At 67.5% G+C, this 41,278-nt stretch carries 38 protein-coding genes and 1 pseudogene; 22 read left to right on the forward strand and 17 right to left on the reverse strand.

The features are described 5' to 3' along the window. The first annotated feature begins 273 nt into the window (after positions 1-273). Positions 274-1,017, forward strand: a complete 744-nt coding sequence (locus BSZ39_RS03465; protein WP_158025081.1) for a restriction endonuclease — start codon at positions 274-276, stop codon at positions 1,015-1,017. A 276-nt stretch (positions 1,018-1,293) separates the two neighbouring features. On the opposite strand, the gene BSZ39_RS03470 is transcribed toward BSZ39_RS03465, so the two are convergent. Genes BSZ39_RS03470 through BSZ39_RS03480 form a run of 3 tightly spaced genes read right to left on the reverse strand, consistent with a single transcriptional unit; the run spans position 1,294 to position 3,273 of the window. Beyond that, positions 1,294-1,884 (reverse strand): isochorismatase family protein, encoded by a 591-nt coding sequence (locus BSZ39_RS03470; protein ID WP_073715999.1) that lies wholly within the window; start codon positions 1,882-1,884, stop codon positions 1,294-1,296. Positions 1,885-1,913: 29 nt separating this feature from the next. Further along, positions 1,914-2,618 (reverse strand): DUF4232 domain-containing protein, encoded by a 705-nt coding sequence (locus BSZ39_RS03475; RefSeq protein ID WP_083602910.1) that lies wholly within the window; start codon positions 2,616-2,618, stop codon positions 1,914-1,916. Between the two features lie 10 nt (positions 2,619-2,628). Continuing rightward, entirely contained in the window at positions 2,629-3,273 is a 645-nt protein-coding gene (locus BSZ39_RS03480; protein WP_073716001.1) for a DNA-3-methyladenine glycosylase I, read from the reverse strand. A gap of 126 nt (positions 3,274-3,399) precedes the next feature. Between BSZ39_RS03480 and BSZ39_RS03485 the strand changes: the two genes are divergently transcribed. The 6 genes from BSZ39_RS03485 (at position 3,400) to BSZ39_RS03510 (ending at position 7,215) form a co-directional block, all read left to right on the forward strand. After that, a complete protein-coding gene (locus BSZ39_RS03485; protein WP_073716002.1) occupies positions 3,400-3,723 on the forward strand; it encodes a PadR family transcriptional regulator in 324 nt (107 codons plus the stop codon). 1 nt (position 3,724) lies between these two features. Then, the gene (locus BSZ39_RS03490; protein WP_073716003.1) at positions 3,725-4,327 is read left to right on the forward strand and encodes a hypothetical protein; all 603 of its coding nucleotides are present in this window, start codon (positions 3,725-3,727) and stop codon (positions 4,325-4,327) included. Continuing rightward, on the forward strand, positions 4,324-4,614 hold the full coding sequence (locus BSZ39_RS03495; protein WP_073716004.1) for a hypothetical protein: 291 nt from the start codon (positions 4,324-4,326) through the stop codon (positions 4,612-4,614). Before BSZ39_RS03490 ends, BSZ39_RS03495 begins: the two co-directional genes overlap by 4 nt. Beyond that, positions 4,611-5,453 carry an ABC transporter ATP-binding protein gene (locus BSZ39_RS03500; RefSeq protein ID WP_073716005.1) on the forward strand — a complete coding sequence of 281 codons (843 nt, stop codon included), beginning with the start codon at positions 4,611-4,613 and terminating at the stop codon, positions 5,451-5,453. Before BSZ39_RS03495 ends, BSZ39_RS03500 begins: the two co-directional genes overlap by 4 nt. Further along, complete coding sequence (locus BSZ39_RS03505; RefSeq protein ID WP_143180351.1) at positions 5,450-6,235, forward strand: ABC transporter permease; 786 nt, start codon at positions 5,450-5,452, stop codon at positions 6,233-6,235. Before BSZ39_RS03500 ends, BSZ39_RS03505 begins: the two co-directional genes overlap by 4 nt. Positions 6,236-6,336: 101 nt before the next feature. After that, a complete protein-coding gene (locus tag BSZ39_RS03510; protein ID WP_073716007.1) occupies positions 6,337-7,215 on the forward strand; it encodes a patatin-like phospholipase family protein in 879 nt (292 codons plus the stop codon). A gap of 3 nt (positions 7,216-7,218) precedes the next feature. Here the strand turns inward: BSZ39_RS03510 and BSZ39_RS03515 are convergent, their stop codons facing one another. Both BSZ39_RS03515 and BSZ39_RS03520 read right to left on the reverse strand, forming a co-directional pair. Beyond that, positions 7,219-7,968, reverse strand: a complete 750-nt coding sequence (locus tag BSZ39_RS03515; RefSeq protein WP_073716008.1) for a hypothetical protein — start codon at positions 7,966-7,968, stop codon at positions 7,219-7,221. A 391-nt stretch (positions 7,969-8,359) separates the two neighbouring features. After that, a pseudogene (locus BSZ39_RS03520) lies at positions 8,360-8,764 on the reverse strand (sodium-dependent transporter); the annotation flags it as partial. 221 nt (positions 8,765-8,985) lie between these two features. Here BSZ39_RS03520 and BSZ39_RS03525 point away from each other — a divergent pair. From BSZ39_RS03525 to BSZ39_RS03540, 4 genes are read left to right on the forward strand one after another with little or no spacing between them, the layout of a single operon-like run. Further along, entirely contained in the window at positions 8,986-13,656 is a 4,671-nt protein-coding gene (locus tag BSZ39_RS03525) for an endo-alpha-N-acetylgalactosaminidase family protein (RefSeq protein ID WP_073716010.1), read from the forward strand. 55 nt (positions 13,657-13,711) lie between these two features. Beyond that, positions 13,712-14,347, forward strand: coding sequence for a hypothetical protein (locus BSZ39_RS03530; protein ID WP_073716011.1), 636 nt, complete (start codon positions 13,712-13,714; stop codon positions 14,345-14,347). A gap of 2 nt (positions 14,348-14,349) precedes the next feature. Next, positions 14,350-14,940 (forward strand): hypothetical protein, encoded by a 591-nt coding sequence (locus tag BSZ39_RS03535; protein WP_073716012.1) that lies wholly within the window; start codon positions 14,350-14,352, stop codon positions 14,938-14,940. After that, on the forward strand, positions 14,937-15,605 hold the full coding sequence (locus BSZ39_RS03540; RefSeq protein ID WP_073716013.1) for a hypothetical protein: 669 nt from the start codon (positions 14,937-14,939) through the stop codon (positions 15,603-15,605). Before BSZ39_RS03535 ends, BSZ39_RS03540 begins: the two co-directional genes overlap by 4 nt. Here the strand turns inward: BSZ39_RS03540 and BSZ39_RS03545 are convergent. Genes BSZ39_RS03545 through hemL form a run of 5 tightly spaced genes read right to left on the reverse strand, consistent with a single transcriptional unit; the run spans position 15,602 to position 20,682 of the window. Then, positions 15,602-16,879 (reverse strand): hypothetical protein, encoded by a 1,278-nt coding sequence (locus BSZ39_RS03545; RefSeq protein ID WP_073716014.1) that lies wholly within the window; start codon positions 16,877-16,879, stop codon positions 15,602-15,604. The genes BSZ39_RS03540 and BSZ39_RS03545 overlap by 4 nt on opposite strands. Then, a complete protein-coding gene (locus BSZ39_RS03550; RefSeq protein ID WP_073716015.1) occupies positions 16,879-17,424 on the reverse strand; it encodes a GNAT family N-acetyltransferase in 546 nt (181 codons plus the stop codon). Before BSZ39_RS03550 ends, BSZ39_RS03545 begins: the two co-directional genes overlap by 1 nt. A gap of 41 nt (positions 17,425-17,465) precedes the next feature. Continuing rightward, entirely contained in the window at positions 17,466-18,194 is a 729-nt protein-coding gene (locus tag BSZ39_RS03555) for a PIG-L deacetylase family protein (protein WP_222842851.1), read from the reverse strand. Next, the gene (locus tag BSZ39_RS03560; RefSeq protein WP_073716017.1) at positions 18,191-19,360 is read right to left on the reverse strand and encodes a glycosyltransferase; all 1,170 of its coding nucleotides are present in this window, start codon (positions 19,358-19,360) and stop codon (positions 18,191-18,193) included. The genes BSZ39_RS03555 and BSZ39_RS03560 overlap by 4 nt, the downstream gene beginning before the upstream one ends. Then, the gene (hemL, locus tag BSZ39_RS03565; protein WP_073716018.1) at positions 19,360-20,682 is read right to left on the reverse strand and encodes a glutamate-1-semialdehyde 2,1-aminomutase; all 1,323 of its coding nucleotides are present in this window, start codon (positions 20,680-20,682) and stop codon (positions 19,360-19,362) included. Before hemL ends, BSZ39_RS03560 begins: the two co-directional genes overlap by 1 nt. A 433-nt stretch (positions 20,683-21,115) precedes the next feature. On the opposite strand from hemL, the gene BSZ39_RS13385 reads away from it, so the two are divergent. Next, positions 21,116-21,325: a hypothetical protein gene (locus tag BSZ39_RS13385; protein WP_143180352.1), complete on the forward strand. Its 210-nt coding sequence runs from the start codon at positions 21,116-21,118 to the stop codon at positions 21,323-21,325. Positions 21,326-21,374: 49 nt separating this feature from the next. Here BSZ39_RS13385 and hemB read toward each other — a convergent pair whose 3' ends face one another. Genes hemB through hemE form a run of 4 tightly spaced genes read right to left on the reverse strand, consistent with a single transcriptional unit; the run spans position 21,375 to position 26,609 of the window. Then, the gene (gene hemB / locus BSZ39_RS03570; protein ID WP_073716019.1) at positions 21,375-22,358 is read right to left on the reverse strand and encodes a porphobilinogen synthase; all 984 of its coding nucleotides are present in this window, start codon (positions 22,356-22,358) and stop codon (positions 21,375-21,377) included. 2 nt (positions 22,359-22,360) lie between these two features. Further along, a complete protein-coding gene (gene hemC / locus BSZ39_RS14895) occupies positions 22,361-24,136 on the reverse strand; it encodes a hydroxymethylbilane synthase (protein ID WP_073716020.1) in 1,776 nt (591 codons plus the stop codon). Next, complete coding sequence (locus BSZ39_RS03580; protein ID WP_073716021.1) at positions 24,133-25,530, reverse strand: protoporphyrinogen/coproporphyrinogen oxidase; 1,398 nt, start codon at positions 25,528-25,530, stop codon at positions 24,133-24,135. The genes hemC and BSZ39_RS03580 overlap by 4 nt, the downstream gene beginning before the upstream one ends. Continuing rightward, positions 25,527-26,609 (reverse strand): uroporphyrinogen decarboxylase, encoded by a 1,083-nt coding sequence (gene hemE / locus BSZ39_RS03585; RefSeq protein WP_073716022.1) that lies wholly within the window; start codon positions 26,607-26,609, stop codon positions 25,527-25,529. The genes BSZ39_RS03580 and hemE overlap by 4 nt, the downstream gene beginning before the upstream one ends. A gap of 222 nt (positions 26,610-26,831) precedes the next feature. On the opposite strand from hemE, the gene BSZ39_RS03590 reads away from it, so the two are divergent. The 4 genes from BSZ39_RS03590 to BSZ39_RS03605 are packed head-to-tail and all read left to right on the forward strand — an operon-like array spanning position 26,832 to position 30,361. Then, entirely contained in the window at positions 26,832-28,217 is a 1,386-nt protein-coding gene (locus tag BSZ39_RS03590; RefSeq protein ID WP_073716023.1) for a glutamyl-tRNA reductase, read from the forward strand. Then, positions 28,214-29,302 (forward strand): ferrochelatase, encoded by a 1,089-nt coding sequence (locus tag BSZ39_RS14525; RefSeq protein WP_073716024.1) that lies wholly within the window; start codon positions 28,214-28,216, stop codon positions 29,300-29,302. Before BSZ39_RS03590 ends, BSZ39_RS14525 begins: the two co-directional genes overlap by 4 nt. Before the next feature lie 13 nt (positions 29,303-29,315). Next, positions 29,316-30,050, forward strand: coding sequence for a hydrogen peroxide-dependent heme synthase (gene hemQ / locus BSZ39_RS14530; protein ID WP_073716025.1), 735 nt, complete (start codon positions 29,316-29,318; stop codon positions 30,048-30,050). Positions 30,051-30,073: 23 nt separating this feature from the next. Further along, complete coding sequence (locus BSZ39_RS03605; RefSeq protein WP_073716026.1) at positions 30,074-30,361, forward strand: aldo/keto reductase; 288 nt, start codon at positions 30,074-30,076, stop codon at positions 30,359-30,361. Between the two features lie 156 nt (positions 30,362-30,517). On the opposite strand, the gene BSZ39_RS14975 is transcribed toward BSZ39_RS03605, so the two are convergent. The 3 genes from BSZ39_RS14975 to BSZ39_RS03620 all read right to left on the reverse strand — a co-directional run bounded on the left by BSZ39_RS14975 (position 30,518) and on the right by BSZ39_RS03620 (position 31,792). Next, on the reverse strand, positions 30,518-31,054 hold the full coding sequence (locus BSZ39_RS14975; protein ID WP_073716027.1) for a glycosyltransferase family 25 protein: 537 nt from the start codon (positions 31,052-31,054) through the stop codon (positions 30,518-30,520). A gap of 115 nt (positions 31,055-31,169) precedes the next feature. Then, a complete protein-coding gene (locus tag BSZ39_RS03615; protein WP_073716028.1) occupies positions 31,170-31,361 on the reverse strand; it encodes a helix-turn-helix transcriptional regulator in 192 nt (63 codons plus the stop codon). Next, positions 31,361-31,792, reverse strand: a complete 432-nt coding sequence (locus BSZ39_RS03620; protein WP_073716029.1) for a hypothetical protein — start codon at positions 31,790-31,792, stop codon at positions 31,361-31,363. The genes BSZ39_RS03615 and BSZ39_RS03620 overlap by 1 nt, the downstream gene beginning before the upstream one ends. A 252-nt stretch (positions 31,793-32,044) precedes the next feature. On the opposite strand from BSZ39_RS03620, the gene betT reads away from it, so the two are divergent. The 6 genes from betT to brnQ all read left to right on the forward strand — a co-directional run bounded on the left by betT (position 32,045) and on the right by brnQ (position 40,684). Further along, complete coding sequence (gene betT / locus BSZ39_RS03625; protein ID WP_245792413.1) at positions 32,045-34,126, forward strand: choline BCCT transporter BetT; 2,082 nt, start codon at positions 32,045-32,047, stop codon at positions 34,124-34,126. A gap of 65 nt (positions 34,127-34,191) precedes the next feature. Next, entirely contained in the window at positions 34,192-35,961 is a 1,770-nt protein-coding gene (locus BSZ39_RS03630; RefSeq protein WP_073716031.1) for a bifunctional metallophosphatase/5'-nucleotidase, read from the forward strand. A gap of 151 nt (positions 35,962-36,112) precedes the next feature. After that, positions 36,113-36,676 (forward strand): alkyl hydroperoxide reductase subunit C, encoded by a 564-nt coding sequence (ahpC, locus tag BSZ39_RS03635; RefSeq protein ID WP_073716032.1) that lies wholly within the window; start codon positions 36,113-36,115, stop codon positions 36,674-36,676. Between the two features lie 124 nt (positions 36,677-36,800). Continuing rightward, positions 36,801-38,357, forward strand: coding sequence for an alkyl hydroperoxide reductase subunit F (gene ahpF, locus BSZ39_RS03640; RefSeq protein WP_073716033.1), 1,557 nt, complete (start codon positions 36,801-36,803; stop codon positions 38,355-38,357). A gap of 26 nt (positions 38,358-38,383) precedes the next feature. Beyond that, positions 38,384-39,289: a LysR substrate-binding domain-containing protein gene (locus BSZ39_RS03645; RefSeq protein ID WP_073716034.1), complete on the forward strand. Its 906-nt coding sequence runs from the start codon at positions 38,384-38,386 to the stop codon at positions 39,287-39,289. A 45-nt stretch (positions 39,290-39,334) separates the two neighbouring features. After that, positions 39,335-40,684 carry a branched-chain amino acid transport system II carrier protein gene (brnQ, locus tag BSZ39_RS03650; RefSeq protein ID WP_073716035.1) on the forward strand — a complete coding sequence of 450 codons (1,350 nt, stop codon included), beginning with the start codon at positions 39,335-39,337 and terminating at the stop codon, positions 40,682-40,684. The last annotated feature ends 594 nt before the right edge of the window (positions 40,685-41,278 follow it).

Here is a 41,278-nt window from a genome sequence, read left to right on the forward strand (position 1 = left end):
CCTGGGCTTCCGGAACCTGAGCCACTACATCGCCCGCAGCCTCCTCGAGGCCGGCGGATTCAAACCCCGACTACACCCTCGATTGTGAAGAGCCACCAAACGTCAAAGCCACGGCCGGCTCCCCTCTGCTAGCTGTGAGTCCACACTATCGACGACAACCGAAACCGATCTAGCATCAATTTCGATGTAACGCGTTTTCGATACTGGACTTCGACACGCTTCGCTTTTGTGGGGAGCGGCGATAATAGCGACATGGCTTCACACACTTCCGACATGCCCACCTCCGATGATTTCCGACCGATGGTGCTCCAAGTTCTCCTCGATGGTGAGACGCGGGTGCGCCAGGAACTCAATTCCTTGGTCAGCAATTACGCAGGTCTAACACCCGAAAAACGGGCCGAGCGACTTCCCAGCGGGCAGTCGAGAAGCTTGAACCGGATCGGTTGGGCCATCACATCGCTCGCAACTGCGGGGGCAGTGGAACGTCCGGCTCGAGGGCTCTATCGAATCACCGAGGTGGGTCGTCAGCTCGCTGCCAAGTGGGGTGACGGGCCCTTCCGTGAAGCGGATCTTGCTGGCTTACCCATGTGGGACGCGTACCAGGCGAAACTCGAAGAACGTCGTGCATCGCGAGACGAAGTCCGTGATAGTTCCGCGAGTGTTTCTGACGACCAGGATCCAATGGAGACTATTCAGGACAATGTTGAAAAGATCAACGATGTCGTAGCGACGGAATTACTTGCCCGGCTGCAGGACTCGACACCCGAGTTCTTTGAGAAGGCGGTTCTCGATCTCCTGACAGCCATGGGTTATGGCGGAAAAGAACGCCGCATGGTTCATACCGGGCGCTCCGGTGATGGAGGTATTGACGGGATCATTCCCCAGGACCCATTGGGTGTTCAGAACGTCTACATCCAAGCAAAGCGCTACGCCGACACCAATTCGGTCGGTCGCCCAGACGTTCAGGGATTCCTTGGTGCCATCACCGGACGCGGCGTGGATCGCGGCGTCTTCTAGTCGAGTGAAATTCTCGCCGAGGAATTCGCGTAGTTGGTCTTCTCGCGGCAACCACAGGACGTCATCGGTCGAGATCGAGTCGAGCGCCCACTCGGTCGTGCCGTTGAACTTCACGATCTGGCCCGTCGGAAGATTCTCAGCTTCGATCGTCATCTCCGAGATAACGAAAACCTCGTTATCGAGATCGCGGTCCGGAATCATGAATTGATCCCCGCTACGCGGCGTCCACGGGATGCCCGCAGCGCAAAGGTCGCGTGCCCGATCAAGCGAGATCATTTAGGAGTATCCCGCCATGCCCAGGTCTGAGGAGTCCGCAAGCTCGACGCCAGCATCGGTCATGGTCTGCCGCGCGGCCGCGCCCAGCTCCTCGGAGACTGGGACGGTAAGGTCGCTAAAGCAGCGCACCGTCCAGCCCTCCTTGCGGGCGTCGAGCGCTGAGGCGCACACGCAGTGAGACTCGGCGATGCCGACGACATCGACGGCCTCAATTCCCGCGTCCTTCAAGACCTCCGCGAGGCTCGTGCCGTCCTCGGTGACACCTTCAAATGCCGAGTACGCCGCGGAGTATTGACCCTTTTTGACAGCGATGCCTGCGTTTAAGTCCGCGAGCGCGGGGTGCAGTTCGGCCTCGGCGGTTCCGGCCACGCCGTGCGGTGGCCAGGTGTCAACGAAGTCCGGATTGTCAGAGAAATGCTCGCCCGGGTCGATGTGCCAGTCCTGCGAGGTAGCGATCAGGGCGTAGTCGTCGCGATGAGATGCGACGAAGTCGGCGATTCGTTGGGCGACGGCATTGCCGCCGGTAACGCCCAGGGCGCCGTCCTCGCAAAAGGTCGGCTGAACATCAACAACGAGCAGTGCGCGAGCCATCACGGGTCCTTCCGTAGCGTGCTTCCACCCTACTGTTGCCAAGCAGTGAACCGCAAAGTTGTGCCGTTGCCGAGATCGATGATCGGCTCGGGTGGCTCGTACATTGCGACGTCGTCTCCCGGGGCGAGTTGGATCGCGAACGCGCCTAGGTGCGGCTGCCAATTTTCTGCTAGTTCGCCGGTCCACTCGATCTCGGTAAATGCCTTACCACCGGGAGATAGGACGATCGCACGTGGCGTGACGGGCTCATTACTCATGGCGCGATCGCTCACCTCGAGCCGCGGCGACATGGGCTCGCCGTCGGTGGAGGCCACGCCCATTCCGGGAAAGAAACCCAGACCGCAATCCTGGGCGCTGATGTTCTCGACCTCGATGAGGGCGTAGCGGTGGCCCGCGGCCGCATCGTTGAACTGGTAGCGGAAGATGACGTCCTTTGGCGTGCAGCTTGGCTCCTGCGGTTCGCCCTTGGCCTCGAGCAGTAAGAATGCTCGACGCTCCTCGCTCGTGAGGTCGGTGATCGGCTTTGGCGCGTTCGTCGCGGGGGCAGATTCGGCGGCATCGGGGGAGGACTGGCCAAGATTGTCGCTGCGGACGCGGTCGAGTGCCTCGCGATCGGCATCGGCGCCCGGCAGTGGACCACGAACGATAGGCTCCGGTGGCTCCGAGGAGCTGCACGCGCCGAGCAGGACCGCCACCGCGAGGATCAGTGGGCCACATCGTCGCGCGCAGTTCATGAGTGCGAGTTTACGCTCCCGCCGCAGCGGGCTTGAGGCGCTGGGTGCCGTCGGGATTCCACAGCTCGGAGGCACCTCGTCGGTGCGAGCCAACTAGATGGGTATCGACGATACCGATAGCTTCCATCAGCGCGAAGATCGTCGTTGGGCCCACGAACCGAAATCCGTGCCGCTTCAACTCCTTTGCTAGCGCTACGGACTCGGGTGACGAACTCGGCACCTCGGCTGCGCTGCGCGGAGCAGGAGTGCGTGCCGGCCGGTAGCTCCATACGAGATCCGACAGACTGCCGGTTGCTCGAAGCTCCAGCGTGGCGCGCGCATTGGCGACAGTCGCTTCGATCTTGCTGCGGTTTCGGATGATGCGGGCATCGGCCACGAGCCGTTCGACATCGTCCTCGTTGAACATCGCAACGGCCTGCGGATCGAAGCCCGCAAAAAGTTCGCGGAAGGCCTCCCGGCGCGCAAAAATGAGCCGCCACGACAGCCCCGACTGAAACGCTTCGAGGCTGAGCCGTTCGAAGACACCGGACTCGTCGGTCACGGGCATGCCCCACTCGGTGTCGTAGTACTCACGCAGGAGAGGATCGCCTGCCGCCCACGCCGGGCGCGCGAGCCCGTCCTCGCCGATGATGAGGTTCGCAGTGCTATCAGCCATAACCCGAGGGTAAGCGCTCGCGCGGCGATGGGCTCTCGGCCTGTGGATAGTGAGGTTTGCGAACTCTAGCTAGTCCTGCGCCTGCTACTATGTAAAACATAGATACTCGGTAAGCGAGGTAGCGAGATGAAGGCCAAGGACTCCCAGCTGCGCAAAGGCGTACTCGAGCTTGCCGTTCTTGCCGAACTGGAGCGCGCCCCGAGCTACGGCGGCGAACTCCTGGAGCGCCTCGCGACCAACGGCGGCCTGCGAGTCTCCTCGGGGACGCTGTACCCACTGCTCACGCGGCTGCGAGGAGCGGGATTCGTTGCCACCCGTTGGCAGGAATCCCCGGTAGGGCCGCCGCGCAAATACTACGAACTCACCGCCGGCGGTCGGCGCCAGCTGGCGAACCTGACCGATGCCTGGCGGGAACTTTCTACCGCAATGACCGCGATCCTAGGACAGTGACATGACGACGACGACCACCGCGCTGAAACAATTCGATCCAGAAAACCCCCAGCTGTTCGTCCGCCGAACGATCGGTCTCGGGTGGGACCTCAACCTCGGTGCGCTCGCGGTCAGGCTCGGCCTCATCCGCCCCGATGACTCGCTGCCCGACCTCGACCCTTATGTCCCTGCCCGAGTGCGCCGAGCGCTGGCACTCGCGCCCCTCGTGGGAGCCGCGACCACCATCGTCGCCGCGGGCGTCGTGGGCGTTCGCGCAAGGAAGCTGCCGAAGGGCTGGAATAGCGCATTCCGGCCGCGGTCCTTCGCCTCACCCGCGGCGGCGCTCGCGGCCCCGATCGCCCTGTCCGTCGGCGCGGCTGGCCTCGCGCAGCTCAGCGGCAAGGACGACCCGGGCGCCAACGTGGCGGCATCGGCACTCGCGACGGGGGCCCAAACCATGGCAACGGGCCTCGTGCTGGCTGCCGCGCGTTCCGCAGCCCGCCCCGACAAACCCTCGCTGACGGTCCTCGCCTCGATCCTCGCCTACCCCGTCGTCGGCGGTGGCGTCACGGTCGGCGTCGTCAAGGCGGCCCTCAGCGAACTCGATACCCAGCTGCGCTCATGATCGACGTCGTCATCCCACTCGAACTCCTCGCGATCCTCGTCATCGTGCAGGCGGTCCTCGCCGTTACCGCTGCGATCATCTGGCTGCACACCGACGCCGCGCTCCTGCCGGGCAACAAGTTTGCCTGGCTCCTCGTCATCCTGCTGGTGGGCATCGTTGGCCCGACGATTTTCCTCATCATCGTCATCCGCGAACGCACGCGGCACAGTGAAGCGCCGCCCGAGGACCAACGAGCTGGCGAGACTCTCAGCGACCTCCTCTATCCCGAAACGGACGATACGAGATGAGCGATCTCGCTCTGTCGGCCACAGGCCTGACAAAACGCTACGGCGAGCACACCGCGCTCGACGGCCTAAATATGTCCGTACCGCGCGGCGCGATCTACGGTTTCATCGGCTCCAACGGTGCCGGCAAGACGACGACGCTGCGCATCGCGCTCTCCCTGGCCGCCGCTACGAGCGGCACGATCACCGTCCTCGGTATCGAGCGTGGTACGCTGCCCGCCCCTGCCGTGCGCGGCGTGTCCTATCTGCCCGATGTCCCCGGCCTCTACCCGTGGCTCACCGCACCCGAGGCGCTGCGCCTCGCGGGCGACATCTCCGGCACGCCGAGGGACGTGACTGACGCGCGCATCCCCGCACTGCTATCGACCGCAGGACTTGCGCGAGTGCGCGGCCGCGTCGGCGGATTCTCTCGCGGCATGACCCAGCGGCTCGGCATCGCGACGGCGCTCATCTCCGCACCCGAGCTCCTCATCCTCGACGAGCCGACCTCGGCCCTTGATCCGCTCGGCCGCGCCGACGTCCTCGCCCTGCTCGCCTCGCTGCGCGGCAAGACGACGGTGCTGTTTTCCTCCCACCTGCTGGCCGACGTCGAACGGGTGTGCACCCACGTCGGCATGATCCACAACGGCGCGATGATCGCCGAAGGGCCCATCGCCGACGTCCTCGCCCGCGGATCCGCCACCGGCGAATACGAGGTCCGCCTCCGCCTGCCGGGACCGGAAAGCGAGGGCGCGATCCGTGACGCGCTCGCAGCCCAAGGTGCGGACATTGTCTCTGCGGGCGCGGTGGGCGCGAGCCTGCAGGACGTCTACGTCGAGCTCACGCGCGGCGGTGCAGCATGAGTGCCCCCACCACCATGAGCGGCCTGCGCACCATGATCGCCACCGAGTGGCTCGCGTGGCGGCGCGGCGCACGCCTCGTCGTCATCGTCGTCCTCATCGCCATCTTCGCGTTCTTAAGCCCCATCGCCGCCTACTACCTGCCCGCGATCCTCTCCAGCCTCGGCGATTCCGCCCTAAGAGAGCTCATCCCCGAGCCCACCGCGACCGACGCCACCACCCAGTGGACAAAGAACCTCACCCAGATCGTCCTTATCGCTCTCATCGTCATCGCTGGCGGCGCGATCGCGGGCAACGTCGCGCGTGGCACCGCGCAATTCCTCCTCACGCGCGGCGTCTCGCGCGCCGCCTACGTCACCGCGACGATGGTCGTCGGCCTTGTCATCACGCTCGCGACGAGCCTGCTCGGCTCCCTTGTTGCCGCGGGCATGACCGCCCTGCTTTTCGACGACGGCGACCCAGCGCGCCTCGTGGCCGCCACCGCGGTGTGGGGCGTCGCCGCGGCACTGCTACTTGCGATCACGTGGCTCGCTTCGGCCGCGCTCTCCAGCCAGATCGGCGCCGCCGGTATCGGCATTGGCGCATTCTTCGTCTTGCAACTCCTTGCCATCTGGCCGCCGGCCGCGCGCTACAGCCCCGCCGGCATCCTGGCCCTGCCCGGGCGCATCGCCACTGAATCCGTCTCTGGGGCCGAGCTGTGGCTCCCCATCACCACGAGCCTGCTGAGTGCCGCCGTCATCGCCTACGCAGCCATCGAGGTCTTCCGCCGCCGCGAACTGCCCTAGCGGGACCGCCACGCCGCAGCCGCTCGCACTGCTTGCGCCGCTCGGCACACCATGCGGTTCGACGTGCGGCGGGCCCGGGCGCCGGACTAGGCTCAGTGCCGATGACTGAACCAATTACCGACACCGCCCTCATCTTCGAAGGCGGCGGCATGCGGGGGGCCTACACGTCGGCGATGGCGGTGGCCCTCATCGAAGCCGGCATCGATTTTCGCTGGGTCGCCGGCATCTCCGCCGGCAGCTCGATGACGTGTAACTACATCGCCAAATCGCCCGAGCGAGCGCGACAGGCCTTCGTCGAGATCGCCGCCGACCCGCACCTGGGGGATTGGCGCACCTTCCTGCGCGGCCAGGGGTTGTTCAACTCGCACTACATCTACCAGGTCTCTGCACTGCCGGGCGAAGCGTTCCCGTTCGATTTCGACACGTTCATGGCGAATCCCGCCGACTTCCGCATCGGCGGTTTCAACGCCCACAGCGGCGAACAAACGTGGTGGTCCAAGCGCGATATTGGCGACATCCGCGATCTCATGACACGCGTCCAAGCCTCCTCGACGATGCCGATCCTCATGCCGCCCGTGACCCTCGACGGCGAGGTTTACGTCGACGGCGCCCTCGGGGGCGCTGGCGGCATCGCGATCGACAAGGCCGAGGCCGACGGGTTTTCCAAGTTCGTCATCGTGCTGACCCAGCCGCGCTCCTACGTCAAAGGTCCGCAGCGGTTCTCTCGCTATATTCGCCAGCACTACCGACGCTATCCGGCCGTCTATGAGGCCCTAGCGGATCGGCACGTGCGCTACAACGACGCGCGCGAGCACATCTTCGAGCTAGAAAAGGCCGGCCAGGCCTACGTCTTCGCTCCCGAGACGATGCCGATCACGAACGGGGAGCGGAACCTCGACAAGCTGTGGGCCGCGCATAAGCTCGGGCTCGCGCAGGCACGCCGGGAACTCCCGGCGATCCGGGAGTTCCTCGAGAGCTAGCCGCTACTTACAGTTGGCGATGCGCTCGCAGGAGACGATCGTCGGCGTCACTCGCCAGTCATCGTTGTTCTGGTTGCTGAACTGCGTTTTTGACACTCGCCGCGGGTCACCGGGCGAGGTAATACGCTGATGCGGATAAGTTGTGAACTTCAACTCGAGTGTGCCACGCCGAGATGCGCCGCACGGGACCTCGAATGTCACGGTTTCGTTCTTGAACGCGCGCCAACGCTTCGGGCGATTGGGGTACTGGCCGACGCAGTTCTCGTGCGGCTCGTAGAGCGGGAAACCGTCGATTTGTTGAGTTGCCCCGCGGAACAGGGTCTGTGCTGCTCCACCCGTGGGCGTCCACAGCACCTCGAGTGTGGTCGGGTTTGTCTCGCACGTTTCGGGCGAACCCGGGCCGGGCCAGTTGTAACCCTTGCAGGTCTGAAGCCCAAGGTCGATCGTGTAGCGGTTGCCGGGTTCGACGGTCAGTTGCGTACTAGCCCAGCCGTAACCGAATGCGGGACGGTTGTTACCGAACCACCATGCCCAGTCGATGATGGCTTCCATCGTCCGGCCGTTGTTGATAAACCGGAACGGTTTTTCGTTGACGTCCTGATCGCTGAGTCTCCAGCGGTTGATGGCCGGGATGTTGAGGCACTCGCCGGAAACCGCAAGGGCGGGTGCCTGCGATGCGTATGCGATGGCAGGGACGGCCCACGCGGCGCCGGCGACGACGGTGCGGCGGGAGGGAGAAGTTGACGTGGTCATGCTGGCTCGATTCACTGTTCTGGCAAGGGGCAACGGGCCGGTACATGGAATACCTGGTGGCATACAGATGCCACTGCGCAAGCTTTTTAATCTTCAACCGTCGCTTCGACCGGGTGCGAGACCAGGTACGCGACCGAGGCCGCGAGCCCGCCCCACACGGTACAAGAGCAGTCGTGGTCATCGTGTAGCTCCTTGCTTCGTGGCGACGCCGCTAGAGGCGCCGTCTTCGTGAAGCGGCATGAACAGCTTGTTCACGCGCTCCAGGCCGCCGGCGATGCCGAGCGCCATGACGATGCCCGCGTTCGGCACACAGCCCGATGAGCGGCCAGAAAATCCCGGGGACGATCTCGGCGTTGATGCCGGGGGAGTCGACCTTCAAGAAGTCGCCGACGAAGAAGCTCAGCGTGTCATCGCCCCAGGCTTCGTTGACGGAGAAGAACAGGTAGCGCACGGCCCACGCGAGGATGACGGCGTAATACGTCGTGATGACGAACGAGATCACAACCTGCAGCCAGCCGAGCGCTTCGAATCCCTTGCCGAGGCGACGGAAGACCGTCGGAGCACTGCCGCGGAAGCGATGGCCAAGGGAGTAATCCAGCAGCAGGATCGGGATACCCGCGGTCAGCAGTGCGACGAGGTAGGGGATGAGGAACGCGCCGCCGCCGTTGGAATAGGCGACGCCGGGGAATCGCCAAATGTTACCCAGCCCGACGGCCGAGCCGATGGCGGCGAGGATGAATCCGTACTGGCCGGTCCACTGTTCCCGGGCACGACCGGCGGAGGCATCGCCCCGCACGGGTGAGTTCACAAGGTGAGACACCACACCAGTGATCGATTGTGTTTGATTCCCGACGAAAATCGGCTCCACCCTCGTCGTTGAGCCCGCCGTGCGCAACATGCGCGGGAAATGTGGCGAAAATCGCTCATAACGTTGCAGGTTCGATCAGAGCCTGGTTAGGCTGTCAGAAGTCTGACCTCTCGGCAGACCCCATGTCACAACGAAGAACAGAGCCGTTCATGAGATTTGCCAAAGCCATCGGCGTTCTCGCGGTCGGAGTCCTCGTGGGTGCCGGATTACCGGCCAGTCCCCTCGCTCCCGCCACCGCAGAACCCGTCTACACCCCGATCGCCCAAGGCCAGATGAGCGTCGTCAACGCGAGCTCCGTGGAGAAGCAAGCTGAGCTTCCCAACGGTGCTCCCGAACTCGTGCTCGATGGCAACAAGGACACCTACTGGCACACGAAGTGGGCCGGCGGCGTCGATCCGCTGCCGCATCACCTCACCGTGCGGCTGGGGGATGAGCCGGTCGAGATCGGCCGCATCGCCCTCACCCCGCGCCAGTCGTCCAACGGGTCGGGGCGCGTCGCGGAGTACTCCGTGCAGACCTCGACGGACGCCGAATGCCAGGCGGACTTCACCGAGGTGGCGAAGGGCTCGGTCGCGGCGACGGTGAATCCGAAGGAGGACGTCGTCATCGACTTCGAAGCCGTGTCCGCGCGCTGCGTCAAGGTCGTCTACAACGCGTCCTGGGGCGGCAACAACACCCCCGAGAAGGTAGCGACCTTGGCCGAATTCAACGCATTCACGGTCACCGACGAAGAACCGGGCGAGCCGGGCACCGGCCCCGAGATCGTCGTGCCGGACGGCGCCATCGAGCTCACGAGCGGCGACCTTTCCGTGCGCCTGCATCCGAAGTTCCCGCAGGTCGTCGACTACCGCGTCGGCGACGCACAGCTCGCCGGCAAGTACGGCGATGCGCTCACGCAGGTGACGATCGACGAAAAGCCTTATGACGTCACCGTCGGCGACGTCACCGCCTCCGGCTCCGAGGCCACCTACCCGCTGTCGATCGCCGCGCTCGGTGTCGACTTGTCGGTCAAGGTCTCACTGGCCGACGGCGTCCTGACCTACTCGATTCCCGAGGTGAAGGACCCGGGCTCGAAGGTCCACCGCATCGTGATCCCAAACCTCGACCTCGTCTCCGTGACGGGCGCGGCCGCAGGCTCGATCACCGTCAGCACGCTCGGCGTCGACCGCACCAAGGCCGCCGATACGACGCTCGATGTCGCGAAGGCCAAGGAAGGCACCGCCACCGGCTATATGGCGGCCATCAACGATCAGGCGCTCGCGGCCGGCCTCATGTCGAACGCCGTCTCGGACAACACGTCCGCGGGCCCGCGCCACGGCTCCAACGCCCGCTGGATCGCGAACGTCACGACGATCGGCGACGCCCCCGTTGGCACCATCAGCCCCGGCCCGTGGGTCCACCGCGGCACGACGGCTGACCTCGGCATCGGCCCCGAAGAGGCCCCCTACGCGCAGGTGAAGATCGTCGCCGACGCGAACAAAGACGGCGCCGTCGACTGGCAGGACAGCGCCATCGCGACGCGCGACCTGCGTCCGGCCACCAACGGCCAGGACGAGGTCAAGAACAAGGTCATCACGCGCATCCCGTTCAACATCGTCTCGCAGGCGACGCACCCGTTCCTGCGCACGCTCGATGACACGAAGCGCGTGGCGCTCGAGACCGATAACCTCGGCCAGCAGGTGATGCTCAAGGGCTACCAGGCCGAGGGCCACGACGCCGCCCACCCGGATTACGCTGGCCACTACAACGAGCGCGCTGGCGGCCTGGATGACCTCAAGACGCTCGCCGACGAGGCGGCCCGCTGGAACGCTAACATCGGCGTGCACGTGAACGTCACGGAGTCCTATTCCGAGGCGCACGCGTTCTCCGAGGACCTGCTTCGCATGCCGCCGCAAAAGGCGTGGGGCTGGATGAACCAGGCCTACTACATCGACGGCCCGAAGGACCTCGGCACGAAGAACGTCCTGAAGCGCTTCCAGGATTTCCGCAACGAGGCACCGGAAAACCTCAACTGGCTCTACATCGACGTCTATTACCCGAACGGCTGGGAAGGCCAGCGTCTCGGAGCAGAACTGCAGAAGCAGGGCTGGGTTATCTCGAGCGAATGGTCGGATAAGTTCCCCGATATTTCGACGTGGTCGCACTGGTCGAACGACGAGAATTACGGCGGCCAGAACAACAAGGGTCTGAACTCCCAGCTCATCCGCTTCGTGGAGAACTCCTACCGCGACACCTTCAACCCGCACCCGATCCTGTCGAACTCCAACGTGTACGAGTTTGAGGGCTGGGCGGGCCACGTGAACCACAAGCCATTCATCCAGATGATCTGGGAGCGCAACCTCCCGGTGAAGTTCCTGCAGCAGTCCAACATCATGACGTGGACCGACGGGAAGATCACGTTCGAAAACGGCACGGTCGCGACCTCGCCGCTGAAGTCTATCGACGGCAAGACGGTCCCGACGGATCGCACGTTCACTTACGACGGCGCGACGGTCTACGACCAGGGTGCCTACCTGCTCCCGTGGACCGACGGCGCGAAGCGCCTCTACCACTACAACCCCAAGGGCGGCGCGAGCACCTGGGAGCTGACCGAGGCGTGGCAGGGCCAGTCCTCGCTGACGCTGTTCAAGCTCACCGACACCGGCCGCGTCAAGGTGGGCGACGTCGCCGTCACCGGCGGCAAGGTCACGATCAATGCCGACGCGGGCACCGCCTACGTGCTGTACCCGACGTCCGACGTGCCTGCCGCGAAGGCCCCCAACTGGGGCCAGGGCGCATCGATCACCGACCCGGGCTTCTTCTCCGGCACGCTCGAGGCGTACACCACCGCGGGCAGCGTCGAGATCGAAAAGTCCGATCGCGATAACTACCAGGCGCTGCTCGGTACCGGCAAGGCGTCGCTCTCGCAGCGCCTCGACCTCCCGGCCGGCACCTACGACGCGTGGGCGTGGGTCGAGATCGAGCCCGGCAAGACGCGCCCGGTGACCGTTTCTGCCACCGGCGACGGCATCAAGCCGGTGGGCTACCAGGCGGTAGCGAACGGCGTTCCGGCGACGACTGTTACCGCGTCGACGGCCCTGAACGCGACGGCCTCGGACGAGAAACGCAATACCTACTTCCAGCGGGTGCGCGTCACGTTCACCTCGACGGGCGCCCCGGTGACGTTCACTGTCGCGGCTGGCGAGGGTGATGCCAAGGTGCGTGTCGATGACCTCCGCGTCGTCGAATTCACGCCCGGCAAGGACCCGAAGCCGACGGAACAGACCGTGTTCTTCGACGACTTCGAAAACGTCGATACCGGCTACTGGCCGTTCGTCACCGGCAAGGACAACGCGGGCGGCGACGCGCGCACCCAGCTCGCCGAGCGGCATGAGCCCTACTCGCAAAAGGGCTGGTACGGCGTTGTCGATGGCAAGGTCGTCAAGGGCGGTAAGGTCAACGACAACGTGCTCGATGGCCACTGGTCGCTCATGGCGCACGAGGAGAACAACGGCCTCATCCTGCGCACGATCCCGTCGTCGATCGACTTCAAGCCCGGCCACAAGTACCGCATCTCGATGGACCACCAGTCCGGCTTTGCGGGCAAGTACCAGATGGTGCTCGCCTATGACCGCGTCGCGAACGGCGAGGCCGCGAGCACGATCGTGACCAAAAAGCCGATCGGCGAGGTGCGAGAGACGGCCGTGCTCAGCCACGAGTTCGTGGCCGGCGGCTGCGGCCAGTACTGGTTCGGATTCGAAAAGATCGCGGGCGGCTCCCAGGCCGACCTCGTGATCGACAACCTGCGGATCGAAGATCTCGGCGAATCCGACGAGATGCCGGCCTGCGCCGATGTCGCGATCGACGCGCCCAAGCACGTCACGGGCGGTAAGGCGTTCGATGTCACGACGACGATCGACCTGCACGAGACGGGCACCGTCACCGACATCGAGCACACGCTCACGGCACCCGACGGCTGGACCGTCACGAAGGGCGAGGCCGACGGCACCTCCCAGAAGTGGGCCGTCACCGCATCCGAAGGTGCCGAGCCCGGCGAGCTGAAGCTCACCGTGACCTACCTCGTCGACGGCGCCAAGCGGTCCGCGAGCACGAGCACGACGGTGACCGTCCAAAAGGGCATCACCGACGGCGTCAACTACCTGTCGGACCTGCCGTTCTACGGCGAGACGTCCAACGGCTGGGGACCGGTCGAGCGCGATCAGTCGAACGGCGAGCAGGGCGCGGGCGATGGCACGCCGATCACGATCGGCGGCAAGGTCTACGACAAGGGCCTCGGTGCGCATGCGCCGTCGGAGGTGTCCTTCGAGCTCGGCAAGCAGTGCCAGCGCTTCAAGGCCGTCGTCGGCGTCAATGACACGCAGCCGCGCGGCTCGGTCACCTTCGAGGTGAAGGGCGATGGCGCGTCGATCTTCGGCCCGAGCGAGGTCATGAAGCATGGCAAGTCGCTCGAGATCGACGTCGACGTCACTGGTATCGACGTGCTGACGCTGCGCGTGGGAAACGGCGGCGACGGGAACGGCAACGACCACGCGAACTGGGCGGATGCCCGGGTGGAATGCGCGGTGGCGGGCCCGACGCCGGATCCGGAGCCGACGGGAGAGCCGACCGATGAGCCGACGGGCGATCCGACGGGCGATCCGACGGGTGATCCCACCGGCGAGCCGACCGGTGAGCCGACCGCTGAGCCGACAGGCGATCCCACCGATGGTCCCGGCAAACCGCCGCTGCCGATTACGGGCGGAGCGGCGACGGGCCTCGGCATCATCGGGACGCTCCTGCTCGGCACAGGCGCACTGCTGATACGACGCAAGCTCGCGTAACTAAACAGGGCTGGGAAAGCGATTTCCCAGCCCTGTTTCGTCGTACGATTCAAGCGTGAGTGACACGCCCTCGCGCACGGAACGCCTGGCGCGGCTCTACGGCCTGCTTAAGGACTTCTTAAAGCCTGGCAACGTCGTGCTCGCGGCCATGCTGATCATGATCGGCGTCGTCGCGGCGACGGGCGGCTGGTCGAAGGCCACGCAGGTGGCAGAATCGGAGTTCCCGCTGATCGAACTCGATAAGGACTTCACCGCCGGCCCGTTCACGCTCGTCTTCGCGCGCGCCCAACACACCGCAACGTGCCCCGAGCACGTGTTCGGCGGCGAGCACGGCTGTATCGTCGCGCGCCTGACCGCGACGAATACGACCGACCGCCTCATCGAGGACAGCGTCTTCGCGACGCACCTGCTGGATTCCGGCATGCTCGAGGCGCGCGACGACGGCACGAAGGTCGCGACGCTGCTGCCGCATCCGAGCGTCAATCGCGTGATCGATGGGCTCGGCCAGGGCGCCTTCCAGCCGGGCCTCGCAACCGAGGTCGACGTGGTCTGGCAGCTGACGAAGCCGCTCACCTCCGACGACGTCGACATCATCGTGAAGGACGCGGCGAAGGCGAATTCGACGCTTGATGGCCGCTCGATCTACCGGCTCGGCTCGACGCTCGGGCGTCTGCCGGTGGAAAAGGGGTAGCGATGGCACGCATCTCCACCGCAGGCCTGGTCACGGCCGCGATCCTCGGCGCCGCGTTCGCGGTCGGCTCGGTCATCAACTCGTATCTGCCAACGCGCTCAGACATCCTGCTCGAGCCGTTCCCGATCGCGGGCGAGATCGCGCAACCCGTCGAGATTCGCACCGGCCGCGTGAGCGCCGATAACGTCCGTGTCGCCTCCGAAATCAGCCAGTTCGGGCGCACGGCGAAGACGCCGGGCGTCTTCGCGCTCGTCGACCTCACCTTCGATACGAACGGCGAGGCGCCCATCGTCGCGCCGATCTCGTACGTGGGCGGCGACGGCAAGGAGTACGGCGGCTCGCAGCCGGGGCCGCGCATCAACAACTGCGGCAGCGCGCAGGTCGGCCTGCCGGTGACGTGCACGGTCGTGATTGAGATGCCGCCGACGGCGCTCGCGGGCGGCAAGCTCGCGGTCTATGCCTCGCCGTCCAAAGGCGGCGACTCGTACGCGCTCATCGACCTGAAGATCACGGCCGAGCAGGCAGAAGCACTCATCGCCGGCGCGAAGCCCGTCGAGATTGAGGCGACGCGCTACCTAGGCAGGAAGCCATGACGCAGCAGGAGACGCCCGCGCCCCAGCAAGAAACGCGCGCATCGCGCCACGGCAAGCGCCGCTGGTGGCGCAACAACGGATTGGCGCTCATCGTGCTGCTGCCGCTCGCAGCGGCCGCGGTGTTCGCGAGCTCGTATCGCCTGACCGACACGTACTGGTCGGCGCGCCCGAGCGAGGCGCTGCCCGTCGACGGTGATTCCGCGACGTACCGCTCCAGCTACCGCGTCGCCGGCAAGACCTATGAACGCGAGATCGGCGTGCGCCTCGTGAGCGTCGCCGAGCAGGGCGAGCTGCACGGGCAGGTCCCGGTGGATGGTGCCGCGCAGTGGGCGGTGAGCTTCGAGTTCACGGCGCCCGCGACGATGACCGCCGACGGGTGCACGCTCGAGGTGCTCGACGCCGAGGGCCGCATCTACCGGCCGCGCGCGGCGCTCAAGCCCGCGCCGGGGGCGCCGCCGCCGATCCCGCGCGATCCGTGCCTCGTGCCGGGCAAGGAGGGGCCGATCCTCGATCGGTTCACGGGTGAGCTCATGGATTCGCCGGAGCCGCGGGGCGGGTCATGGCGCTCGACGATCGGCGTCGCGATGCCCGACGGCGTGAAGCCCGCGAAGGTGCGCCTGTACTGGGATACGCCGAACTACGTCGAGTTCGACGCGGCGCCCTAGCTCTGGGCCGCCGCCTCGGCAGCCTCCGCGTTGGCCGCATCTTCCTTGGCGGCCTTGGCCTCGCGCTCGCGCTGGGAGAGCACCACCTGGTTGACGCCGGCCGCGAGCAGCACGATCGTCGTGACGAAGTAGACGAGGTTTTCGGCAAGCGCGACATAGGGGTCGAGCGCGAACTGCAGCGACGTCGGCTGCGGCCCAATGGCCAGGCGCGCGAGATAGTCGACGCCGACACGCAGCCAGCCGGTGAACGTGAAGATGACGCAGAATAGCGCCATCGGGATGAGGCCCGCGGCGGCGACCTTGCTGATCGCGTCGAAGGTCGATTTCACGGGCGTCACGACGGGCGAGGTGACATGCTTGGCGGCGCGCCGCACCGGGGAGGGGATGCGCTGGATGCGCTTCGTGTCGATCTCGTGCGTGAGGATCGGGTCGCCCTTGGCGAGCTTCGCGCCGTAGATCGTCGCGCCGATCGCGAGCCAGGCGACGGGGACGATGATGAGCGAGCCCGCGGATGAGATGAGGCCGCCGACGAACCGGAACGGCGCGAGGATATGGCTGTAGGTATCCTGCAGCGTGGTCCACCACGCTGCGATATCGTCGACGACCTGCCGGTTCATCACCCACATCTTGATCTCCTCGATGCGCGCGGTGAACACGTACACGAGCGCCGTCATCCACAGCGCCTCGAGATAGGCGGAGACGGCGGCCCATGCGGCGGACGCGTCGGCGACCTTCTTGATGGCGATGAACTTGCGGGCGGCGAGCGCGATAAGGACGATCACGACGATGACGCCCGACGTCGGCAGCGCGATGCGGTCAAAGGAGTCGGAGAGGTAGTCGGCCTGGCCGAGCGCGGAGAAGACGACGCCCGTCTGGTCGAAGCGATAGCGCTCGAGGTCGGCCTTGAGCAGGCCGTTGGACGCGTAGACGGCGAGGAAGGGCACGAGCGCCATCGCGCTCGCCTGCAGGTTGGAGCGCCACCGCATGCGGCGCGGGCCGACGACGAGCTCGCGGAAGGCCGGCAGCGCGGGCGAGAGGATACGCAGCATGAGGGCGAGCGAGGCGAGCGTGGCGAGCGGCGCAAACGGCAGGATCGTCACCGCAAGCGTCGGCGAGACGAGCGACGCCTTACCCGCAAGCCACAGCACGCCATTGCGCAGCGCCTGGCCGGCGAAGAACAGCGCGAGCAGCCGCGGCCAATACAGCGCGAAGAGGCGACCCCCGCTTATCAGAACGTCGTCGAGACCGGCGAGCCCCGAGACGATGACGGCCATTACCAGTTCTGCGTGAAATAGATGTGCGTGAACTTGCGCCCGTGCGTCTCCTGCGGGGTATCGAGGGCCTCATTGTGGGTGAGGCCGACCTTCTCGGCGACGCGCTGCGAGGGCACGTTCGCGGGGACGGTGAGGGCGACGATCGGGTAGTCGGGCAGATGCTTGCGCGCGAGCTCGATGGCGGCTCGCGCGGCCTGCGTCGCATACCCCTTGCCCCAGATGCTGGGCTCGAAGCGGTAGTAGAGGCTGAGGGCCGTGCGGTCGTGGAAGGTGCGGAATTGGACGCCGGACATGCCAACGACGCGCGTCGGATCCTGCCGGTCGGTCGCGACCCAGAAGCCGAAACCGTGCTCGCGCCAGTGCGCGACGGCGTCATCGTAGCGGCGGCCGACGACGCTGCGCGCCACCTCCACCGGCAGCGGGTGGTACATGAAGGTCTGGGCGTCGGAGTGCAGCTTCGTCATCGAGGGCTTGTCCTCGGACGTCGGGGCCCGCAACATGAGGTTCTCGGTCACGATGGGCGACCAGTCGGCTGGATTCTGCATGGTCCTATTCTTGCCCGAATCGGCGCTCGCGTGCGCGCCTTTCAGCGCAGTGCGACACCAGCGTGGACGTCTTGGAGTTGGCCGCCGACGTGACGGACCTGGATGCCGGGGCGCGGCGCTGTCTCGCCGACGATTTCCAGTTGCGACGCATAGCTCGCGAGCGCGGCGCGGATCGCGCCTACGGTCTTGGGCAGGTCCACCCAGCTGGGATCGTTGGTATCGGAGCAGATTTCGATGAACGGCACGTGGGCGCTCGCGGCGGCTGCCTTCGCGACATGATGGAGGTGGACGTGGTCGGGATGGCCGTAGGTGCCGGCGTCGTCGTAGCTGACGAGGGCATCGGGGGAAAAGGCGTCGATGAGCTCGACGAGGTCCGCCTGCGCGTCGGCGGCGGGACGGGCCGTGAAGGATCCCGGGTCGGCGTCCGCGGCCGGGCCCGCCAGCCCCGGAGCGAGCCAGCGCATGCCCGAGTCGCGATATCCCTGGCCGAGGAAGGCGCGATCGGCGACGCCGAGGGCCGCGCAGGCCGCGTCGAGCTCGTCTTCGCGGATCTCGATCAGGGGGCGCTCATCGGTGATGCCGGGGCGGATCTCGCCGCGTTCGCCGCGTGTGGCCGTGACGAGCACACAGCGCACGCCGCGTCCGGCCAGATGGGCGATGAGCGCGCCCGTCGCGAGGGATTCGTCGTCGGGATGCGCATGCGCGAACATGACGCAGCGGGCGTTTTCCAGCATCGCGAGGGGGGTCAGCTGTGGGGTGTTAGACGTCAATTGCGGACCTCCTGGTAGGCGGCGAGCAGGGCGTCGGCGGTGTGGCGCCACGTGTGAGCGCAGGCGAAATCACGCGAGGCGGCGCTCGCCCTCTCCTGCCAGGCTCTATCGGCGAGGAAGCGGTTGATCGTCTCGGCCCAAACGGCCACGTCGCGCGTATCGAGCAGCAGCCCGGTATCGGCGACGGCCTCCTTCAGGCCGCCGGCGCCGCTCCAGCCGACGACGGGCACGCCGCTCGCCTGCGATTCGAGCGCGACGAGGCCGAACGTCTCCGACCAGCTCGGCAGCAGGAACAGCGTCGCCTCCCGCATGAGGCAGGCGAGGCGGTCGCGGGTGCAGGCGCCGACGAACTCGACGCGATCGGCAATGCCGAGGTCCGCGGCGAGCGTGCGCAGCGTCGCGGGATAATCGCCGAAATCATCGGAGGCATCGCCGGCGAGCAGGAGGCGCAACTCGGCGTCGTCGATGCCCGCGAAGGCCTGCAGCGCGAGGTCGGCGCCCTTGAGCGGCTGCAGGCGCGCGGCGAACAGCAGATAGGGATGCTCCGGCGGTGGGCAGGTGCGCGGCGTGAAGAACTCGACGCCGACGCCGGGGCGGGCGATGCGGACGCGCTCCGGGGCGATGCCGTAGCGCTCGATGATCGTGTCGGCCTCGACCTGGGAGACGGCGACGACGAGGTCGGAGCCGACGGCGATCGCGCGCTCGCCTGCGATGCGGCCCGGCGACTCGGACTGCTCACCGAGCGCGAGCGAGGCGGCGTCCGCGGGGGCGGCGACGGAGTGATAGGACTGCACGTGCGGGATGCGAAGGCGCCTGGCGACGGGCAGGGCCGCGACGCCGGAGAACCAGTGATGCGAGTGGATGAGGTCTACCTCGCCGATGGCTTCATCGAGCGCCGCCGAAAACGGCGCGATTGCCTGCTCCATCTCGCTCTTGGCGAGCGGGGTTGGCTCACCCGCATCGAGCGTGATCAGGCGCAGCCGCTCCTCGACCTCGATGACGCGTGGCGTCTCCGGATCGGAGCGCCTCGTATACAGGTCGGCGTGGTGCCCGAGGCGCGCGAGTTCGCGGGCGGCGCGGCTGACGACGACGTTCATGCCGCCCGCGTCAGCCCGCCCCGGCTCGGCGAGCGGGGAGGTGTGCAGCGAGATGAACGCGAGCCGCATTAGATCGCCCCGACGGCCTCGCGGATGGCGTCTTCGATGTGGCTAAGCGCGGCCTCGTCGTGGGCGGCGGACAGGAACCAGGCCTCGAAACAACTCGGCGGCAGGGCGACGCCGGCGTCGAGCATGGCGTGGAAGAACCGGCCGTAGGCGGCGACGTCCTGGGACTTGGCCTCGGCGTAGTTCTCGACGCCATCGGCGGCGGGGCCGTCGCCGAAAAAGACGGAGAACAGCGAGCCCGCGTGGTTGATCGTGTACGGGACGCCCGCATTGGCCAGGGCTTCGCCGAGCGCGCCGCGGATGCGTTCCGCGGCCCGATCGACGTGGGCGTAGACGGCATCGTTGGCCAGGCGCAGCGTCGCGATGCCGGCGGCGGTCGCGAGCGGATTACCCGAGAGCGTGCCGGCCTGGTAGACGGGGCCGAGCGGCGCGAGCAGGTCCATGATGGCCGCGGGGCCACCGAGCGCGGCGAGCGGCATTCCACCGCCGACGACCTTGCCGAACGTGACGATATCCGGCGTCCAGCTCGCAGCCGAGTCTCCCGCCGCGTTCACCTCGGCCTGCTCAAGGCCCCACCAGCCGGCGGGGCCGACGCGGAAACCGGTGAGGACCTCGTCGAGGATCATGAGTGCGCCGTGCTTTGCGGTGAGCTCGCGGATGGCGGCGTTGAAGCCGGGCGCGGGCGGGACGACGCCCATGTTCGCGGGCGCCGCCTCGGTGATGACGGCGGCGATGTCGCTGCCGCGCTCGGCGAAGACGGCTTCGAGCGCGTCAACGTCGTTATAGGGCAGAACGAGCGTCTGCGCGGCGATCGCCTCCGGGACGCCCGCCGAGCCCGGCAGGCCCGCCGTCGCGATGCCCGAGCCGGCCTCGGCGAGCAGCGAGTCGGAGTGGCCGTGGTAGCAGCCGGCGAACTTCACGAGGAGGTCGCGACCGGTGGCGCCGCGCGCGAGCCGAATCGCCGTCATCGTCGCCTCGGTGCCCGTCGAGACGAGCCGGACGCGTTCACAAAACGGGACGCGCGCCGTGACGAGCTCGGCGAGTTCGACCTCCGCTTCCGTCGGCGCCCCGAAGCTCAGCCCCTTGGCCGCGGCCTCCTGCACGGCGGCAACGACCTCGGGATGCGCATGACCCAGCAGCGCCGGACCCCACGAGCAGACGAGGTCCGTATAGCGCGTGTCCTCGACGTCGGTCATATAGGGGCCGACGGCCGAGGTGTAAAAGCGCGGCGTGCCGCCGACGGAGCCATAGGCGCGAACGGGGGAATCGACCCCGCCCGGGATGGCGGACTTGGCGCGGGTGAACAAAGAGTCGTTGCCGGTCATGACGCCATCGTATTACTGCGCAGCCCACTGCTGCGGGCAGCCGCCGTCGGCGTAGCGGGCAGCTGCGGGAGAGAATCACGAAGCTTTGGCGTCGTCCGGAGGTGGCGATGCGGCCCGCGGGGGCCCAAAGCCCTTCGGTAGAGGGATTTTTGGGCTGATGCTTCGAGGGCGTGGGCGCCTCCAGGCCCGGGAGCGGGATGTTAGTGGGGGCTGCGTCGTGCTGCGGATTGGTTGCGCCGGTGGCTTTGCGGGCTAGGGAGACCAGTGCGTCGAGGTCGCGCGTCGGCGCGCCCTTCGCGCGGGCCGCGCGGGCCAGCTGCGTCGATTCGCGCGCGAGCCAGCTGCGCACCACATCCGCAAACGCGCCTGGCAGGTGGCCGCGGATCGTGAAGCCGTCGACCTTATTGCCTCGAAACGATAAGAAGCGCTTGTTGTGGGAGAGCTTCTTCGTCAGTGCGTCCTGCTCGGCGCGGGTGCGCGCGCCCTGGCGGTCGACCGCGTCGAGGTAGCTGCGGCAGCGCGCGCGGAAGGCGTCGGGCATCGACGTGGCGGCATCATCGAGGAGCGTCGTGAGGTCCGCGTCGGTCAAGGGATTCATGGCCGCGCTCCTTTCTCTGCTGGTCCAAGCGGTGAGACTCAGTGAAGCCGAGATGCGGGCGCGGCGGTAGGGGGTAGCTGCGTTCTGTGGATAACTACTCGTAGCTGGCGGCGAGGTAGGCCGGCGCCGAGAGCGCCCAGTAGGTCAGCACCATGTCCGCGCCGGCGCGCACGATCGAGGTCAGCGATTCGGCGATGATGCGCTCGCGGTCCACCCAGCCGCGCTCGGCCGCCGCCTCGATCATCGCGTACTCGCCGCTCACCTGATAGGCCGCGACGGGAACCGGGCTGAGCGCGGCCACGTCGGCCAGCACATCGAGGTAATAGCCCGCGGGCTTCACCATGACCGTGTCGGCCCCCTCGGCGATGTCGAGCTCCGTTTCGCGCACGCCCTCGCGGCGGTTGGCCGGATCCTGCTGGTAGGTGCGGCGGTCCCCCTGCAGCGAGGAGCCCACCGCGTCGCGGAACGGGCCGAAGAAGGCCGAGGCATATTTCGCGCTGTAGGCAAGGATCGAGACATCGGTGTGGCCCGCGTCGTCGAGCCCCGCGCGGATCGCTGCCACCTGGCCGTCCATCATGCCCGACGGGCCCACGACGTGCGCGCCCGCGTCGGCCTGCGAGACCGCCATCTGCACGTAGCGCTCGACGGTAGCGTCGTTATCGATCCGGCCATCGCTGGTGAGGACACCGCAGTGGCCGTGGTCGGTGAATTCATCGAGGCACGTGTCGGCCATGACGACCGTCGCGTCGCCGACCTCCGCGCGCACGCGCGCGAGGCCGCGGTTCAGGATGCCGTCGGCGCGGATTCCGCAGCTGCCGGTCGCGTCCTTATCGGCCTCGTCGGGCACCCCGAAGAGCATGATGCCGCCGAGGCCCGCGTCGGCGACGGCGCTAGCGAGCGCGGCGAGGGAGTCGAGGCTGTGCTGCTGCACGCCCGGCATCGAGGGGATGTCGACGGGTTCGGTGAGGCCATCGCGCACAAAGGCGGGCAGGATGAGCTGGCTCGGGCGGACCTCGAGCTCGCGGGTCAGGCGGCGCATGGCTGGGGTCGTGCGGGCGCGGCGGGGGCGAATGAGCATGATTAGTCCTTGGCGATGGTGGACAGGGCGGCGACGATGGCCGCGGGGGTCGGTTCGGTGGCGGTCGCGGCGAGGATGCCGCCGCCGGCGCGGATGGCGTGGGCGCTCGGCTCGCCGATCGCGATGACGGCCGTGCCCGGGCCCGCGTGGCCCAGGTGGTGGCGCAAGGCGTCGGCGACCGAGGGTGCGGTGATGACGACCGCGTCGATGAGGCCGCGGCGCCACGCGTCGGCGACATCCTGGTCGACAGATTCGACCGGGCGCGAGGTGTACAGCGGCGTGCGCGTGACTTGCCAGCCGGCGACGGTGAGTGCGTCGGCGAGTGTGTCCGAGGCGAGCGCCGAGGCCGGCAGCCAGGCATGTGGGGTGGCCGCGGGGGGCTGGTCAGGGATGCCGGCGGTGGGCTGGTCAGGGAGGCTCGCGTCGATCATGGCCGTCGCGAGGGTGGCCGCATCGTGCGTGCCGCGGATCGTCACCGTGAGGCCCGCGGCTTCGGCGGCCGCGGTGCTCGCGGGCCCGACCGCCGAGACAATGAGGCCCACGTCGCGGATCTGCTCGATGAGGCCGAGGCCGACGAGGCGCTCGACCGTACGCGGGCTCGTGACCGCGACGTGCGTGATCGGGGCAGCGTCGGGGGTGAGCAGGCTGCGCAGTGCCGAGACGTCCGCGTCGAGGGGTTCGATGCGCGTCATCGGGTGGGCGATGACCGCGGCGCCGGCGGCGCGGATCGCGTCGACGATGCGGTCGTCCTCGGGGCGCGGGACGAGGATGGTACGGCCGGTAAGGGCGCCGGCGGCGGTGGGGGCGAGCGCCGGGAGCGCGTCGAGGCGGTGGCGGCCGAGCGTGGCTCCGATGTCGGCGATGTCGGCTGCGCCCTGGTCGAGGAGCTCGCGGGCGAGGTCGTGGCCGATTGCGGCCGCGTCCCACGGGTGGCCGGTCATCGTCGCCGTGACGGAGGCGGAGCCGTCGGGCGCGAAGACGGCGGCGGTGAGGGTGAGGTCGCCGTCGGTCAGCTCGGCGTGGGTGCCGACGGGGGCGGCGCAGCCGGCCTCGAGCTCCGTGAGGACCGCGCGCTCGGCCGTGATGCAGGCGCGGGCCGCCGCGTCGTCGATCGCTGCGAGCGCTTCCGCGAGTTCCGGGTGTGTCGCCGGGGCGGCCGGGAGTTCGGCGTCGGCCGTGCGGCATTCGACCGCCAGGGCACCCTGCGCGGCCGCCGGGAGGATCGGCAGCGGCAGCACGGTGCGGTCGTCCAGCACGTCGGCCAGGCGGTCGCCGAGGCGGTTCAGGCCCGCCGTCGCGAGGACCACCGCGTCGAGGTCGCCGTCCGTCGCCCGGGCGATGCGCGTCGGCACATTGCCGCGGATGTCGGCGATCTGGCACGTCGGGTAGAGCGCGCGCACCTGCGCGGCGCGGCGCGGGGATCCCGTGCCGATGCGCGCACCCTCGGGAAGCTCTCTCAGGTGGGGGGCGAGGACGAGCACGTCGCTCGGATCCTCACGGCCCGGAATGGCCGCGATCGTCAGGCCCTCGACGGGCGCGACGGGCAAGTCCTTTAGCGAGTGGACGGCCAGATCGCATTCGCCGTTCAGCAACGCGGTGCGCAGGGCCGCGGCGAAGACGCCGACGCCGCCCATGAGTGCGAGCGGGGCGCGGGAGCGGTCGCCCGTCGTCGTGATCGGGACGAGTTCGACATCGAGGCCGCGCTCGCGCAGCAGGTCGGCGACCCACGTCGATTGCGTGAGCGCGAGGTCGGAGGAGCGGGTACCTAACCGGATCATGCGGGGCAAACCTTTTCTGCGGCGGCGCGGGCGTGCGGGACGATGGCGGCGATGCCGGAGCCGGCGATCCAAGCTCCGGTCGCGGCAAGGGTGGGGACGTTCGCGAGGCGGTCGGCGAGGGCTGCGACGGCCGCGCGGTGCGCCGGGGTTGGTGGTGCGAGCGTGCCATCCCAGCGGATGAGGCGATGGGCGAGGATGTCGTCGGCGGTCAGCTCCACGCCGGTCATGCGGGTGAGGTCGGAAAGCGCGGCGGCGACGGTGGGCTCGGGGTAGGGCTCGTCGTGCCTGCCGTAGGACATCCGCACGAGGTGATGGCTTGCGCCGAGCTCGGCGCGCAGCGCGTCGCCCAGCCACGGCCATTTCTCGCTCATGTGGGTGAGGGCTTTGGCTCGGGCGGGCGCGCCGGGGGCGGTGAGCATGCCGGAGCCGCGGGGTGCGAAATCGAGGCCTGGGGCGCGCAGCAGCATCGTGAGGTGCGCGATGGGGGAGCCCGTGGGCATGTCCCAAGGGGTGACGCCGATCGCGGTCGCGAGGAGGTCGAGGGCCTGGGGACCGGAGCAGGCCAGGACGACGCGGTCCGCGGCGAGCTCGGTCGGCTCGCCCGCGCGGACGAGTTCCGGGCCGCGGGCCGGTGTCATTGGAGCGACGTCGAGGATCCAGCGCCCGCCGTCGGGACGCAGGGCGCTGACGCCGGTGCGGGTGCGGATTTCGCCGCCCGCGGCTTCGATCTCGCGCGCGAGGGTGGCGGTCAGGCGGTGCATGCCGCCGACGACCTGTTCGACGACGGGTGGCGGGGTCGGCAGGTGGCGCAGGGCGACCACGGCGCGCAACAGCGAGCCGTGGTCGCGGGTGGCGGCGCGTAGGCCCGGGGCGACGACGTCGACCGAAAGCTTGCTCGGCGGCGCGGAGTGGATGCCGCCGGCGACGGGGGCGACGAGCTTGTCGAGGACCGCGGCGCCGAGGCGGGCGGTGACGAAGGACGCGAGGTCCGCGCAGTCGGCCCCCGCGTCGGGTCCCATCGTGAGGTCGGCTCGGGCGATGACGAGCTCGTCGTCGGTGAGGGCATCGGTGAGGTCGTCGAGCGAGCCGGGGATGCCGAGGATGCCCGCGGGGATGCGGATCGCGCGGCCGTCGTCGGCGAGCACCCAGGACCGGCCGGCGGGCGGCGCGGAGGGCAGGTCCAGTTCCGAAAGGAGGCGGGCGACGTGGCCGCCTCGCGTTGCGAAGGATTCGGCCCCGATATCCGCGACGATGTCCGTGCCGGGGACCGGCAGGCCGGCGATGAGGCCGCCGGTGTAGCCGCGCGCTTCGATCAGGAGGGGTCGCGTGCCTGCGCGCGCGAGCGCCCACGCGGCGATCAGCCCGGCGATGCCGCCGCCGACGACGACGGTCATCGTGTCGGCACCGGCAGCGAGTGGAGGTAGGCGACGAGGTCGGTGAGGACCTGCGCGTCGGCGTTCGGCGGGACGCCGTGGCCGAGGTTGACGATATGCCCGGGGGCGGTGGAGCCTTCGGCGACGACGCGCCGGGCCGCGGCCTGGAGTGCCTCCTCGCCCGCGAACAGCAGCGCGGGATCGAGGTTGCCCTGCAGGACATAGCGCCCGCCCAGCAGCGCATTGGCCTCCGACAGCGGGGTGCGGTGGTCGACGCCGACGGCGGTGGCGCCGGCCTCGCCGAGCGCGGGCAGCAGGTGCGCGGTGTTGGTCCCGAAATGGATGCGTGGCACGTCGGGGAAGGCCTCGGCGACCCGGTTAAGGACGCGGGCAGAGTACGGCATGACGTGGGCGCGGTAGTCGGCCTCCGACAGCGAGCCGACCCAGGAGTCGAACAGCTGCATGACGCGCGCGCCGGCACCGAGCTGGGCGAGGAGGAATTCGGCGGACCGGTCCGCGCACCAGCTCATGAGGGCGTCCCACGCGGCGGGGTCGGCGTGCATGAGCGCGCGGGCCGCGAGGTGGTCCTTCGACGGCCGGCCGTGCACGAGGTAGGCGGCGAGCGTGAAGGGCGCGCCGGCGAATGCGATGACGGGGCGGGCGCCGAGCTCCGCGACGACGAGCTGCACGGCGCGCGTGATCGGCTCGAGGTCGGTGATGCGGTGGGAGGTGAGACGGGTGATCGCCTCGGGGGAGTTGGTGGCCTCGCCGAAGACGGGTCCGACGCCGGGAGCGATCTCGACGTCGACGCCTGCGAGTTTCATCGGCACGACGATGTCGGAAAAGAACACGGCCGCGTCGACGTCATGCCTGCGCACCGGTTGGCACGTGATCTCGGCGGCGAGCTCCGGCATGAGGCAGGCCTCGATCATGCCCGTCGTGCCGCGCGCCTCGTGATACTCCGGCAGCGAGCGTCCGGCCTGGCGCATGAACCAGACGGGGATGCGGGCGGGGACTTCGCCGCGCGCGGCGGCGAGCAAAGATGTCAACATCGGGTCAGCGGTTTTGTCGACAACGGGGTCGGCGGCAGAGTCAGTCACGGCTCTATTGTGCCCGACGCGGGCAAAAATCCCGAGTTTGGGTGGCCTGACTAACTTAAGGAAGCTTACGGATAACTGGCCGGGAGGCGGCCGTTTTTTCCGACGCCGCGTCGGCATCAGATCGCGATTCAACCGTGAGGGTGTGGTGTCGACAGCGAGCGTCCCGGGTGTAGACACATCGTGGATAACTCGGGGCGCCAGGTGTGGTTCAATGGCTGAACTGTGGGTCTTCATCTTTACTCCGTGCACCATCGCGCGCACGGCCTTGCGGGAGTGGAGCGGGTGACACCTGCCGTGGCAGGGTTGGCCCGCCGTGCGGTGGCGTCACCGCTGCCGATCCGCGGTGCCCTGACCCTGGCGACGTGTAACCGCGTCGAACTGCTGCTGGACGTCGATGAAGCCCGCGATCCCATCAGCTGGCAGGATCTCGACGCGTACGTCGAGTCCGAGCTCACCGCCCACGAGGATGCGGGCGATGAGGAGCGCGCCCCCGTCGGCGCGCGAGCCCACCACCTGGCCGATGCGGTCACCCATATCTTTGACGTCGCAGCGGGCCTCGATTCGATGGTCGTCGGCGAACGGGAAATCTCGGGGCAGCTGCGCCGCGCCCTGACCGTGGCGAGCCGCGAGGGGACGGCGTCTCATCTCATTCATCGCACCGTGCAGTCGGCGCTGCGCACGTCGCGGAAGGTCGCGCACCTGACCGGGCTCGCGTCTGCGGGGCGCAGCGTCGTCGGCGTCGGCCTCACCGTCGCGAGTGAGGGGCAGCCGCCGCTGGCCGACTGTCGCGTCCTGCTCATCGGGACCGGATCGTATGCGGGGGCGTCTGTCGCGGCGCTGCATGAGCGCGGCGCCATGGATGTGTCGGTGTATTCCTCCTCGGGGCGCGCCGAGCAGTTCGCTGCGGGTCATGACCTCAAGGCCGTGCCGCACGAGGCCTTCCTCGAGACGCTCGCCGACGCGGATCTCGTCGTCTCCTGCCGGGGCATCGGCTCGCCGGTGCTGACGACGGCCGAGGTGAATGCGGCGCTGGCCATGCGCGATGACCGCGAGCTCGTCATCCTCGATCTGGCCTTGACGCGCGACGTCGAGGCGCACGTGCGGGAGCTGGATGGCGTGCGGGTCATCGATCTGGCCGACGTGCAGAGCGCCGTGCCCGATGTCGGTTTCGATCAGGTCGCGCGCGCCGTCGATCTCGTGCGCGAGGGCACCGCGGAGCTGGCGCGGGAGCTCGATCAGCGTCGGCTTGACCCGGCGATCGTCGCTCTGCGTGCGCTCGTTTCGGATGCCGTCGACGAAGAACTCGACCGCCTGCCTGCCGGTGATGTCATCCCGCGCGAGGCCGCGGTCCAGGCGTTGCGCCGGCTCGCCGCCCGCATGGCCCACATCCCCACGTCGCGCGCGCACGATGCCGCGCACGCCGGCCGCGCCGCGGAATACGTCGATGCCCTCAACGCCGTCCTCGGGATCGAGGCGCAGCTGGGGGAGCGCGCGCTCGCCGGCGCCGACGGTTGCGGCCGCGCCCGCCTGTTCGGCGGAGAATCTAGCACCTCCTGCCCGGTGACGGGCATTGACCTCGCAGACCTCGGAAGCTCGGAGCAGCAATGACCGATCCTCTCGCCCCCTTCGACGCTGTCCTCTACGTGACATACGGCGGGCCCGACGGCCCGGAAGCCGTCTTGCCGTTCATGCGCAATGCGACCGCGGGGCGCGGGGTGCCCGATGAGCGCCTCATTGAGGTCGCGGGGCACTACCGCCGGTTTGGCGGCGTTTCACCGATCAATGAGCGCAATGCGGAGTTGCGCGATGCGCTCGCGGCCGAGCTCGCCGATCGCGGTTCGCGCACCCCCGTCGTCATCGGCAACCGCAACTGGCATCCGTTCATTAAGGACACGCTGGAAAAGCTCGCCGCCGAGGGCGCGTCACGCATTCTCGTGCTGCTCGCGTCGGCCTATGCGTCGTATTCGGGCTGCCGGCAGTACCGTGAGGATCTCGGTGTTGCCGCGGCGGCGCTCGCGGAGGCGGGCATCGAGCTGACGTTTGCGAAGGCGCGCCCGTATTACACGACGCCCGGTTTCCTCGACGCGGCGACCGACGCGACCGAGGCGGCCGTCCAGGATCTCGGCGAGGACGCCCATATCGCGTTCGTCACGCACTCTATCCTGACGTCGATGAACACCAATTCCGGCCCGCCGACCTACGTCGAGCAGCACCTCGAGGTCTGCGAGGTCATCGCCGCCCGGCTCACGGAGCGTCTCGGGCGCGAGGTGCCGTGGGATCTCGTCTACTGTTCGCGCTCCGGCCCGGAGCACGTGCCGTGGCTCGAACCCGATATCAACGATCACCTCGCCGAGCTCAAAGAGCAGGGCGTAAGAAGCGTCGTCGCCGTACCGATGGGCTTCACGTCGGACCACATGGAGGTCGTCTTCGACCTCGACGTGGAAGCGGCCGAGACGGCTGCCGACCTCGGCCTCGCCTATCGTCGGGCCGCCACCGTCGGCACCGACGAGCGGTTCGTCGCCTCCCTCGCACACGTCCTATCCGAAACGGCCGCCCAGGCCCGCGGCGAGGTCCTCGATCCGGAGGCCGGCGACCTCGGCCCCTGGCCCGCACGCTGCCGCCCCGGCTGCTGCGCAGCCGTCATCCACCCCCACGCCCCCGCTCCGCGCCCGACTGTTTGCGGCGCCGACTAAGAGGAGAATAGCTATGGACATTACGAAGAAGCCCTCGGCCTCGGTACGCGATCACCGCGACGGCCCGCGCGCGAACCGCAAGGACGTGAACGAGCTCGACTATTTCTCGCTGCACGCCGTCTTCGCGTTGACCGACGCCTTGCCCGCGGATGACGCGGACCGCGCCCAGCTCATCGACGGCATCGCCGCCGCGACCAAGAACGTCACCCTGCGCGGCTGGTATGACGTCTCCGGGTTCCGCGCCGACGCCGACATCATGATGTGGATCCACGGCGAGGACGTCGACGACCTGCAGGCCGCCTACCACGAGGTGCGCAACCTCCTTATGGGGTACTTCGAGCCGGTGTGGTCCGTCGTCTCCACACATCGCCCGAGCGAGTTCAACCGCGGCCATATCCCCGCGATTCTCGATAACTTCGGCCCGCGCGACTACATCTGCGTCTACCCGTTCGTGCGCTCGTATGAGTGGTACACGATGGCGCCGGAAAAGCGTGCGAAGATGCTGGCCGAACATGGCATCTCCGGCCGCGAGTTCCCCGACGTGCTTGCCTCGACGCTGTCGGCATTCGCACTGGGCGATTACGAGTGGGTGCTGTCGTTTGAGGCCGATCACCTCAACCGGCTCGTCGACGCGATGCGTCACCAGCGCGGCGTCGAGGCCCGCCACCACGTGCGCGAAGAGATCCCGTTCTTCACCGGCCCTCGCGTCGACTTCGCCGAGCTGCTAGGACGCCAACCCCGCGCCTAAACTGGGGCCATGGAACATCCGGCGTGCCCTACGACGTCGGTGTCGCGGCCGCGAAAAAATTTTCCGGCATCGCCGCCGAGCTGGCGCGCGACTACTCGGAGTTCGAGTCCGCCACCCCCGCCCAGATCGCACTGCGCTGGCTCATCGACCGCGATGGTGTCTCTACCGTCATCCCCGGGGCACGCAATGCCGAGCAGGCCAAGGCGAATGCCGCGGCAGGCTCCTTGCCAGCGTTGCCGAATGGCGTCGATGAGGAACTCGCCGCGCTCTACTCCTCGATGATCAAGGAGCACGTCCACGACAAGTGGTAGTGCTCTAACGTTTACGACGCAGGTCGTCGATGGTCGCGAGGAGCTCGTCTTGTAGGTAGGCTAAACGAGTACGCGGCGCAAGGCGCTCTCGGAAACTGGCGGGATTTTGGGTTCTGTTCCGGAGAGGTCTGGCACGGCAGTGCCCAAGCTTTGTAGTCATCCGCGACCCAGGAGATTCCTCCCTGCCGTTCGACATGTGCGAGATACTTTTCTGCTGCATCGTTGCGATAGAGCATGGCTCCCCATGCTGTGTTCCGAAAACGCGCGAGGAGATACCGGAATGGGTTGAGTCCATGGCCAACCGGAGTCGAGACGGCTCTTACCGGATCCGGGTGGGGTTCCCCAGGAATCGGATAGGAGAACCATCTCCAGTTCGCGAGGACGCCGCAGAACGTTGTCGAGCACGGGGACGAAATCGGCGGTCAGTCGAATATCATCTTCCGCAACGACGAGGTAGTCGTCGGGGCGTTCCGAACGCATGACGAAATCGCGCAGGACGAGATAATGACTGACGGCGCAACCCAGCTCTCCGGGCAACGGGGGAGTGCCATTACGAGCGATGAACCCGTCGATATCGAAAACGGGGTGAGTTTGCCCCGAGCGACCGTCGAAAGCGTCGAACAGTTCGAATCTCTCGCTGCCAGGACGGGTAAAGAAACCGTCTATCCGATCCGAATCCTGCAAGGAGATCACGCATAGTGCGTCACGCGCCGCGAGTGACTCGTCTGAACCATTCCTGTCCTTCGACGTGGTCTCATTAGTTCGATTGTCAGTCCCACATTAACCAGGTGGATCGCTCGGAATCAGGTCAGTCGGGCGTGAAGATGTCCTCGATGCGGCACTCGAAGATCTCGGCGAGGCGGAACGCGAGCGGGAGTGAAGGGTCGAAGTGGCCCTTTTCGATCGAGACGATCGTCTGCCGGGAGACCCCGGCGAGGGTGCCGAGGTCTGCCTGGGTCATGCCGCGCTCCTTGCGCAGGGTCGTGAGCGAGTTCTGCATTAGGACATCCGGCGCTTGGCGACCGTGTAGCGGACGACCACGTCGAGCATGGCGAACACCAGGATGATCGGCAGCACCGCCGTCGCGGAGATATCGACGTTGGTGATGACAAGGGCTGCGGTTGCGAGACCGACGGCAGCAACGAGGTCGTGGAGGGCGCCTTGGCTTGCGTCGCGGTACCAGACTTGCTCGATGGTGTCCTCGCCGTGCTCATCGGCGGCGGGGGTTGGGACGAGCAGTACCCACGCTAAAGCGATGAGGAATGGCGCGGTGACCGCGGCGAAAACAATGATGATGAGCCACCGGTTCTCGCCGCCTCGAAGGTAGGCGGTGAGGAAGCCGTCAGCAATACTGGCCGCGATGCCGAGGAGTACGGCAAGAATTTTGCGGCCTAAGAACTGTGCGCTCGATTGGGGTGCTGGCTGAGTCATGATCTTCCGTCCTTTTGTGTCAAGGGAGCTTGACATTCCTAGTGTGCTCCCGTCGTCGTCGTGTGTCAAGTAGCTTTGACATTTTGTGTAATGACGGTTTTCCGGAAACGGACAAAGAATGCCGTCTGGTCCGTAAATTGGCGGCCCGGAGGCGGAAACGCGAGAAACGTGGGCTAGGTTAGGCGGGTGATCCAGACCCCTGTCCATGAACCTGTTGACGACTACATCGAAGGAACGGTCAAAAGTTCCGCGGTGAACTGGCCGGTTTTCGTTGCCTCTGGCGGCGGAATCCTCGCGATCGCGCTGTGGGCGATCCTCGTGCCCGGCCAGGCCGAAACCGTGCTGACCGCTGCCCTTGCCTGGGTGAGCGAGAACCTCGGTTGGTGGTACATCGGGCTCGCGACGGCGATCGTCGTCTTCGTCATCGTCGTTGCGGCGAGCCGGTTCGGAAAAGTGCGGCTCGGTCCGGATCACTCGCGCCCGCAGTACCCCTGGTACTCCTGGGCGTCGATGCTGTTTGCTGCGGGCATCGGCGTCGACCTGCTGTTCTTCGCCGTCGCCGAACCCGTGCTGCAGTACTACTCGCCGCCGGCGGGCAGCGGAGAGACGATCGAGGCGGCTCGGCAGGCCGTCGTCCTCACGATCTTCCACTACGGCATCACCGGCTGGGCGATGTATGCGCTCATGGGGATGTGCTTCGGGTATTTCGCCTACCGCAAGGGGATGGCGCTGACGATCCGCGCGGTGCTCTATCCGATCATCGGCAAGCGCGTGCACGGGGTCGCGGGGCACAGCGTCGAGGTCGCTGCGATGCTCGGCACCGTTTTCGGGGTTGCCACATCGCTCGGTATTGGCGTCGTGCAGCTGAACTATGGTCTGTCCCTGCTGTTTGGGGTTTCCGAGGGGCTGCCCGCGCAGATTGCGCTCATCGCCGTGGCCGTCGGGGTGGCGACGTGGTCGGCCGTCTCCGGAGTCGATAAGGGGATTAAGCGGCTGAGCGAGTTCAACGTCGGGCTCGCGATCGTGCTGCTCGGCTACATCCTCATTACCGGCCGGACGGCGTTTTTGATGGATGCGCTCATTATGAACGTCGGGGAGTACGCGACGAGCTTCCTCGGACTGTCGATGGATACCTATGCGTTCGACGGCGCGACCGAGTGGCTCGGGCTGTGGACGCTGTTCTTCTGGGCCTGGTGGGTGGCGTGGGCGCCGTTCGTTGGGCTGTTCCTCGCGCGGATTTCGCGTGGGCGCTCAATTCGTCAGTTCGTGCTCGGCACGCTGACCGTGCCGTTCATGTTCGTGGCGCTGTGGATCTCGATCTTTGGCAACTCCGCGCTGGAGATCGTCATGGGCGGCGACGCGGCCTTTGGCGAGGCGGCGATGAACACGCCGGAGCGCGCCTTCTACCAGCTCATCGAGCTCTATCCGGCGGCGCCGCTCGTGGCCGGGGTGGCCTCCGTCGTCGGCCTGCTGCTGTACATCACGTCGGCCGACTCCTCGGCCCTCGTCATGTCAACCTTCACCTCGAAGGTCGATGCAGCGCACCGCGATGGGCCGGCTTGGTCGCGCGTCTTTTGGGCGCTGACGACCGGCATCCTGACGATCGCGATGCTCGTCGTCGGCGGGATTCCGACGCTGCAGATGGCGACGGTCATCATCGGGTTGCCGTTCTCCGTCGTGCTCGTGCTGGCCATGGTGGGACTGTGGCGCTCGCTGCAGGATGAGAAGGCGCGGGCCTCCGCGCGCGAGGCCGGGGCGTCGGCGCTCGGCATCGACCGATCCTTCGCGCAGCGACTCAGCTATGCCGTCACCTACGCCGATGACGATGATGTGCGTGATTTCGTGATCGAGGTAGTCCAGCCGACCCTCGCGGACGTCGGGCAGATGCTCCACACCATGTCCGGCAATGGGGAGGGTTCGGATGGAGTGCTGCTTGAGGTGCGCGGTGTGGACGTCGTCGATGCCGTCGACGATCAGCTCGTGCACAAGCTGCCGGAAGTTGAGCTCGTCGTGCCGCTGGCCGGGGGCGATTTCATCTACGGCGTGCAGCCGATCTCGCGGCCGATGCCCTCGTATGCGTTCGCGATGGAGCCGCTCTCGCGCGTCTACTACCGGCTCGAGGTTTTCGGTCCGACGGGCTCGCTCGGTTACGACGTGCTCGGCGCGACGCGCGAGCAGCTGACCGATGATGTGCTCGCGCGCTTTGAAGAACACCTCGAATACCTCGAGCTTTCCGGAATGCAAGACGGCGCTGCGCGCAGTGGCAAGCTGCGAGAGTTTTCCAAAAACGTGAAAAACCGGCTCGTTGACGTGCGCTCGCGCTCGACTCGCTAGGTGCGCGCGCCCGTACGTCACGGACCGTCAACGGCCGCGCAACGCGGCGGCCCTATGATCGCGGCATGGCTCTTGTGCGCGGAATTCGGTTAGTCCTTGCGGCGGTCATCGCCTTCGTTGTTGCCCTCGCGGCGCTCGCGGTGCCCGCGGGAGCCGCGCCGGCGCGCTCCATCGACGTCCTTGGTTTTCAGGACGCCCACGAGTTCGAACCGCAAACGTGGAAGGACGGCCACGAGTACGGCGGCATCGCGCGGCTCGCCACCGTCCTTGCCGCGGCCCGCGCCGAGGACCCCCATGCGATCACGGCCTTCGGCGGCGATCAGGTCGGCGGAACGCTATTCGGCGCGGTCTACCGCGGCGAACCCTTTGTCAAGGCGTTCAATGAACTCGGCGTCGACGTCGCCGGGTTCGGCCAGCACGATTTCGATTTCGGGCTCGAACACACCCGCCACCTCATGGGCCTCGCGCAGTTCACGTGGATTAGCTCGAACCTGACCGTCGACTCCCAGCCCGTCAGCCCTGATGGCCGCACTGCCATCATCGAGCGCGGCGGGGTGAAGGTCGGATTCCTGTCGCTCTCGGGCGATATGGACACGACGATCGTCGGCGACGAGGTCGACCAGGGAGATTTCGTCGCCTCCGCTCGCAGTGCGGCCGCCGAACTTCAGGCCGGTGGCGCTGAGGTCATCATCGCGCTCACCCAGATCGCGAACGATGAGGCGCGCGACGTTCTCAACGCGGTGCCCGCAATCGACGCCGCGATGACCGAGGAGGCAAGCGGGAGCTCCCCGGTGCGAATCGAGTATGCCAGCGGCGAGCGGCCGGTCGTCTCGCCGGCCGCGGACTACGGCACCGTCGTGCGATTCCGCGCGAGCCTCGATGAGGCGGGCGCGGTCAGCGTCGTGCCGACGATCCTGCCCGTGAGCGAAAACGTCGCCGCCGATCCGGCGTGGAGCGAAGTGCAGGTACGTTACGCCGCCGAGATGGATGCGAAGCTCAGTGAAGAAGTCGGGGCCGCCGCGCAGGACCTGTCGCGCCCCGAGCTCGGCCGGATCGTCGCCCAGGCCTACTGCGAATACGCAGGGACCGACTTCGGGTGGCAAAATGGCGGCGGAATCCGCGCCGAACTGCCGGCCGGCAGGCTCACCAAACGCAGCGTCCTGTCGGTGCTGCCCTTTGGCAACGGCCTCATCAGCATCACGACGACGGGCGCCCATATGAAGGACGCGCTGGAGCAGGCGATCGAATCCGATCCGAATGGCAATCGCGGCTTCCCGCGCACCGCCGGACTCTTCTACGACGTCGACCTCGACAAGCCTGCCGGCGAGCGCGTGAGCAACCTTCGCGACGAGGCGGGACGCCCGCTCGATCCCGCGGCGAGCTACACGCTCGCGCTCACGCAGTACGTCAAGCGCGGCGGCGACGGAGTCGTCGCGTTCAAGGACGACGCGCTCATCAAGGACCAGGCAACGATCGACGCGGACGCTTTCGCCGACTACATCACGCGGCATGGCACGATCGACGTCCTACCCGAGACCCCCGGCAGCGAGCCGACGCCCACGCCCACCCCGAGCCCGACGCCGACGGGCGAGCCCACCACCCCCGCGCCGTCGGCTTCGCCGACGCCCGCGCCGAGCAGCGCCGCTCCTACGGCTGCACCGACGAGCCCTGGCGAGGGTGCGCCCTCGGGCGATCCCCGCCCCGCACCCGGGCTACCGGTGACGGGCGGCCAGCTGCTCGGCCTGCTCGGAGTCGCAGCCCTGCTCATCCTCGGCGGCGCGGCGGCAATCATCCTCGTGCGTCGGCGCTCGGGCAGCATCGGGCACGACAACTAGCCAGAGCACTCACGGTTTTGTCGACACTGTGGGTCAACTCACCATTGATCGGGCCTATGGAAGTGGAGATCGGCCGTAGTTGGCGGCTATAGTGAAAGTGTTGTCGACGCCGGAAAAAAACCGGCGGAATCTGAGCTTTTTAGGAGCACACATGAACCTCATGAACACCAAAATCAAGCCCTTCAGCGCGACCGCATTTAAGGAAGGCGAGTTTGTCGACATCACGGAGGCAGACGTCCTTGGTAAGTGGGGCATCTTCTTCTTCTACCCGGCCGACTTCACCTTCGTCTGCCCGACGGAGCTGGGCGATATCGCGGACCATTACGAGGAGCTGCAGCGCCTCGGCGTCGAGGTCTTCTCCGTCTCGACCGACACGCACTTCACGCACAAGGCCTGGCACGAAACCTCCGAGACGATCGGCAAGATCAAGTTCTACATGATCGGCGACCCGAACGGCGTCGTCACCAACAACTTCCAGAACATGCGCGAGGGCGCGGGCCTGGCCGACCGCGCGACCTTCCTCATCGACCCGGACGGCGTCATCCAGTTCATGGAGGTCACCGCCGAGGGCATCGGGCGCAACGCCTCCGAGCTCATGCGCAAGGTCAAGGCCGCGCAGTACGTCGCCGCGCACCCCGGTGAGGTCTGCCCGGCCAAGTGGGAAGAGGGCGAAGAGACCCTCGCCCCCTCGCTGGATCTCGTCGGCAAGATCTAACCAGCTCATGGTGTGGGCCCTCGAAGCATCGGGGGCCCACCGCCGTGCTGCCCGCGCGCTTCCGCCCGCGGCGCCGAGCCCCAGCCGCCTGAACTTTTCGTCCTGATAGCACAAAGGATTTCTCGTGCCCGTCCTCAACGACGCTCTGACCGCCCAACTTAAGCAGCTGCTCACCAACGTCTCGCAGCCGATCGAGCTCCTCGCGAGCCTCGATGACTCCCCTAAATCCGCCCAAACGCGCGAACTGCTCACCGAGATCGCGGCGCTGTCGGACAAGGTCAGCGTCGGCGAGCTTGCCGATCCGCGCACCCCAAGTTTCCTCATCCGCCGCGTCGGCACCGACATCGGTGTGCGCTTTGCGGGCCTGCCGCTCGGCCACGAATTCACCTCGCTCGTGCTCGCGCTACTGCAGGTCGGCGGGCATCCGCCGAAGCTCGATGACAAGCAGGTGGCCGCGATTCAGGCGATCACGCAGCCGCGCGAATTCGTCACCTACATGTCGCTCACGTGCACGAACTGCCCCGACGTCGTCCAGGCGCTCAATGCGATCAGCGTGCTCAACCCGAAGATCCGGCACACGACGGTCGAGGGCGGCACCTTCCAGGACGAGATCGACGCGAAGGGCGTCATGGCCGTGCCCGCCACCTACGAGGGCGATGAGCTCATCTCCTCGGGCCGTGCGGGCGTCGATGATTTCATCGCGCTGCTCGATACGGGCGCCGAGGCGCGCGCTGCCGCCGAGATGAGCGAGGCCGAGCCCTATGACGTCCTCATCGTCGGGGGCGGGCCGGCCGCCTCGGCCGCCGCGATCTACGCCGCGCGCAAGGGCATCCGCACCGGCATGGTCACGGACCGGCGCGGCGGCCAGGTGCTCGACACGATGTCGATCGAAAACCACGTCTCGGTCACCTACACCGAAGGCCCGCGCCTGGCCGAAGACCTCAAGGCGCACGTCGACCAGTACGGCGTCGACGTTTACACCCCGCAGCTGGCCGATGCGCTCATCCCGGCGGGCGCGCCCGGCGAGCTGCACGAGATCTCCACGACGTCGGGCGGGCGCCTGCGCGCCAAGGCGATCATCCTTGCGACGGGCGCGTCCTGGCGCCTCATGGGCGTGCCCGGCGAGAACGAATACCGCAACAAGGGCGTCTCCTTCTGCCCGCACTGCGACGGCCCGCTGTTCAAGGGCAAGCGCATCGCCGTCGTCGGTGGCGGCAACTCCGGCATCGAAGCGGCGATCGACCTCGCGGGCGTGACTGCGCACGTCACCGTGCTCGAGTTCATGGACGAGCTGAAGGCCGACCAGGTGCTCATCGACAAACTCCACTCGCTGCCCAACACCACCGTCATCACCGGCGCGCGCACCACCGAGGTTCGCGGCGACGGCGATAAGGTCACGGGCCTGAGCTATGAGGATCGCGCCTCGGGCGAGATCCGGGGCCTGGACGTCGACGGCGTCTTCGTGCAGATCGGGCTCATGCCCAACACCGCGTGGCTCACCGACACCGTGACGCTGTCCGATCGCGGCGAGATCGTCATCGACGAGCGCGGGCACACCAACGTGCCCGGCGTCTTCGCGGCGGGTGACTGCACGACGGTGCCCTACAAGCAGATCGTCATCGCCTACGGCGCCGGCTCGACGGCGGCGCTCGCGGCCTTCGATCACCTCATCCGCTCCTAGCGGGCGCATCGAGCACGGGAGTTTCGATGAAGCTGCGGGATCTGGAATACCTCGTCGCGCTAGCCGAGGAAGGCAATTTTTCGCGCGCCGCCGTGCGCGCCGGGGTGTCCCAGCCGACGCTGTCGACTCAGATCAAAAAGCTCGAAACCGAGCTCGGCGTCCCGCTCGTGGAGCGCACGCCCGCCGGGCTGCTGTTCACCGAGGCGGGGCGCCAGGTGCTCGCGCGCGCCCGGCACGTCATGAGCGACCTCGCCGAGATCCGCATGCTCGCGCAGCAGGCGGCCGATCCCGCGAGCGCCACGCTCACCCTCGGCATGTTCCCCACCCTCGGGCCATACCTGCTGCCGCGCCTCATGCCGCACCTGGCCGAGCGCCTGCCCGAGCTCAAGGTGCGCCTCGTCGAGGATAAGTCCGAGGCGCTGCTAGCTCAGCTGCTCGCTGGTGAGATCGACGCCGTCACGCTCGCCGAGCCGCCGGCGGCCGACGGGCTCGCCGCCGAGCACCTCTTCCGCGAGGAGTTCCTGCTCGCAGCTCCCCGCGGGCACGCGCTTGTCGAAGGGGAGCTCGAGCCGCTGCGGCTATCGGCACTGCGCGACGTCGACGTCCTGCTGCTCGACGACGGGCACTGCCTGCGCGATCACGCCCTGGGCCTGTGCCAGTCCGTCGGCGCCCGGCAGGCGAACTTCCGCGCGACCTCGCTCGAATCGCTGCGCTACATGGTCGCCGCGGGAGCGGGCGTCACGCTCATGCCGCGCCTGGCTGTCACCCCGCCCGTCGCCGCCGTCGACACCCTCGAGCTACGCGAATTTGCCGCGCCCGCCCCCTACCGCGACATCAGCCTGATCTGGCGGGAAACCTCCGCGCTCGCCCCGCTCATGGGCGAGCTCGCGGCAGCGCTGCGTGAGGCAGGCAGCACCGATCTTGGATCGTGAAAGGGTAGGCGCCCGGCGAGCGCCTCGCGCCTAGGCTGGCTCGACGTGACTCGCTCCGTTTCCCGCACCTACCTCGTGACGGGCCTCGCCCTTTTTGCCATGTACTTCGGTGCGGGCAACCTCATCTTCCCGGTCATGATTGGCGCCGAATCGGCAGGCGCCCGCCCCGCCGTGCTCGCCGGATTCCTCCTTACCGGCGTCGCGCTGCCCATCCTTGGGATGCTCGCCGTTGCGACGGAACGGCCCGGGGAGTCCGGCGGCATCGCGAGCCGCATCGGCGCCGTGCCGGGTCTCGTGTTCACGCTCGTCATTTTCCTGTCGACGGGCATGCTCTACGCCATCCCGCGAGTTATCACCATCAGCTATGAGATGTCCGTGCGGCCCTTCCTCGCCGGGCCTGCCGCGACCGGGCCGCTGCCGCTCGCGCTGTATGCGGCCGTCTTTGTCGCGATCGCCATCGCGCTGACGATGAACCCGCGCCGGCTCATCGACCACGTCGGTGGTTGGCTCACCCCCGCCCTGCTGGCCCTGCTCGTCATCCTCATTACGGCGGCGGCGTGGCGGCTGTCGGCGACGGGCGGCGCCCCGGGCGGCGAGTACGCCACCCACCCGCTGCCCGCCGGCCTGCTTCAGGGCTATTTCACGATGGACGCGCTCGCCTCCTTCGTCTTCGGCGTCGTCATCATCGCCCAGCTGCGCGATCGCGGCTTTACCGGGCGGCGACGCCTACTGCCGGCCATGGCGATCGTCGGCGCGATCACGGGCATCGGGCTCGCGGCCGTCTACGTCGGGCTCGCGCTGCTCGGCAATCGCGTCGCGGACGCGGGAGTGGACAATGGCGCCCAGGCGCTCGCCTTCGCCGCCGAGACGCTCTTCGGGCGGCCGGGCGTCGCCCTGTTCGGGGCGATCGCGATCCTCGCGTGCCTCACGACGGCCGTCGGCCTGTTCGGCGCCGCCGGCCAGTACTTCGCGCGCCTCATCCCCGGCGCGCGCTACCGCGTCGTCCTCGCCGTGCACGCCGTCGTCGCCTTCGCCCTGGCAAACCTCGGGCTGGACGCGATCCTCGCCGTCGTCGCGCCGATCAACCAGCTCATTTACCCCGTCGCGATCTGCATTATCGCCGTCGCGCTGATCGAGGCCGCCCTCGCGATTGTTCGCCCCCGCCAGCTGCGCTGGACCTACCGATTCGCGGCGTGGGTCGCGGCCGGAGTCGCGCTGCCCGAGGCTCTCGCGACGACGGGCATCGTGGCCTTTGCGCCGCTGCGCGAGGTGCTCGCGGGCGTGCCGGGCGGCGCCTTCCAGATGGCGTGGGTGCTGCCCGCCCTTGCCGCCGCGCTCATCGGCGCGGTCCTCGATGCGCGCATAATCGCGAGGGAACCGGTGATGTCAGCCTAAACCGGGGTTGGCTGCGCTTTACTCGGGTCCGTCGATCGTGTGGCTGCGGTTACCTTCCATAAATCTTTGTCGTCTCGTGCGCCGGCCGGTTATTCCACTAGGATCTGTGTGAAGTAAGGTAGACGCTGCACGAGGAGCGCATATTCGGGGCGTGCTGTCGCATGTCCAGCCACACGATAAAAAAGCGATCCTGCCGCTTGGCGAGATTAGGTGCCCGATGATTCATAGTCCCTTGTGCGTGGAGTGTGTAGCACATGTCTGGCGAACTCGGGTGAACACGTCGCGTAGTTCTGCTACGTGCTTTCAAAGGAGTGTCGGTGGGAAGTAGTGGCCCTGATGACTCATTGGGGAGGGAGCATCGTCACGTGGTTCTGCGAAACGAACGAACGGACAATATAGCGAGACGCCACCCAAGGTTCGCAGAACTAGATGGGCTTCGCGGGATAGCTGCGCTTGCTGTAGTTATCTCCCATTTCACAGGCGCTTTCAATAGCCATTATCCTCATGAACCAAAGGGGCCCTTCGGACTTGAGCGTGGGTTAGGTGCGTAGGCCTCCGCCGATCAGCAGCATTCTGAGGCGGTAGTTGGTGGGG

The organism is Bowdeniella nasicola (genome assembly GCF_001907295.1).
Classification (GTDB): Bacteria; Actinomycetota; Actinomycetes; order Actinomycetales; family Actinomycetaceae; genus Bowdeniella; species Bowdeniella nasicola.

Bases quoted from the DNA above. Each gene is read 5' to 3' on its own strand.
- BSZ39_RS03465 (WP_158025081.1), top strand. From the start codon at position 274: ATGCCCACCTCCGATGATTTCCGACCGATGGTGCTCCAAGTTCTCCTC.
- BSZ39_RS03470 (WP_073715999.1), bottom strand. From the start codon at position 1,884: ATGGCTCGCGCACTGCTCGTTGTTGATGTTCAGCCGACCTTTTGCGAG.
- BSZ39_RS03475 (WP_083602910.1), bottom strand. From the start codon at position 2,618: ATGAACTGCGCGCGACGATGTGGCCCACTGATCCTCGCGGTGGCGGTC.
- BSZ39_RS03480 (WP_073716001.1), bottom strand. From the start codon at position 3,273: ATGGCTGATAGCACTGCGAACCTCATCATCGGCGAGGACGGGCTCGCG.
- BSZ39_RS03485 (WP_073716002.1), top strand. From the start codon at position 3,400: ATGAAGGCCAAGGACTCCCAGCTGCGCAAAGGCGTACTCGAGCTTGCC.
- BSZ39_RS03490 (WP_073716003.1), top strand. From the start codon at position 3,725: ATGACGACGACGACCACCGCGCTGAAACAATTCGATCCAGAAAACCCC.
- BSZ39_RS03495 (WP_073716004.1), top strand. From the start codon at position 4,324: ATGATCGACGTCGTCATCCCACTCGAACTCCTCGCGATCCTCGTCATC.
- BSZ39_RS03500 (WP_073716005.1), top strand. From the start codon at position 4,611: ATGAGCGATCTCGCTCTGTCGGCCACAGGCCTGACAAAACGCTACGGC.
- BSZ39_RS03505 (WP_143180351.1), top strand. From the start codon at position 5,450: ATGAGTGCCCCCACCACCATGAGCGGCCTGCGCACCATGATCGCCACC.
- BSZ39_RS03510 (WP_073716007.1), top strand. From the start codon at position 6,337: ATGACTGAACCAATTACCGACACCGCCCTCATCTTCGAAGGCGGCGGC.
- BSZ39_RS03515 (WP_073716008.1), bottom strand. From the start codon at position 7,968: ATGACCACGTCAACTTCTCCCTCCCGCCGCACCGTCGTCGCCGGCGCC.
- BSZ39_RS03525 (WP_073716010.1), top strand. From the start codon at position 8,986: ATGAGATTTGCCAAAGCCATCGGCGTTCTCGCGGTCGGAGTCCTCGTG.
- BSZ39_RS03535 (WP_073716012.1), top strand. From the start codon at position 14,350: ATGGCACGCATCTCCACCGCAGGCCTGGTCACGGCCGCGATCCTCGGC.
- BSZ39_RS03540 (WP_073716013.1), top strand. From the start codon at position 14,937: ATGACGCAGCAGGAGACGCCCGCGCCCCAGCAAGAAACGCGCGCATCG.
- BSZ39_RS03545 (WP_073716014.1), bottom strand. From the start codon at position 16,879: ATGGCCGTCATCGTCTCGGGGCTCGCCGGTCTCGACGACGTTCTGATA.
- BSZ39_RS03550 (WP_073716015.1), bottom strand. From the start codon at position 17,424: ATGCAGAATCCAGCCGACTGGTCGCCCATCGTGACCGAGAACCTCATG.
- BSZ39_RS03560 (WP_073716017.1), bottom strand. From the start codon at position 19,360: ATGCGGCTCGCGTTCATCTCGCTGCACACCTCCCCGCTCGCCGAGCCG.
- hemL (WP_073716018.1), bottom strand. From the start codon at position 20,682: ATGACCGGCAACGACTCTTTGTTCACCCGCGCCAAGTCCGCCATCCCG.
- hemB (WP_073716019.1), bottom strand. From the start codon at position 22,358: ATGCTCATTCGCCCCCGCCGCGCCCGCACGACCCCAGCCATGCGCCGC.
- hemC (WP_073716020.1), bottom strand. From the start codon at position 24,136: ATGATCCGGTTAGGTACCCGCTCCTCCGACCTCGCGCTCACGCAATCG.
- BSZ39_RS03580 (WP_073716021.1), bottom strand. From the start codon at position 25,530: ATGACCGTCGTCGTCGGCGGCGGCATCGCCGGGCTGATCGCCGCGTGG.
- BSZ39_RS14525 (WP_073716024.1), top strand. From the start codon at position 28,214: ATGACCGATCCTCTCGCCCCCTTCGACGCTGTCCTCTACGTGACATAC.
- hemQ (WP_073716025.1), top strand. From the start codon at position 29,316: ATGGACATTACGAAGAAGCCCTCGGCCTCGGTACGCGATCACCGCGAC.
- BSZ39_RS03615 (WP_073716028.1), bottom strand. From the start codon at position 31,361: ATGCAGAACTCGCTCACGACCCTGCGCAAGGAGCGCGGCATGACCCAG.
- BSZ39_RS03620 (WP_073716029.1), bottom strand. From the start codon at position 31,792: ATGACTCAGCCAGCACCCCAATCGAGCGCACAGTTCTTAGGCCGCAAA.
- BSZ39_RS03630 (WP_073716031.1), top strand. From the start codon at position 34,192: ATGGCTCTTGTGCGCGGAATTCGGTTAGTCCTTGCGGCGGTCATCGCC.
- ahpC (WP_073716032.1), top strand. From the start codon at position 36,113: ATGAACCTCATGAACACCAAAATCAAGCCCTTCAGCGCGACCGCATTT.
- BSZ39_RS03645 (WP_073716034.1), top strand. From the start codon at position 38,384: ATGAAGCTGCGGGATCTGGAATACCTCGTCGCGCTAGCCGAGGAAGGC.